The sequence below is a fragment of the Paenibacillus albiflavus genome (genome assembly GCF_004344915.1).
Classification (GTDB): Bacteria; Bacillota; Bacilli; order Paenibacillales; family NBRC-103111; genus Paenibacillus_AM; species Paenibacillus_AM albiflavus.
In genome coordinates this window covers 1-57671 of sequence record NZ_SKFG01000021.1, presented here as the reverse complement: position 1 = coordinate 57671, position 57671 = coordinate 1, and the positions used below count along the sequence as shown (strand labels likewise).

Genomic DNA, 57671 nt, shown 5'->3' with positions numbered 1-57671 from the left:
TTATAGGAGTCGTGGTTGGGACATTAAAAGGCGTGATGGACTATAAACTTTCCAAAACAAAATTCAATCTATTGGGCAATTGGAGCACATGGTTAGTTCAATCGATTCCCGATTTTATGTTGATTCTCATCATCCAATGGATCGTGATTCGCTATGTGAGATGGATCCCCTTTTTTCCAAAGGGGCATTGGACAGATTTCATCGTGCCAACTATCTTAGTCTCCATTTATCCAGTCATTTATATGGCGAGAATTACGAGTGCTTCCATTGCGATGCAAGAGGGACAAATGTATATTCAAGTAGCTCGTGCGAAAGGCATAACGGAACGGTTGATTTTATTTAAGCATATACTCAAAAATAGCATGTCAACCCTATTAACACATATATTGCCCTTATTCGGTTATATATTATCCAATTTATTGTTCGTTGAGATTTTCACGAACTATCCGGGTGCTGCCTCTCGATTATACATGGCGATAAGTTACTTTGAGCCTGGTGTCATTATTGGAATCTCTTTCTGTTTCATGGTGCTACTGTTTATTTTTCAGGTGATCAGTCAGATTGCTAAACATAAGCTAGATCCAAGATAGAGGAAAGGGAGTATGAATATGAAAAAGATGAAGAACATGACATTATGGATTGGCGTATGCATGCTTGCTATCATTATCATTGTAATGATTTTTGGACCTTATTTTCCTCACGTAGATGCAACATTAGAGGGTTCCAGAAGCAAGTGGGGAGCAGATGGTAAAATAATGGTGCCAAAATACCCTCCATCCGAATCCAACCTACTTGGTTCAGATGGTATTGGAGTCGATAATTTTAGTAAGCTCATACTAGGTACACGCGATACGATTTATATTATTTTTGGAATCGCCATTATTCGTTATTTGGTCGCTATTCCCCTAGGGTTATTATCGTATCGAAATAGAGGCTACTTCCATTTTCTTACGACATTCTGGAATCAGATTTTCTCCTATCTTCCTACTATATTCTCTGTTGCCATTATTTTTACGCTTCCTTTCATTTCTAATAATATCTCACCAACCCGTTTGATATGGGCTGTTCTTATTGTTGCGTTAATCGAGGTTGGACGAGCTGCCTACGTCATTCAACAACAGACAAGCAAGGTTTCCAATGAGCAATATGTTGAAGCGGGTCATGCACTGGGGTTAAGTCCTTGGCGGATGATAAAGAGTTATTATATGCCCGCACTACTGCCCGAAATGATCATTTATTTCTGCATTGATTTAGGCAAAATCACCTTATTAATTGGACAGATGGGCGTGCTGAAAATTATTATTAAAGTTAATAAAGCAATTTGGGATGCAGGGATGGGAATCCGTAATGGTAGTATCGATTGGGTTAGCCTACTTTCCGATTACGACCTTCGCAGAAACATCTATGTCAGCAATTTTGACTTTGTTCTTTATCCTGCTGCTGCTATTATGTTTACAATCTTGACTTTCAATATATTAGGTGAAGGTCTTCGCCAATATTTTAATCGACGTGGAAATAGCCGTACAATATAAATTACTATATTTAAAGGAGAACTCAAATATGAAACTACAAGCTATTCAAGAACTATCTGATCGCCTAAAGAAAAATGTCGCTAAAGTTATTGTTGGTAAGGAACATGTCGTTGAGCAATTGGTCGTTGCGCTTATAACATCTGGCCATGTGCTTCTAGAAGATGTCCCTGGAACAGGTAAGACCCTACTAGCCAAAGCTATTGCCAAATCGCTTAATGGGGATTTTAAGCGTATTCAATTCACACCTGATTTGCTGCCATCGGATTTGAGTGGCTTGCATTACTATAACCAAAAAACAAGCGATTTTGAGTTTCGCCCAGGCCCGTTATTTGCGAACATTGTTCTCGCGGATGAGATTAACCGCGCAACGCCTCGTACACAATCCAGCTTGCTTGAGTGTATGGAGGAACGACAAGTGAGTATAGATGGGGAAACAATGCGGCTTGCTCGTCCATTCCTTGTGATTGCGACACAGAATCCAATCGAGAATCAAGGGACATTTCCTTTGCCGGAAGCACAACTAGATCGTTTTCTTCTGAAAATTAATATGGGTTATCCTTCTACAGCGGAAGGAGTCGAAATATTGCGCAGATTCAAGGAACATAATGTGCTTGAGCAGATTCAAGCCATCGTGGATCGGGAAGAGTTAATTGCGGCTCAAGATCAGTACTCTTCCGTATTTGTGCATGAAGATTTATTAGCCTACATCGTTGCGATTGCAGAGAAGACAAGACAGCATCCAGAAATTCAGATCGGGGTTAGTCCGAGAGGAACGCAAGCTTTACTTAAGGCTGCACAAGCTCATGCTGTAGTGAAGGGTAGAGATTATGTTTCACCGGATGATATTAAGGCAATGGCAGAGCCTGTCCTTGCGCATCGGCTTGTCCTGTCACATGTTAATAGACTTGCTAGTAATCAAAGCGGAACACTGATCGGGCAGATTCTTGGCATGGTAGCTGTACCTGCTGAAGAAATTATTCTGTCAAGGTAGCCTCTTATGGGTATTCATTGGATCATCCTTGTTGCATTAGTTGTGATAATAGGTCAAAGGGCACTGTTTAGACGATGGTCACTTACAAAGATTGAGTATCATAAAAGCTTTGATCGTACAGAATGTTATGCGGGAGACGAGATAGAATTAATTGAACGGATCTCCAATCGGAAGCTGCTGCCAACACCATGGCTTCGTGTGGAAACGATGATGTCCGCTCATTTGCAAATGGCCGGGCAAGCTGATATGGCCATAGATTCGGGAGAAATCATGCAGAATCATATGAGTCTGTTCAGTCTGATGCCCTACACAGAAATTACTAGAAGGCATCAGGTGAAGTGTTTAAAGCGAGGTTATTATTATCTTAATTCAACTACAATAACGAGTGGCGATCTTTTAGGAATAGTAGAAGTTCATGAGCAGCTCTATGTCAATTGTTCAATCCTAGTCTATCCACTTCCCATACCTGTTGATGAAATTCCGCTGCCTTCGAGTAAATGGCTTGGTGATTTGCTCGTGAGAAGATGGATTGTGGAGGATCCTTTCTTTATTCAGGGGGTGAGAGAATATCAAGCTGGCGATCCGATGAACAGTATCAACTGGAAAGCAACCGCTCGCAGCGGGAATCTTCAAGTGAATAGTCGAGCTTTTACAGCGGATCATAAGCTAATGATTCTATTAAATATCGATGATAGCACCACGATGTGGAATATCGTGACTAACGTAGAGTTAATCGAGAAAGGCATCGTTTATGTCGCTTCCTTAGTAGATTATGTCATGAATAAAGGAATTGCTACGGGATTTGCTTCCAATGGGAGATTAGTTGACGGACCGCTGAGAACGCCAATTCAAATACCGTGTCAAACTGGACTCTATCACCAGCGATCGATCATGGAAGCATTGGCCAAGCTGGAATTGAAACGCAGTTTTCCATTCGAGGATTTGTTAGGGAATATCGGAAGGTCATCGGATAGCAGTACGGATTGTCTTATTATTTCTGCCTATACGAATAAAGCGATCGAAAAAGAGATCCAGCGATTGCGGAGTATGGGGCATACCGTCGACATGATCATGCTGAAGGATAAGCAAAGTAAAGTGATGGAGGACCCTTATGATGGAATTACAGCGTCCTAGCTTAAGTATGCTGCTGAAACGGATAACTCATAGCATTCTGTATGCAGGCATTGAGCTCTTAATGTTTGTCCCGTTCGTGATCATTACTTATCTTATATTGTCACCTGTTTCATTAGGGACTTGGGTCGTATTGTTATGGACGTCCTATTTATGTGGTGCTCTTGTGGCTGCAATTCGAATCAGTCGGGCTATATGGTTCTATGCTTTATTGCTCGTGATCAGCATCCTATTGGTTGCATTAATAACATCCGTATCATTTGGATTGGTAGGGATTCTAATGGTAGCTTTATGCTGCTATCTTATCTATCGTGGCACACAAATGATTGTATATGAGTGGGATTCTATTTTTCCTCCAACAGCATTCGTGATTGGTATCATCTGTTACTTTGTAGCTTCGATCGCTTCAGTCTTTTCAATTGACTTGGAGCCTTATAAGAACCTGTTTTTATGGACAGGTCTAGCGAGTCTAATCGTTACCCTGTTTCAGTTTAATCAACAGCATTTACAGAACAAAACACCTGGAAATCGCAGGGTATCCCGTACAGTTGTGAGCAAGAATCGACTATGGACATTCATACTCATTGGTTTAATTGTATTCTTTTCATTTGTTTATGTCTTAGATCAAATCGTGAATTGGATGCTGCAAGGCGCTGCGTATCTCGCCCAATTATTGGTTTCTTGGCTCTCTACCAATTATGTACCTGAAAGTCCACCCATACAGGATTTTAGTCCGGTGGAAGAAATGCCGCAGCAAGAGGAACTATCTCAATGGGGCGACGTTATATTGTTCATTTTTGTTGGGATCCTTATCCTGATCTTCTTATTTCTATGTTATATTCTATTTCCAAAAATTCGAGAAGCGATAAATCGATTCATTCAATTTATCAAAAGGCTGCTAACCGGAAAGAATAAAATCTATTTGAATAGCGGTTATCATGATGAGAAGAAACAGTTACAAGCGTGGGAGGATATTCGATCATCCGTCTTTCAATCGCTGAAAAATAAATGGAATAATCTGATGAAACGAGAGCCTAAATGGTCGGAACTCACGAATTGGCGTGAACGAGTAAGGTGGATTTATAAGCATAAAGTGATAGATGCTATTGGCAAAGGGTTTAACTATCAAAAAGAGTTGACACCTGATGAAACAATGAAAGCCATCGTGAAAAGACAAGTATTTGATAAAGAAATAAATGAACAAGAATTCATTGAACTAGCTAACAGCTACAATAAAGCCCGTTATGGAAATGAGCATGAATCTATGAGCGATGATCAAGTGATCAGATTGAAGAAGTAATTCTATGAAAAATTAACATTATTAGGAAAGTAGATTCGCTGATTTCGAGTAGTTTTGTTTCATAGGCGCATGGTATAATCGCATGGTGAGGTGAATTTGGTTGTATGTATAGCACAGAATTGTATATGAATGAAAAGCTTCAAATGATAACTTACGTTCTAAGTTCAGGTTACAAAGGATCATTCCCAGCTACTGTCAGACAAGCCAAAGAGATTTTTAGATGCTTTGAACAAGGTCAGAAGATCGTTTTTAACGTTGGGGATGAAACATATGCGATTAATCCTGATCATGTCGCGTCAATGCATGTTCATGGGTTAAATGAAGCAAGCAAATCCGTTAATTTGCCTCTGGATGATCAGCAAGATGAACTAGCCAAAGCCTATCATAATGCGCTAGACTTATTTAAAATTGAATGTAAATGCTCTGCGACTTATGTGGTCAATATCAAGAAGGATACAGAGTATGGCAAATGCAATGCATGCAAAGAGAAACTATTCGTAGACCGCTCAAAAGGTAGAGTACCTACGTATAAAGGCGATGCATGGATTATGACCAATAAGACATCTGTTCGTTAAGAGAGCCAACTCTTAATTGATCAGGTATCTGCGAAGAGGGTGCCTCCCGAAAGTGATCAATGACTTTCGGGGAGCACCCTCTTCGTGTGTATAAAATAGATATTTATAAGTAATTAAACAATTTTTTGGGAAAATGATCTTTTTTTGTTATACTAATGTACACCATTAAACATCTAAGATGAGAAAGAGGTACGCAAGTGGTAGCATGGCTGGATCAAATTATTCGTACAGGAAATACCATTCTATGGTCTTATGTCTTAATTATTGTGTTAATTGGATCAGGGGTCTATTTTACGATTCGCACACGATTCGTCCAGTTTCGCCTCTTCGGCGAAATGATCCGATTGCTTGGCAAGGAAACTACAGGAAATAGAAGTAATAAGAAAGGCAGCGTTTCTTCTTTTCAAGCATTCTGTATAGGGACGGCATCAAGAGTAGGTACTGGTAATATTGCCGGAGTTGCAATCGCAATCTCGTTAGGTGGTCCAGGTGCTGTTTTTTGGATGTGGGTCATCGCATTGATTGGGGGAGCCTCCGCATTTGTTGAGAGTACATTAGCCCAAATCTATAAAGTTCGAGATGGTCAGGTATACCGTGGTGGTCCTGCTTATTATATGGAAAAGGCTCTTAATAAAAGATGGCTGGGCGTCATTTTTTCCATCTTGATAACGATCAGCTTTGGATTCGTGTTTAACTCTGTTCAAGCGAATACCGCTGCGCTTTCTTTTGAAGCAGCTTTTGGAATTCCGACGGATGCGTTTGCAATCGTACTTGCCATACTTGTTGTCATTGTTATATTTGGCGGTGTCAAAAATGTTGCTAAGTTGTCATCCATCATCGTGCCAGTTATGGCGATTCTCTACATCCTAATTGCTTTGTACATGATTGTTGTTCATTTTACTCGGATTCCAGAAGTCATCTCCTACATTATTGGTAGTGCATTTGGCTGGGAGCAGGCGGTAAGTGGGGGAATAGGTGCTGCGATGATGGAAGGAATTAAACGGGGGTTATTCTCCAATGAAGCGGGGATGGGATCAGCCCCTAATGCCGCTGCAACTGCAGAAGTGACTCATCCTGTGAAGCAAGGGCTGATTCAAGCTTTGGGTGTTTTTACGGATACGCTACTGATTTGTAGTGCTACAGCTTTTATCATTTTGTTCGCAGACATTCCCGAAGGTATGGATCTAATGGGGATTCAGTTGACGCAATACGCATTAACAAGTTCAATGGGGTCTTGGGTGTCAGGGCTTCTTGCTGTGATGGTGTTTATGTTCGCCTACAGCTCGATCATTGGAAATTACTACTATGGTGAAACCAATATTGAATTCCTTAATGGCAGTAAAATGCTCCTGTTCTGCTATCGAATCATCGTCGTAGCGATGGTAATATTTGGTTCACTTGCGCAAGTACAGGTGGTATGGGATTTAGCTGATTTATTTATGGGTTTAATGGCGCTTCTGAATTTAGGCGTTATTCTAGTGCTTGGACGCATTGCTTTTGCAGCACTTCAGGACTACATGAAGCAGCGCAAAGCTGGCAAAGATCCACAATTTGTCGCAAGCCATATAGACGGACTTACAGGTGCAGAATGCTGGGAGGACCATTAGTAAGTACTGATGTCATCTGCTCATTAAAAATAGTATGATAAGGGTACTAAAGGAGTTGTTGACATTGAGACATCTGTGGAATGAACAGCATTTGGTGCAATCGGATAACTGTGATTACAAGCGAGATTGTAAACTATCCACTTTACTTGAATGGATGCAGCGTGCTGGCGATGCGCATATTGCAAGTTTAGGCGTATCTTTAGAGAAATTACTTGCACATGATATGGCATGGATGCTGACTACGATCGATCTGGAGCTTACGCGCATGCCGCGATATGGTGAAGAGTTCGAAATTGAAACGTGGAATAAAGAACCGAAGGGCGTGCAATGGTTGCGCGATTTTCGCTTATTTGGAGAAGGGCATGAGCAGATCGGACAAGCTAGAACCGTATGGGTGCTTGTCGATCTGAATAAACGTAAAATTCTTCGCTCATCTGCGTTTCCATTTGAGGTTGCGGCCAATACGACCGATTCAATTGGCGATGCGCCAGCTCGCGTATCGATCCCGGCGGAAATTCCACTTGAGGAAGCCTATGTGTGGAAGGTTCGTTACAGCAGTATAGACATGAATGGGCATTTGAATAATGCGCGATTTGCTGATATCTGTTTAGATGCATTGACTACAGCAGAGCTGGATGCTGGACTGAACCGATTCCGGATCACCTATTATCAGGAAGCTATCATGGGTGAAGAAATAACGATTCTCCGTTCCGTCCACTCGGGGTCAGAGATATATATTCGGGGAGTCTCAGCAGAAAGTAAAGTGTTTTTCGAAGCAATGATTAGTAGGGAGGCTCATAAATGATAGACACATGGGAATACAAAACATTAAAATTACATACCAAAGGATTCTTTGGAGGCAAGGTGGATCTGGCTGAGTTTGAGAATGAACTGAATTCGCTAGGCAGTGCAGGTTGGGAACTTATTTCTTGTTTTGATACAAGTATGTCGCAAGGCGCATCGCGTGAGATCGTATGTGTATTTAAGAGAAAAAGATAGTTTTATAGAATAGTTCAGCTACGAGTTAAAGCCCTTGACCAGGAGGTCCAAGGGCTTTTATATAGGCTTCTATCGAAATGAACGATTGAACTTACGCAATAATTCTCCGAATTTCATGCGGTCATCTTCAGACCATTCATGAAGCACAGTCTTCATTTTATTTATTCGTATTGTTTTGTAGTCAAGATATTCTTGCAATCCTAATTCCGTTATTTGCAAGGAATAGGCTCTTCCATCATGAGGATCTGGTATTCGATATAAGAATTCTTTCTGCTCTAAAGCAGCGGCTTGCCTGCTCGCTGTTGAAATATCCAATTGAAATTCATCTGCTAATGCTTTAACACCAGCAGGACCATGTGATGTTATGTGATGCAGGAATAAATAAGCAGAACGGTCAAGCATACCGAGACTTTTACTACTGGAAGTCATAGAAGTAACACGGCGAACAAGAAAAGCCATTTCTAGTTCAATCGTTTCATGTGATGATTTCTCCATTATACCCACCTTCATCATGTAATGTGATCATGAACTTCTTCAATGGTAACATACTAGCACCGAGATTGACATATACCTATATAGTTGTATAATACAATTAATTAGTTGTATAATGCAACCATATGGATAAAAGGAGTTATGAATACATGTCATCACAAAATAATGTAAGCAATTGTACATCAACCGCATTACCTTTATCATCAGAAAAAACCAGCCTTCTTAATCAACCAAGAGCTGTCTGGGCTGTCGGATTTGCTTGTGTAATTGCATTTATGGGTCTAGGACTTGTTGATCCGATTCTGCCAGCGATAGGTAAGCAATTAAATGCTTCGTACAGCCAAGTGTCCCTATTATTCACTAGCTACAATGCGGTTATGGCAATTGCGATGCTTTTTACTGGATTTATTTCATCAAGATTAGGAATTAAGGGCACACTACTTACTGGGATCGTTATTATCGCGATTTTCTCAGCGTTAGGTGGTATGTCGAGTGGCATATGGGAGCTTATTGGTTTACGCGGAGGATGGGGACTAGGAAATGCGCTTTTTGTCGCTACGGCATTAACGGCGATTGTGTCATTATCTAAGTCTGGCGTAGCGCAAGCGATTATTTTATACGAGGCTGCGATTGGTTTAGGTATTTCCATTGGTCCACTGCTCGGTGGTGAACTAGGCGCGATCCATTGGAGTGGTCCATTCTTTGGGGTAGCTGCATTAATGGTTATTGCATTTCTGAGCTTATTCATTATGATGCCGAAGGCGCCCAAGAAGAGTCCAGAAGCTGCAGCGCACAAAACGAATATACTAGATCCTTTTCGTGCAATGAAGCATCGAGCTCTTGTCGTATATGGTCTTACAGCTTGCTTATATAACTTTGGTTTCTTTACTTTAATGGCTTATGCACCATTCGTTCTAGGATTAGAAGAGCATGGGTTAGGATATGTATTTCTGGGTTGGGGACTGCTCCTTGCCATCACTTCCGTATTCATGGCCCCTAAGCTGCAAAAGAAATTTGGAACGAATAAATCCATGATGATCATGCTGATTCTGTTTGGACTTGATTTACTGGCTATGGGAATTTGGACATCGACTCAATGGCTTGTTATAGCAGCAGTTGTATTTGCGGGTGCTTTACTCGGAAATAATAATACACTAATTACGACAGCGGTTATGAACGCAGCTCCTGTAGAACGTTCAACAGCATCCGCAGCTTACAGCTTCTTGCGGTTTATAGGCGGAGCTATTGCACCATTCGTAGCAGGCAAGCTAGGTGAAACATTTAATTCACATGTTCCTTTTGTAGTGGGTGGTGCTTTTGTTATGATGTCTGTTATTTTCTTGGCTCTGAATCAAAAACATTTGAAGCATATCGATTTAGCGGCAAGTCATTAATCATGAATTTAGCCCGTTCCTACATAAGGAGCGGGTTTCAACCATTAATTGATAAAATCAAAGTTGTATACTTATTAAAAAAAATAGTTTATAATTCCTACTAAATAAGTCGTATTCTTATTTTCATAAGAATTGCGATGAAAAATGTCACCCAAATGATGAGTTCTGTGAATGCTTGCGCAAAAATTCACGTAGTTATACATGTACCTTGCCATAGGTCCAACTATTTCTTGAACTCTTTGGGTTTGAGAATTTTAACACAAAGGAGAATTAAACATGTCAGAAACTGTTACTGAAATCAAGCCTGAACAAGTCAATGCAAACAATTTACCTAGTCAAGAACAACTCGATATCGTTAGTCAGCTGCTAAAACCAGAGGTTCAAGAATCTTTAACTGCTCTTGTTACTCAGTTGCCTAAATTGACTGAACTCGTTAATATTTTGACGAAATCATATACTTTTGTACAAGGTGTTGCGACTGACGAAGTATTAAAGAATGATGCCGTAGGAGCGATTAAAGAAATGGCTGCTCCTGTAACTGAGTCCGTAAAAAATATGGCTGCGAATGTAATTGAGGCTAAAGATCGCGCAGAAGCTAGCACTGAGGTGATCGGATTATTTGGTTTGCTCAAGATGGTCAAAGATCCGCAAGCTCAAAAGCTATTCCGCTTTTTGAATGCTTATCTTCAAGTTGCTGGAGAACGTGCAAATAACAAATAGTATCTACTTTCATTGATGAACGGAGGAACAACGATGTCCAAACATATAGTTATTCTAGGTGCAGGTTATGGCGGTCTTCTTGCCGCTCTTAATATTCGTAAATACATGAATAAGGATGAAGCGCGTGTAACTGTGGTAAATCAATACCCAACACATCAGATCATTACTGAACTGCACCGTCTTGCAGCAGGCAGCATTGCTGAGAAGGCAATTGCAATGCCTTTAACAAAGTTATTTAAGGGATTAGATATCGATCTTATGATCGGTAAGGTTGAATCTTTTTCCGTTGAAGAGAAAGTTGTCAAAATGGCAGACGGTGCAAAACTAACTTATGATGCTCTTGTTGTAGGTCTAGGAAGTAAGACAGCTTACTTCAATATTCCAGGACTTGAACAGTACAGTATGGTGCTTAAATCAGCTGAAGATGCGAACCATATCAGTAAGCATATCGAAGATCGCATTCGCATTTATGCTGAGACTCGCAATGAAGCGGATGCAACAATCCTTATTGGTGGCGGCGGTCTAACAGGTGTTGAGCTTGTTGGTGAAATTGCAGACCAATTGCCGAAGTTAAGCAAAACTTATGGTGTTGACGCAAAAGAAATTAAGCTATTGCTAGTTGAAGCTGGTCCTAAGATTCTTCCAGTTTTTCCTGATCACTTGATCGAACGTGCTGTGGCAAGCTTAGAAGCTCGTGGCGTTAAATTCTTGACAGGTCTTCCTGTAACGAATGTTGACGGTAACGTTGTAGAGCTTAAAGATGGACAGAAGATCGTTACGAATACATTCGTATGGACAGGTGGCGTTCAAGGAAATCCGCTAGTTGGAGAGTCAGGTCTTGAGGTGAACCGCGGTCGTGCAACTGTTAACGATTATCTGCAATCCACATCTCACAAGGATGTATTTGTTGTTGGGGATAGTGCAGTTGTATTCGCGGCTGATGGTCGCCCATATCCACCTACAGCTCAAATCGCTTGGCAAATGGGTGAACTCGTCGGTTATAACCTGTATGCATTCTTGGCTGACAAAGCGTTCGAAACATTCGAACCTGTAAACTCAGGTACACTTGCAAGCTTAGGCCGCAAGGATGCTGTTGCAACGATCGGTGCTAATGGAACTTCACTTAAAGGCTTGCCTGCGACAATTATGAAAGAAGCAAGTAACGTTCGTTACTTATCGCATATCAAGGCTCTCTATACACTCGCTTACTAGAACAAGGCTGTGAGCTGGCGTCGGTACTTTACCGGCGTCAGCTTTTTGTTTTGCGTTCTCGAAATGGGGAAAATAATACAAAATTCTACAGTATTCAGGAAGGTATATCATTTTTTTCGTCAAATAGTAATAACATACTAATTAACTGAAGGGATGAAATATGAAATGAAGATTCTTGATCACAACAAAGCGAGTAAATATTTTATTATCGGATTGATGCTCATATTGACTTTAAGCATTTTAGGTTGTTCCTCAAATAAGGACCCGGTACAAGCTACCCAAGCTTCTCCAACTGCAAAAGTTGAGATTACTGCAGAAGAAAAAGCTAAAATTGAAGCTGAAGCCAAAATAAAGGCAGAAGCTGAGGCAAAAGCGGCTGAAGAAGCGAAAGCTAAAAAAGAAGCTGAAGATAAAGCTAAGAAAGTAGCTGAAGCTAAAGCAAAGGCTGAAGAAGAGGCAAAAAAGAAAGAAAATTTCGAAAAAACAAAATACGCTAATCACGCACAATTAGCAATTCCCGCCATTACCGAAGATGCAGTAGAATTGAATCAAAAAACCTATGATTTTATTGTAAGCAATTATAAATTATTTCCTGCACAAGATGATGCGGATATAAAAGCTGCCAAGGACATGACTGACAAATCAATTAATGCTAAACTCCTAAACAAGAATGCTGCCCCCTATTTTGATAAAATGGCTAGCTTCAGTGGCACTGTAGTTACAATTGAAGAAACTCAGCTTGAAGATAATACAACCCTGGCAACTTTGCACGTCATGGACGACAACGGATTCTCTTATCAATTGTTACTTTACAAATCCACTGGTGATATCCTTGAAGAAGATGATGTTCGATGTTGGGGAGTACCTGTAGGACCATGGTCATTTGCAAATGTATCCGGCGGCTATACAAATGTTCAATTCTTTCTGGGTTCCCATGTTGAAAAGTTGAAGTAAAGAACTTTCGATTAAATGAAAAACATACTATAGGCCATCCATTTACGGGTGGTCTATCTGTTAATTAGCCTGCGCAATAAAAACAAGTGGTGATGCAATGATATCAGGTAGCATAAAAATACCCCTAGAAATCATCGGATAAACCAGTGGTTTATTCAATGCCCATTCTAAGGGTCACTTCAGATCTGAAATGAGGGTTATTTATTTACAGTGGCAAATCACGCTTACGGAATAAAATAATGGCAAGCGCAATCGATACGAGACCAATCGCTAATAAAACAGTATACGATGTGAGAAGATCCGCCTTCCCGTTAATAATATCACCAGGTTTATAAAGGGTGAAGAGCGTGATGCTTTTCATCCAATCAAGCTTCGTACTGAGTTTACCAATTAAATCTAGACTGAAGAATCCGAATGTAATAAAGCCTGCAATACCTAATGCTTTCTTTTCATCATTTGCGAGAGAGGATATCAAGAATGTAATTCCTCCGACTGCAAAGAATAGCAGAAACGCAGAGATATTCATCTGAATAAAACTGGTCGTGTCAAACTCAAATCCTTCTAGAAACCATGCATTACCAGCAAGACCTGCTACAGTTGTAATGGCAATGATCAAGAACAGTCCGGTTGTCATAACGAGCGCTTGCGTCAAGGCAATCTTGACTCTTGTCGTTGGGCTAGACAATAGATAGGCCATCGAGCCTTGATCTACTAGTTTAGCCATGAGCTGAGTGGATAACTGGACACATACAATAGAAAGAATAAGAACAAGAATTAATCCGTAGTATTCCCCTGAGATAAATGCTTCCGCAGTACCAAAACCGTTAAGACCGAATGCTCTTCCGATCCCTTCAGGCATCGATTGAACAACGGAGTCGATTGCTTTGGCGTTCTGGGCAATACCCGGATATAACCAGAACATGAGAAGGATATAGAAGGCGGAACCAAGTGAATAGTTCATGAATCCCTTCAGGTTAACTTTCATCATCTGCTTATATAAAGTCATATTCATTGTGATATTCCCTCCCGATCATAGTAATTCATGAAGATATCCTCAAGATTTTGGGTAAAAATATCAATATTCCGTATGTTATATTTGGCTGTCTCTTCTATGAATTGATTATAATTGCCTTGGATCGCAACCCTGACCAGGTTCCCTTCATAGGAAACAATTTGTAAGCCAGCGTGACGGAATGCATCTGCGTCAGCCTGGTTCTCGAAAATAACATCGAATAGCTTGCGCTGCATGGATTGAAGCTCATGGATATTGTTAATCGCAAGGATCTTGCCATCCTTAATAATCGCAGCCCTGTCGCAGGTACGTTCGATTTCTGGGAAGCTGTGTGAAGATAACAGGAATGTTTTGCCTCGGGCTTTCTCTTCAAGTACAAGCTCGATAAATACTTTCTGCATGAGAGGGTCAAGACCGGATGTTGGTTCATCTAGAATATACACCTCAGGGTCATGCATGAATGTAGCGACAATTCCGACCTTCTGCTTCATTCCCTTGGACATTTTACGAATTGGCACATTGACATCGAATTGGAATCGGTTGATTAAGCTATTACGTTTAGACAAATCTTTGATCTTATGCATATCCGACATGAAATCAAGAAATGCCTTGCCCGTCATACCTTCGATAAACGCGATTTCCCCAGGTAGATAACCCATGAAGGATTGGATCTTGCCCTGCGTCTCCCAAGTGTTCAGTCCATTAACCTCAACATAACCTTGATCGGGCTTCATGAAACCCATGATATGACGTATAGTCGTTGATTTACCCGCGCCATTGGGACCTAAGAAACCAAAAACTTCCCCTTTTTCCACCGAAAAGGATACATCGAAAATCCCTTTGCCATTCGAAAATGTCTTCGTCAATTGCTGCACGGTTAACATACCTACACCTCCGGGAATGAAAAAAATGAAATATTATGAGCTATATATTTCATATGTTATAATATACCTGAACCAAATTTTCGTCAACGATATTTTGAAATATTTTAACTAAATGATTTCATTAATTTCATAACTATCTATGAGTAGGGTGGACACGGCTATGAACGGTTTTGAAAAAAGAGCGAAAAGCATCAAAACGAAAATTATGAGAACGACGTTGGAAATGCTGCGAACATCGGATCCAAAGCGAATTCGCATTGCGGATATTTCCAAAACAGCGAATGTGTCGCAGGTGACGATTTATAATTATTTTGGTAGTAAGGAGTTGCTGCTTAGGGAAGCGTTTATCAGCTATGTGGATAAGGCGCTGCTAGACTTTGAGGATTATATGAATGAGGAACGTTTGCTGAAAGAGCGAATTGAATATATCCTCTTTCTTGAGAAGGAATCCTTTAAGGAATTTCCACCTCGCCTCATCAAAGAGATGTTATTAAATGATCATGAGCTAGCAAAATATGTTGAAGTGCAATATCAGAACAAGAAAATTCCGATCATTACTCAAATGATTGAAGAAGGCAAAAATAGCGGCGAAATTTCAGATGATGTTACAACTGCAAATGTACTTGCTCTTATTCAATTGTATATGAATCAGTACGAAATGATGCTGGGACTTGCAGAGCAAAGCGGAGATATGGATGCATTTTTTGAAGGCATGGTTCATATGCTCTTCTACGGAATATGTGGTAAGCCATAATGAAATGGATAAAAGCTACAAAAGGGGTACCAAGAAGTCATGATTAATGATGACTTTCTTGGCACCCCTTTATGCTGGAAAGCACGAATGCTTATTTGCCTTGGCGCTCGAATCTTTGAACGATTTCAATGATGACTTGTGCAGCCTTCTGCATGTTATCGACGGAGACATACTCGAACTTACTATGGAAGTTCTCTCCGCCGCCGAAGATATTAGGTGTCGGCAGACCCATATAGGATAGCTGAGAACCGTCTGTCCCACCGCGGATTGGCTTGATAATAGGCTCGATATTAAGAGAACGCATAGCATCACTAGCGATATCAACAATTTCAATTACAGGCTCAATCTTATCCCGCATGTTGTAGTATTGATCATATAGATTAAGCTCAAGACGAGATTCACCATATTTCTTCTTGTATTCCTCGACAATGCGTTCGATATTTGCTTTCTTCGCTTCGAATTTCTCACGGCTATGATCACGGATAATGTAGTACATTTTGGTTTGTTCAACATCACCATTGATCGATAGCAGGTGGTAGAAGCCCTCATAGCCTTTCGTTAATTCAGGAGCTTTTTCTTCTGGAAGCTCTGCATGCAGCTTCATCGCAATTTTCATGGAGCTAATCATTTTGTTTTTAGCATATCCTGGGTGTACATTGGAGCCTTTAATGGTGATCTTAGCAGCAGCAGCGTTGAAGCTCTCATATTCAAGCTCACCAAGCGGACCGCCATCCATCGTATACGCATATGTAGCATCGAATGCCGCAACATCGAATCTGCTAGGTCCGCGACCGATCTCTTCATCTGGTGTGAACGCAACGCGTACACGACCATGTTTAATTTCAGGATGCTGAATCAGGTACTCCATTGCTGTCATAATCTCCGCAATACCCGCTTTGTCATCAGCCCCAAGCAGCGTTGTACCATTTGTTGTGATCAGAGTATGGCCTTTGTATTTATGAAGCTCCGGAAATTCCTTGTTCGTGAGTACAACACCCAAGGCTTCATTAAGCACAATGTCATTGCCATCAAAGCTGTCAATCACTTGAGGCTGCACATTCGTACCCGTGAAATCCGTTGCCGTATCTACATGCGCTAAGAAGCCGATTGTTGGGACTTGCTTGTCCGAATTGGATGGAAGAGTTGCCATGACATAGCCATTCTCATCGATCGTAACTTCTTCCATTCCAATTTGCTTTAATTCTTCCACGAGCATATTCGCTAATACTAGCTGTCCTTCCGTAGTTGGACATGTCTCGCTATCCTCATTAGATTGCGTATCAATTTTAGCGTACCGAACCAAACGTTCGATTAGTTTATCCTTCAACTTTGATCACTCCTTATGAATGTATAGATTCATTATAATATAGACTCCTGCCTAATAAAATTCTTCTTTGGAATTTTTGCTCAAAACTCTAACGCTTCGTCAGAAACGATCCGCCCTCGTAGCTGCTTTCGCTATTTGGCAAGCGCTGATTATTATTTTGAGCCGAAATTGCCAGGCAACTTTTGCGGAAAGTAGGTATAGCGGGGGGCAAAGTTTACGTGTCTCCTTTGAAATCGATATTGTTACCATTAAATAAATTAAGAAGAATTCGATTTCAACAGAGACTTGAACCCGTTATACCGAATTGCAGCAAATAGTTGCACAAATATCATGGCGAAGTATAAAAAATCGCGTTTTTGTCATATAGTTTGATTTTTGGGTGACAGGTAGAATGTAAATGTACTAATCAGTGAGTTGTGAATTTAACTCGGTTGACAGGCTGTTAATTGGATGACTATCAGGCCTCCAATTTAGTTTATAAGAATTTAATACCATGAAAACTAGGGAGGATGAGCATGTCGTTAGCACAAGCAGAGAAGTCATATCAAACAAAGCCCAAGAAGCAGCCAAAGGCAAGCAAAGGCTTCACTTCAAGATTATTGAAGCAATGGGACATTCAAATGATGGTGTGGCCTGGACTTTTACTCGTATTTGTTTTCTCATACCTGCCTATGTACGGGTTGCTGACCGCGTTCATGGACTACAGTATTTTTACTGGTTCAAAAATTTGGAATAATCCATGGGTTGGCTTCAAGCATTTTACGATGTTTTTTAATGCGCCAGAGTTTGGTACGGTTATGCGGAATACGGTCGTTATCAGTTTTCTGAAGTTTCTGATAGGTTTTCCCGCTCCGATTATATTAGCTCTTATGCTTAATGAAGTGCGGCATATGGTCTTTAAGAGGGCAGTTCAGACAATTACCTATTTGCCTTATTTCTTTTCTTGGGTTATCGTTGCTGGCCTTACCATGAGCTTGCTATCCACTGAGAATGGAAGCATCAATATTTTACTAGGGAAGATTGGAGCGATTGACGAACCGATTAATTTTCTCTCCATTCCAGAGTATTTTTGGGCCATATTGGTTTCAACTAATGTGTGGAAAGATATTGGCTTTAATTCTATCGTGTTCTTGGCAGCGATTGCTGGAATTGATCCACATTTGTATGAGGCAGCAGATATGGATGGGGCTAGTAAGTTTAGACAAATGTTTACGATTACATTGCCTACGATCATGCCTGTCGTTACGATTTTTATGATTCTTGCAATCGGTAGTTTGCTAAGTGCAGGTTTTGAAGATATCTTGCTGCTCGCAAGCAACCCTGTATTAAGGCCAGTATCCGATGTTCTTGATACCTACGTCTACCGTGTAGGACTAGGAAGTCAGCGATATTCATACGCCGCTGCGGTGGGGCTGTTCAGAGCTGTGATTAGTATTTCATTGCTTACACTAGCCAATTTCATTGCTCGCCGATCTGGTAATAGTCTATGGTAGAGTGTCTAAATAAACAATATGAATGGGGAGGCAGACTGATTTGATACGTTTAGGCTTTAGCGATCGAGTAATGGTTGCATTCATATATGTCTTTCTAATTCTGCTATCCTTCTCGTCACTTTATCCCTTTTGGAACGCTTTAGTCGTTTCATTCAATTTAGGATCTGACACGGCAATAGGTGGTGTAACGTTCTGGCCAAGAAAGTTTACGCTGGAAAACTATCAGATTATTTTGAATGATACAAGACTCCTTAATGGTTTCTTCATATCGATCAGTCGTACTGTGGTCGGTACGATCAGCGCAATCCTTGTAACAGCGATTGTAGCATATGGGTTGACTAGACCCAATCTTATGGGACGCAAGTTTTACACGTTATTCTTCATCTTTACGATGTATTTTAGCGGGGGATTAATTCCATCTTTTCTTCTGAATCGGTCCTTAGGTTTGATGAATTCATTCCTTGTTTTCATTATTCCCTCATTAGTAAGTGTGTGGAATATGATTATATTTCGTACCTTCTTTAAGAGTCTTCCTGTTGGTTTGGAAGAATCTGCTCAGATTGATGGTTGCAGCAATTGGGGGATTTTTTTCCGAATTGTACTTCCATTATCAGGACCGGTCATTGCGACTCTTAGCTTGTTTACTGCAGTTGCGCAATGGAATGATTGGTTTTTAGCAAGTATTTACATTACGAGTGACAGCCTAATACCGGTTCAGACGATATTACGGCAAACTTTGAATTCGAATGTTCTTTCTGATCAGTCAGCGCTTCTCGACACTGCCTCATTAGCCATTTTGGAGTCTGCACGAACGGTCACAGCCAAGTCTCTACAGATGGCAATTATGATGGTCGTAACGATTCCGATTGTTCTCGTATATCCATTTGTGCAGAAACATTTTGTCAAAGGTGTAATGATTGGATCTCTAAAAGAGTAGTTGTTACCTTGTTTTAAGGCGTTTATCGCTTTGAAAATAGCAATTAATAATGAGAGGGGTAATATGGAGCATGATAGTAAAGAAGAAACTAACGTTGCTGACTTTTACAACTATTCTTGCAGTGTCAACATTGCTAGCTGGTTGCAGCAGTAACAATGCTGGTGGCAGTGCATCATCGGCACCTTCAGAAACACCTAAAGTAGCGAAAGCACCTTCGAGCAGTCCCGGTGCAGAAGCTGGTGACAAATGGGTACTAGGTGCCAAGCCTTTGAGTTTCACCGCATATTCCCATTATGGGGATATAGACTTTCCTAAATGGGATAGTAAACCTGCAGGTAAATGGTTGAAGGAAAATAAGCAAGTTGATATTACAATGATCACAGCAAACGGTCTTCATGAACAAAAGCTTAGCACTATGATTTCTTCCAACGATTTGCCAGATATGATTTGGACGCAACGCGATGATCCAATGGTTGAGAAATTACGCTTAGAAGGCAAGCTTGTTGCATACGATGATTATTTAGATAAATACCCGAATCTCAAAACATGGATGGGTGACAATCTAAACTTCTTGCGTGCTGATGACGGTAAACTGTATCGCTTTCCTAACTGGTACACTGGGCGTCCAGCTGGTAATGCAGGATATGTCGTAAACAAGAAAATCTATGAAGAGTTAGGATCACCAAAGCTAGAAACTACAGATGATTTATATGATTATTTAGTGAAAGTAAAAGAAAAGTATGGCAATTCCATTACTCCACTTGAACTGCATATGGGTCAGAACGTTCAAGGCTTTGGCGTAATTTATACAGCTTTCGGTGAAGGGACTTTGTATTCCTACTTGAATAGAGATATTCGTGGAGTACCAAAGGACAATAAATTAACTTCCCTCTTCACAGATCCAGTTTTCCGTGAAGCACATAAATATCTTTCAAAGTTATTTAGAGAAAAGTTGATTTCACAGGATGCATTCACGCAAACGCAAGATAATGTTAAAGAAAAAGTTCTAGCGGGAAGAGTTGCTGTATATGCAAGCTCAAGTCCAACAGTATTTGCCATGGAAGGTCATAATGTTCTAACTAAGAATGATCCAAATGCTGGTTACTTTATGATTTGGCCGATTCATAAGGCTGGTTTGGACAAAAATAAAATCTATCCTGGTACGTACACAACCTTGGGTTGGAATGCAAGCTACATTACAACAGCAGCTAAGGATCCGGAAGCCATCTTTGCTTTCCTTGATTATATGACAAGTCCAGAAGGTATGAACCTACAATTCTTTGGGCCTGAAGGTGAGTATTGGAAAGGTTTTGATGCCGATGGCAAGCCTAACTTCACTGACAAATACAATGCGGAAGAAGTGGCTAAGCTTCAAAAAGAGAATGATGCCATTATGTTTGCGGGTAACACAGGATATATCGATCCTGCCAAGATGAAATTGGAAGCCGCTCTTCCTCCTGAAAAACAAAACTGGAGCGCGCGTTATCAAAGTACAATTACTTGGCCGACACAATATGACGTAACTGAATTCATTCAAATCAGCCCATCACCAGATTCTGAGTTAGGTATTATGCAGAAGAGCTTTGATGAATTTTTCCTTCAAGTATACGCGAATGTAATCACCAATACGAAGAGCGATGCGGAAGTTGATCAAGTTCTTGATAAGGCTGAGAAAGATGCTCAAGCATTAGGCTATGGCAAAATACTAGAGTATCGCACACAAAAATGGCAAGAAAATAAAGCGAAAATTGCAGGAAAAAAATAAGACGATTAGCAAGAGATACCCCTTGGTGGATTAGAAAATCTATCAAGGGATATCTCTATTTCTAGTTTTGGCGTAGGCTGTTCATCAAATATTTGGTAATATAATGGCTGTGGACGATACTAAACAGTGAATTTAGGGGGTAATTCAAGTGAATCGGGAGAGGAGAAAGCTCATTCTGTTCGTTTTACTTCTGATTTCAATATTAATCCTAGTAGCATGTAGTCATGCTATTAGCCAAATTACTCCAAATGAAGCTGTTCCAATTAAGGAGACGAGCGAAGAAAGTGTCCCGTCTGGCAGCGGATTTTATGAGTTCGGGAAGGAACCTCTGAATGTAACATTTTATGGCCATTACAGCTACTACAATATGCCGAAGTGGGGCGCTGATCCATCGTCTAAGTGGATTCAAGATCATCTGAAAATTCACGTAACTGGGATTAGTCCAGAAGGTAATGGCGCACACAAGCTGCAGAAGATGATTGCTAGCAAGAAGCTGCCAGACATTATATGGGGACAAAGAGATTCCGACTTGGAGCGATTGCGTCAAGCAGGTCTGCTTGTTCCATTAGATGATTATATCGACAAATATCCGAATCTCAAAAAATGGGCTGGACCCAAGGTGTTGAATTTGCTGCGTGCAGAGGATGGAAAAATTTATTATTTTCCGAATTATTATACAAATCAACCCAATGGCAATGCGGGATATGTGGTTAACAAAAAGATATATCGAGAGCTGGGCTCACCCAAGCTCCAGACGACCGATGATTTATATAACTATTTACGACAAGTGAAGATTAGTTATCCAGATGTAGTCCCATTTGAAACAGGTCTTGCAAAAGAAGGACATGGTATCGATCAGCTATTCTCAGCGTTCAAGGAAGATAATTTTAGTTTTACGCGAAATTATGCTGTGACAACTGGCGATAAGATGACTTCGATCTATAAAGATGAAGGATTTCGAGAATCAGCAGCTTATGTGGCAAAGCTTATGCGAGAAGGCTTAATGACACAAGATGCATTAACGCAAAGCGAACAGCAAGTATTTGATAAGCTAATGAATGGCAAGGTTGCCATATTCGCCAGTGTTGATCCGATGAAAATGGCCGTGATGGCAAATGCTGAGCTATCCAGGTTGAATCCAGACGATGGGTACTTCTTCATTGATCCGATATACAAAAAGGGGTTAGATCCAAGTCGGATTTATCCAGGTACTTACAATATTTTAGGATGGAATGTAGCAACAATCACGACCAACGCCAAGAATCCTGAAGCTATTTTTGCCATGCTTGATTGGATGACAGGTCCTGAAGGCTCGGCTATTCAGATGTGGGGTCCACCTGGGCCAGATGGCTATTGGGATGGATTTAATGAGGATGGCATTACGCCTAGATTTACAAGCAAATATAGTGAAGCCCTTGGTCTCGCTCAGATTCAATCGATATCTGGCGATATGATATGGGTAGGCAACACAGTATATATAGACCAAACCAAGAGTGCCTATGAAGCAACATTGCCGGAAGAAAAGCAGAACTGGTCAACGTATTGGCAGCGCAAGGTGACTTGGAAATCGCAAGGGGATGCAACACCATTCATTAACCTGCATCCAATGCCGGATACGCAAGAAGGGCTAATCTATCGAAGGGTGAAGGAGATCTGGATTAAAGCTAGAGCAGATGCGATGTTTGGGATGACGGATGAGGAAGTTTTCAAAATCCTGGACAATGCGCATAACGAATCGATGGCGATCGGGTTTGGGCAATATTTGGACTATATTACAGCTAAATGGCATTCAAATTTACATGTGCTTAATTCGCAATAAGGACCACATTAACTTCTATTTAGGAGGAACAGTCCATGTATAACGTTTTATTAGTAGATGATGAAGAGCTTGATTTGGAAGGGATGCGTCAATTCATCCCGTGGTCTGAGCTGGGGATGGAAGTTAAGGGTACGGTAAATAATGCGCTGTCTGCTTGCGAGATTATGGAGCAGCAGCCTATCGATATATTGGTAAGCGATGTGAATATGCCGTATATGTCTGGGCTGGAGCTTGCACGGGCAGCGCTTCTATGTAAGCCAGATATACGTATTATTTTTGTTAGCGGGTATCAAGAGTTCAGTTATGTTCAGCAAGCTTTGTCGCTTAAGGCTTATAATTATGTACTTAAGCCGATGGATGATAGTGAACTTGTCGCAACATTGCTCAAAGTTAAACAGGATTTGGATGAGGCTCTTAAGCAGCGGGAGGTTGAGGAAGCTTATCAGCAAATGATTCCGATCGCCAAGCGTGATATGCTCGTACGATTATTCGAGGGAGAATTGAATATTGACCACGAAGCAAGGAAAAAGCTTGTTATGTCCTATGGGCTTGATTCCTTGCATTGGCCTGTTCGGGTGGCCGTGATGGAATTAGATAAGCTGGCATGGAAGCTTGCAGAGAATCATCGCACACAGCAGGAAATGTCCCGAATTTTCTTGCAGCAGATGCATGAGGCTGTGCTCAGCTATGGCAATATTCCGCATTGTAAGCTAAATACACAGCGAATAGCTTTATTAGTAGAGGAGCGAGAGCTTGAGCCATGCGTGAAGCGGTTATATGAATCGGTCCAAGAACATTTATCCGCTTCGATCACGACAGGACTAGGAGAGCCTGTCTATACTATCGAACAGCTTCATGCCTCTTTTCAACAGGCGGTAGAAGCGGTCGAGGGGAAGATGTTTATTGGCAAAGGTGCGGTAATCAAGTATGAAGAGGTTCGCTGCGATCCGGAGATGCTCGATGCGCGTACGCTTGATTTGCGGATGGAAGCGCTGCTTAAAGCGATGACCGAATATGATTTGGTAGGTATCTATGATGAATTTGAGAATTTGTTTCAATCCATTCGTCATTTGCGTTCCAAATTTACTGTACATAATTTATCCAGCTATATCGTATGGAAGCTTGAGCAGCATTTAAGCTCAATGGAAGAAGATCTGTTTGAGCTATTAGGAATCGAGCTTCATAATCTGGATATCTTGCTGCAATTCGATACGATCAATGATATCAGATCTTGGCTCAGGCATCATGTATATGCCATTTCTGAGCGATTGCATAATAAATCGAATACATCCAATAGCAAATTTATCCGTAATGTTGTCAAAACGATTAAAGATCGCATGAGTGAGAATATTACATTAAAGGATTTTGCGGAGCATTTTTCTTTTTCACCAAGCTATATGGGGTTTCTCATTAAGGAGAAGTCAGGCTATACGTTCAATGAATTGCTTGTGCAGCTTCGAATGGAGCGTGCCTGTGAATTGCTTAAGCAGCCGGGCCTCAAAATCTATGAAATTGCAGATCAGGTAGGCTATCGATATCTCCCCTATTTTAGCAGACAGTTTAAGGATAAGTACGGAATGACACCGTTAGAATACCGTAAGAAAGCGCAATGATGGGAGCAGAATTATGAAATTAGTCCGAGAGAATCGCAAGAGGCTCGGGTACATTCCAATTGGTTATAAGCTGATGCTATCCTATATGATTTTCATCATTATTCTGGTGTCAGTGAATGGTTACGTGTCCCATATGATTTATGATACATCCATGCGGAAGCAGACGAGAATGAATATACAAGGAACGATGTCGCAGATTCGAGAAAACGTTGCGTACAAGGTGGACGATATCACGCGCATTTCTTCCTCTTTATATGATGATTACAATTTGATTCAGACTCTGCGAGTTCGCGAGGAAGGCAAAGAGAAATACTATCGCATGGTTCAAGTCATTATTCCGAAGCTAGAGAGCGCGACTAGATCCATCGGCTTCAGTCAACGATTGTCCATTTATTTCAAAAATGATTCGATTTCTGAATATTATCAAGCACGGGATGAACGCAGCGGACCCGAAGTAACCGAGCAGACTTACGATATCTATCATTTAAGCAGGATCAAAAATAAGAATTGGTATAAAGAGCTTCCAGAGGAAGAGTACAGCGTGACAATGGAATGGAAGCAAATCGAACAGGATGGCAAAGAGGATCGTATCTCGCTTATCAGGCGATTAGTCGATACTAATGATCCTTTAAACCTTGAAGAAGTCGGCATTATGCGGTTTAGCGTACGCCTTCAGGATTTATTCGAGAGTGTCAATTTCACAAAATTAGGCAATGGTAGCATGGTGCTCGTTAAGGATAAGACAGGAAGGGTAATTTATTCATCGGGAAGCATCAAGGATTCCAGCACGAATGAAGGAGCCAATAACATCGATGGTTTAGTTGTTGCGGAAGCTAGCAATTATATGACGATTGAAGAATCGATGAATAAGCAGGGGTGGACGATTGTTGCGCATGTTCCTACGAATTTAATCGATCAGGAAGCGAAGAAGGTTCGAACCTTTATTATTGCGATGTGCATTCTCTGTTTCATTCTATTTACATTTGCAGGGATATTTATTTCTCGTTATTTTGCCAAGCGGATCATGAAATTTGTTTCGGTGCTTAATGCATTTCGTCAAGGAGATTTACAGAAAAGAATTACGTATCGAGGCAAGGATGAGTTCTCTCAGATCGCTACAGCCTTGAATGGCATGGGGGAAGATGTTGAGGATCTGATCAACAAGGTGTATTTGACACAGCTCCAAAAGAAGGAAGCAGAGCTTGAAATGCTGCAGTTGCAAATCAATCCGCATTTTCTGTACAATGCGTTGTCCTCAATTAATCGGTTAGCCAAGTTTGGTGAGAATGAGAAGCTTCAGCGAATGGTCGTCGAGCTAGCCAAGTTCTATCGATTAACACTAAATTCTGGTCGGACGATGATTCCTATCTCATCCGAAATTGAACAATCCAATGCCTATTTAAGTATTCAAAAGGTAAAATATGGTCATCGAATGGAAGTGCAATTCGATATTGATGTGAATATTTGGCCATACGAAACAATAAAGCTGATTGTGCAGCCTTTCATAGAGAATGTACTTAAGCATGCATGGAGTGGAGATCGCATCCATATTCGAATTGTCGCCCGTATGGAGGGTGACGATATTATTTATCAAATCATTGATGATGGAATGGGAATGCCGCAAGCTAAGATTGATCGGATTCTAGACTCAAATATAGAAATCGAGACAGGGCATGGGATCCGGAACATTGATCAACGCATAAAGCTGCAGTATGGGGTGAGTTATGGCGTTACAATCGTTAGCAGACGTGGGATGGGTACTTCGGTAAGGATACGAATTCCGGCAAAGAAACGTAAATTGTTCCAGGATCATCATTTAAATTAGTGCATTGTGTGCTATTAGCGATAATAAACCGCCCTTCAAAAGGGCGGTTTATTGCACATGATTCGACTAATGAAGTGTCCTCCAACGAGTTCACATTATATTCGCTTCCACTGCCTGCACTTTCGGCGTATCTAACAAAGCGGCATTAATGGCATTGAGAAAAGCGAGCGCACTTGCCTTGATGATGTCAAGGTCCATTGCGCGACCTGAGTAAACATTCCCTTCGTACTCAATACGGATGTTGACTCTACCGATAGCCTCCTTGCCTCGGGACATGCTGCTAATTTTATAATCCTTAAGCTGAACATCCATGCCTACGATGGACTTGATCACGCTATACAGCGCATCAATAGGGCCATCGCCCACAGCGCTGTCTTTGAATATCTCAGCTCCTTTTTTCAATCCTACAGTTGCTGTCGGATACTGATCGTTCGTCACGACTTGGAAGGAATCCAGCTCATAGAGGATGCTGCTGCTCTCATCCAGCTTGCGGTGATTGCTGACTAAATAGAAGACATCGTGATCATAGACTTCCTTCTTGGCATCGGCCAAGGACAGGAATTTGGCAAATAGCTCTTCGAAGTCCTCGGTATCGCTCGTGTCAAAGCCCATCTTCTCCACGGAATTCTTGAAGGCATGGCGTCCAGAACGTGCTGTAAGAATCAGCTCCATGCTGTCCACACCCACCTCTTCAGGTGACATGATCTCATAAACTTGCTTATCTTTGAGCAATCCGTCTTGATGAATGCCAGAGGAGTGAGCGAAGGCATTCTCACCCGTAATCGCTTTGTTTACTTGCACATCCAGTCCTGTAAGATGGCTTACTAATCGAGATGTTCTGAGCAGTTCTTGCGTATTGATATCGGTAAAGCAATTATAATAATTATCACGTACCTTGATGCCCATCACGACTTCTTCAAGCGAAGCATTTCCAGCACGTTCACCGAGTCCGTTAATGGTAACTTCGACCTTTTCGGCGCCATTCTTGATCGCTTGAAGTGTGTTGGCTGTTGCCATTCCAAGGTCATTATGACAGTGAACGCTCAGTATCACTTGATCATTCAAGTTCTTTAGGCGTTCATTAATTCTGCCAATCAAATACCCGAATTCCTCTGGAACCGCATAGCCCACTGTATCTGGTACGTTAATCATCGTTGCTCCTGCTTTCACAACCCCTTCAATTGTGCTCCACAGGTATTCAAAATCAGATCTCGACGCATCCTCAGTTGAGTATTGCACATGAGGAAGAAGGGTCTTGGCATATCTGACAGCGTCAATGCCCATTTGGAGAACATCAGACTTGGTCCGATTGAATTTTTTCTCCACATGAATATTGGAAGTTCCTAGAACAATGTGGATCAGTGGATTTTGCGCGAGCTTAATGCTCTCATATACCGCATCGATGTCACTTTTGACCGCACGGGCGAGTGCAGTGATGGATACTGTATCACCCACACTTCTAGCAATTTCTTGTACGGCTTGAAAATCTCCAGCGGAAGAAGCGGGGAAGCCTGCTTCGATAATATCTACATTCAGCCGCTTAAGCTGCTGAGCAATTTCAATTTTTTGAGGTAAGTTGAGTTTAGCACCTGGCACCTGCTCGCCATCGCGCAATGTAGTATCAAATACAATAATTTTACGACTCATCATAAACTCCTCCTAATCCTTCTTCATTTGTATTTATATGTGAAGCGGGGTTGATTAAATCCGGCTTTTAATCAACAAAAAAACCTCATCTCTATATCTAGAGACGAGGTTGAACCCGCGGTACCACTCTAATTCATTTCATTACGAAATGAGCCTTAGTTCGATGGCTAACACCATCTATCCTTGTAACGGTGGAACTCCGGCTTACCCTACATGTCAGGCAGCAGTTCATAGACGAGTTCGAAATGCACGACATTACCGTTTCACACCATCCAACGGCTCTCTGGAAAGTCATTTCACTTCTACTATTTCTAATCGCAACTTTTGGATTTGGAATTTATTAAAGATGATTTTATTGTACTCTGAAAAATTTGTCAATACGCAAAAAAGAAAAATTTTAAATAAATTTGTGTTGACAATAATCGTATACATCATATACTGTTTATATCATCCACAGTTATTTAGCGCGGAATTGAGAGGAGAGGGATTATGAGCAAGTATGCGATTGAAGTTATCGGATTAAAGAAAAAGTTTGGCAAACAAGTGGTGCTTGACGGTGTGGATATGAAGGTTCCAAATGGCTGTGTATATGCGCTTCTTGGACCTAATGGAGCAGGGAAAACGACCCTCATTAACATTTTATCTACACTCGTGGCAGCAGATGAAGGGAATGTAAGAGTTGCAGGACACGATGTGAGCAGTGATGCGGAAAAGGTGAAACGCTCCATTAGTCTCACAGGTCAATTCGCTGCTGTTGATGAGAAGCTTACAGCAGAGGAGAACTTAAACATGATTGGCAGGCTGTCAGGGCTTACAGCTGCACAGTCGCGTGCTCGAACTGCTGAATTGCTTCAACATTTTGGCCTAAGGGAATCTGCCAAGAAGAAGGTTAAGACGTTCTCAGGGGGGATGCGTCGCAAGCTGGATCTAGCGATCAGTCTCGTTGTGAGCAGACCGGTATTATTTCTCGATGAACCAACAACAGGATTAGATACGATGAGCAGGCGCGCATTATGGGAAATCATTTTGGAATTAAGAGAGCAAGGTATTACCATATTTCTAACAACACAATATTTGGAGGAAGCAGATCAATTAGCCGATAAGATTGCCGTGATTACGAATGGTCAAATTGTGGCGACAGGTACTGCTGAAGAACTAAAGTCACGCATAGGCGGTCAAGTGATTGAGCTGCTAAATAGCAAGGATGAAGTGCTTTGTACGATTCCAACAAACGGTACGATACAAGACATTCGTTTTACTTTGAATGAAGCAGCGAGCAAATTCCCGCCTGACACGAAAGTTAGTCTTCGCAAACCAAGTATGGATGACGTGTTCCTATCGCTTACGGCAAGTGACGCGAATCAATTAAAGGGGGCGATTTCATGAAATTGAAGCCTGTTATTCAAGCAAATCAAAGCGCATCATTCGGTTCTGTTTATGCCATTTTTATCGGACGAAGTCTTCGGCTTAGCATGCGTAATACTGAACAGCTAATTATGGCGATCATGCTTCCCATTATGTTGATGCTGCTATTTACTTATGTATTCGGTGGTGCAATTTCGCCAGATGGGAATTATGTCAATTATGTAGTGCCTGGGATTATCCTGCTATGCGCTGGATTTGGGTCATCCAGTACAGCAGTTGATGTGGCGGAGGATATGACGAATGGAATTATTGATCGATTCCGAACGATGCCGATTCCAAGTATAAGCGTTGTTACAGGGCATGTAGTTGCAAGCCTTGTACGTAACTTGGTGGCTACAGGTATTGTCATTGGCGTTGCCCTACTAGTAGGATTTGCGCCATCGGCAGGCTTGCTAGAGTGGTTGGCTGCTCTTGGTATGATCGTCTTATTCCTATTCACTTTCACTTGGTTGTATGCTGCAATCGGCTTAATGACAGGCAGTCCATCTGCTGCTAGTGGGTACGGATTCGCATTGCTGTTTCTTCCGTATATTTCAAGCGCATTTGTCCCTGTGAATACGATGCCAACATGGCTTCAAGGGATTGCAAATCATCAACCGATTACGCCAGTTATTGAGACGATACGTGGATTGCTGACAGGAACATCTTATCAGGACCAATTGGGGTGGGCTCTTGGCTGGTGCCTTGGCATTCTAATACTTGCAATAATTTGGAGCGTGTATGCCTTTAAGCGGAAGGCTGGCAGAAGGTAAGATTTATAAGAGTAAAAAACAGCAGTTTGACTAACATCAAACTGCTGTTTTGCCATGTTTAAGAGTTCTTTTGAGGTAATAGATATTAATCCTTTTGTCCATGCTTATTCAGATAATGCTCAATGCCGTCAAGTATACGTTCGAGTCCAAAATCGAAATCGTCAATTTCGTCAGGTTCCATATCACCCGTATATACGCCGGACTGCACGACATGATACAAATAAGGATAACGCTCGAACGTTACGAGCTGCTTAAGTGCTCCCGTATAATCATTTCCCCTGATCGTATCCAAGGTTGCCCCAGCCTTCATGGCTTGCTCAAAGTCGGCGGATAGCTTGCCAACCGATTTAGCATAGCTGCTAAGCAGCAACAGAATCGACATTTTCTCATAATCGCTGAGTTGAAAATGACGCACAGTTCGAAGCGCCCAATTGACGAAATCAAGGTTATTCGGTGTCATGGGGATGCCTGAAACCGGAATGTCTCCCATCCAAGGATAAATCTGAAAAAGACGAATGCTATTAAGCACATATTGCCGCATTTCTTCGCGCCATCCGATTGTTTCATCAAGCGGAGGCACTTCGATTCGGCATACGGCTTCCTGCATCAATACGAGCAAATCCTCTTTGCTTGTAATATATCGATAGAGCGACATCGGTGTGAATCCAAGCGATGAGGCGACCCGATTCATCGAAACAGCAGCTAAGCCGTCTTGATTTGCGATTTGGATAGCTGCATCTACGATTTTATCGATGCTCAGTTCACCCTTGGGACCTCGTTTGGGCTGTTTGATGAATCCCCAAGATAAGGCAATGCCGCTAGGTAACTTTGTGATTTCTTCATTGTCGATTTTTGATTCATTGGACATAGGTTTTATCTCCTGCATAACGGTGAAACCGTTTATTCTGTATACAGTATATCATATTTCACATCTTTTTCCTTGTATATATCACCTTCAAGAAGCTGCCCACATAAAATAAGCAATCAGGCTATTGCCTACTACGATTGAAGGGTAGTGAATGTCAATGTCGGTATCCTATATGGACTATACTTCGCCCAAAACTCAATTCTCGTATGATTTAAAAAATAATTTGTTCTATCGAAAAGATGATCAGAACGCGATTTTTGCCCTTTCGATTGATCAACTTAACACATTAGGGAACACGTCATTATTAGACATTTATTTGAGCACGGGCAATATTATCGAGCCCCATACGCATCAGAACGCGACAGAACTTGTCTATTGCATCTCTGGAGCGGCTGTCGTTTCATTAATTAATCCTTTTAGCAAAAAATTAAATCACTTTCCGATCAGACCTGGTCAAGTGGCGAATGTGCCGCAGGGCTGGTGGCATTATGAGATCGCCTCGGAGGATGATACCCATTTACTGGCTATTTTTGATGCGCCTATACCTGAATTTATAGCGGGATCCGATCTCCTGCGATTAACGCCTGCGAGCGTGTTTGCACGTACGTACTGCCTGAATGAGGAGAAGGTCAAGGAGACATTCGCCCCGATTCAAACTACGGTTGTAATCGGTCCTCCCAAGGATTGCGTGATAAGAGATGAAGAGAAGGCCGTTATTCATCAAGTAGAACGGTCATATCATAAACAAGTGATTGGCAACGGGTGGAAAATGTAAGATCGCAATCTAGAAGATATTTTAATTTGGGATTTAATATATAATCTAGAAAAAGGAGGGGTTCAATCATGTTATTATCGGATAAGAACGTCATCATTTATGGAGGAAGCGGTGCGATTGGCGGAGCCGTTGCACAAGCTTTTATTCACGAAGGAGCAAAGGTTTTTCTAGTAGGTCGTACACTTGCCAAACTTGAGAGAATTGCTGAAGAAATAACGGCCGCTAAGGGAAAGGTGGAAATTGCCCAGGTTGATGCACTTGATGTGCAATCAGTTGAGCAGCACGCCAATGCTGTTGTTGAAAAGGGAGGAAGCATCGATATCGCCCTTAATGCTGTTGGAGTAACGCACATCCAAGGTACGCCACTAGCTGAATTGTCCCTAGAGGACTATGAGTATCCAGTTCAAGTGTATACACGAACGAACTTCATTACCTCGAAAGTAGTTGCAAGACATATGGTGAAGAAGCAATCAGGCGTAATTCTAATGCTTTCAACACCCGCGTCCCAAATGCCAGGGCCAGGATTCATGGGGCATAGCGTTGCATGTGCTGGAGTAGAAGCGATGTCACGTCATTTGGCTGGTGAGCTAGGTGCAAGTGGTATTCGAGTGAATTGCATACGTTCGCATATGATACCTGAAGCTGCAAGACAAGGCTCGCACAGTAGAGTTTGCTTTGGTCAAGTTGCTGAACGCGCGGGTATCACGCTGGAGGAAATGCTAACTGGTGCAGCAGGAGGAACCCTATTGAAGCGACTTCCTACTCTTGCTGATGTTGCAAACACAGCAGTGTACTTGGCATCAGATTATGCGAACGCAATGACAGGTACGATTGCAAATCTGACTTGTGGTGTAACATTAGATTGATCCTATTGAAATGACCATACCCTTGATTCGAAATAGGGTAGTTATTATAGGAGTTGGATTGCAATAAACAAAGCCACCATTTAAGGTGGCTTTGCAGTGTTTATAGCACTTATACCTTTACTATTCCCGCTAGGCTTCCGCCTTGGTCAAAAACACGCTTAATCCGCTCTTCTACAGTTGGATCCGGTATAAGCGGCGGTGCTTGATGCGGCTTGGTTCGCGCGTCTATAATAACATTATCACAAGCCCAATGCTTGAAATCAAAGTGGCTGTTTACACCATACATATCGTGTGATGGATTACTGCGAGTGAACGTTACCCATAAGAAGTTATCAATCGTAGCACTTAAGAATTCACTGTCATCACATAAGATGATCATCGGACAGCTATCGAGCGTACCTCTTGATTGGATCTCATCACATAGCTTGGCGATTTCTAGCTCGGCATTCTGATAAGTGGTAAAATTAGGGCCTTGTACAGCCACAACTCCTGGCATGATGAAGTTAACATTCTCGAATTCGTTCAATCCCTGTAATTGTTCAGGAACTTCCTTGCAAAGTTCTCGCTTCTTATCGCCAACCGCTGCAAAGACGACCTTACTTCCCGTATTGAACCCCGTACCCGAGTAATCGAGCGTATCAATGGTCGTATTCGTTTGAAAATGAATATCCCGCTGCAAATCGATTCGCTCCAGAATATAAGCTAGAAACTCCTCCATACGGTGCGTACTGACAGGCTCTTTCTCCTCAGCCGCAATGAATAGGAATTTAGCTAGACTTAGTTGACCTGTTCCCAGAATTCGATTCGCTTGTGTTAGAATCTCCATCGGCTGCTTCACCTGCTGGTAAGGCGTATAACGTTCGCTGCCTATTGCGAATAGCAAGGGATGTACGCCTGCTGCATCGACAGCGTGAACTTCTTTAACCCCAGGAATTTCTTGTCTGATTGCACTGCCTGTTAACTCATGAATCAATTCGCCAAAGGCTGTATCTTCCTGTGGTGGGCGACCGACGACGGTAAATGGGAAAATAGCATTATTCTTCGCGTATACTTTATGTACTTTCATCACAGGGAACTCATGAATTAAGCTGTAATAACCGAGATGATCACCAAAAGGACCTTCAGGCTTCGTCTCATTCGGAGGGATTTCTCCCGTAATGACGAAATCTGCATCATTGCTGATACAGTAGCCATCTACATAACTATAACGAAAATGTTTTCCTGACAATAGGCCAGCAAAAGTCAGCTCACTCATGCCTTCAGGTAACGGCATGATCGCTGATAAGGTATGAGCAGGAGGACCGCCGATGAAAATACTTACTTTAAGCGGCTTGCCAAGTTTATTTGCTTTGTCTTGATGGATGCCAATCCCTCGATGGATTTGGTAATGAATGCCGACTTCTTTATTAACTTCATAATCGTTGCCCGTTAGCTGAACACGGTACATCCCTAGATTGGAATTCATGATGCCTGGTTTCTCAGGATCTTCTGAATATACTTGCGGAAGCGTGACGAACGCGCCTCCATCTCCTTGCCAATGCTTAATTAATGGAAGGTCAGCTATTTGGATTTCTTTAAATCCGGCTGGAGAACCTGTAATTTGCTTGAGAGGTAAAGCGGTTCTTGCTGCTAAGCCAGTGCCTAAATATTTAAAAGGATTTTTCAGCGCTTTGATCGGATCATTGCGCAAGGCAATTACCTTCTGCGTGGAATCCCATGTATTTCGAAAAATAAACTTGCTGCGCTCGATCGTACCGAATAGGTTAGAGACCGCAGGGAATTTGGAGCCTTTCACATTCTCAAATAATAATGCTGGACCGTGAGCTGCGTAGACTTTCATATGGATAGCAGCCATTTCGAGATTCGGATCAACCTCTTCACGAATGCGGACCAGATGTCCATGTTTCTCTAAATCAAGGATACACTCTTCTAAATTGCGATATTTCACTCGAATAACTCCAATCTCTAGAAAATAAGAACGATACATGTACTATTATGTGTCTTATGCATGCAAATCACAAGTAAGTTAGGGGATCATCTATGACAAAACGCATTAAAATTATAGGAATCGTCATTATTTTGCTTCTGATCGGCTGTATATGGCAGTATGTGAAGATTAATTCAATTTACGGATAAGACGCAACCTGTCGTAATCACAAACATACACATATTCTTTACTCTCACAAAGTTCGTCAACTGCTCTTTGAACACCTTCATAAACATTGTAGCCATGAAACGCAATCATTCCACCGGCTTCAACTCTTGGAGAATAAAGTTCGATATCTTTCTTTACGCTTAAATAGTTGTGATCTCCATCAATAAAAAGAGCTGAAATACGCTCAGGACATTCAGGGAGTGCTTCATGACTATATTTTTTAATTGGAATGACATAATTCTCAAGTTGATATCCTCGTATATTCTTTTCAAAATCGTGATAATATTCCCCATACTCAATACTTGGAATAAATAGGTCAATTGCATATATCGAACGTTTCCGTTCACTAATCCACTTACTTCCGAGACCAAGAGATACCGTGCTTTTTCCTTTAAAAGAACCAATCTCAATGATTTCCCCATCTAAATGATCAACTAAAGCCGGTAAATGCAGAAGTGCTGTTTGTTCCAAGTGTGTCAACCAGCCATCAACCTGCTCAATAAATCCATACAATTGACTAATTTGTAATTGAGGATAAGTTTCATGTAGGTTCATTTTATTAACTCCTCTCTCAAAATCATTCATATAGGGTACGTCCAATAAGACTCCGCAAATCCACAAATAAAAAAATCCGTGGCATGTTATAAATTAATCTCCAAGGATTTTTTTAGTGCTTCCAAATATCGATATCCATATTTCTTATCTGGCTCCAAATATGTTCCTTCTGCCCACTCATTCCAAGCATTTATAAACAAAAATTCACTATTATTTTTCACAGCCTGTTTAATTTGTTGAGTTAGATAATGAGAGAATTTTTCGGGTGTTGATCCTTTAAATATATGTGCTCGATTACCTATTCTGGCCGAGTTATCCCAATCAACAAATGCACATAAAAATGTTTTAAAATTCTTTTTTATTTCTGCTCTTTCTAATATATTTGACCATACTTTATCATAATCCATCACATTAAACTTTTGATGATACCCATCTACTGCTTTTTCTAAATTAATTCCATAATGAGTCAAAGTATATGATGGTTCGAATTCAATACAGGCATCAAAACCTTTAACAAGGGGTTCATAGGAGAGGGTATGAACAAAATAAATTCCTTCAAGTCCATTCTGTTTCGCAAGATTTTGCCAATATAACAGCATTTCCTCACATCTTGGAATGATGGCAGGGCGATAAATAATAAATAAAGGTTTATTGTCTACTCGAATGTACCTTTCGTCTTTAAAAGCTATTAGTAAATAATCGAAATGTTCTTTCCAATCCTTTTCATCACCATAGTCTTGAGGCATTAACAGATTATGATTCGTTCCGTCCCATCTTCTAGACCACGGTTCATTTGCCCATGAGAGACAGAATGGAAAATCAGGTTCTCCTGTTCGAAGAACCTCATTAAAGGGTTTTTCAAGTAACCTTTTTCCTTTGAACCAGTAATGATAATAGCAAAATCCATAGATACCGTAATTCTTGGCAATTTCCGCTTGCCATTTCCTTGCATCTTCATCTGTTAAATCATAATAATAATCTTGAAAAGGCTCCCTCGGTTGATAATGTTCCGGAAACAGCTTTTGTGCTTTTCTGGTATTTGTCCATTCCGTAAATCCTATTCCCCACCAAAGGTTATTTTCAGGAATTTCATGAAATTGAGGCAAATAGAAGGCAATAAGTTTCAACTTTTCATTCCTCCTATAAGGTGACTTATAGAATAAGTCCTTGAGTTGATTCCAATGGATTATAGGTAGCTTAATGGAATTAACGGCAATGCTACATTATATATATTTTCTTTCGTTATATACCATTTGCGATAAGCTTTCCTGTGAAATTTAAGAACTGGTGCAGCAACAGCTTATGCAATGGTTCGATATTAGTCGTCAGGAGACGCTTCTGAATTCAGAGCATTATCTTCATTGGTCGAATCAAGAACAAGTATTGGATACAATAATACAAGCATTACCATGATACACGCAGTATGATGCAGGAGGACAACTAGATTGAACACCATGATAATGACAATGCTTATACAGCTTTTTGAGCGAGCGGCACTGCTTTTAATCATCATTTTTGTCATGCTCCGGATATCGAACGTTAAGCAAGTATTACAGAAGGATGTAAGATCACCACAAGAATTTGTACTTATTACGTTATTCTTTTGTTTGTTTGCGATTTTTGGGACCTATACTGGGATTACGGTTGAAGGATCACTTGTCAATGTACGGATTATTGTCATTATGTCTGCTGGAATCCTGTTTGGTCCATGGGTAGGCATTATCGTAGGAATTGTATCTGGCATTCATCGCTATGTGATTGACATCGGTGGTGTCACTTCGGTACCTTGCCTGATTACTAGTATCATTGCAGGTTTTGTTGCAAGTTATATTCATTTGAAGGCAAGCAAGTCTCGGCTCTGGATTATCGGGATAGTTGCGGGAATGGCTTGCGAAGCGTTAACGATGCTGCTGATTATCCTTTATGCCCAGCCTATTGAGCTTGGAGTTGACATCGTTTCGAAGATCGCTGTGCCGATGATTATTGGTCAAGTGAATGTAGGTTTGATCATTCTATTGATTCAGAGCGTTGAATCGGAAAAAGAAGGGATCGCTGCCAGACAAGCCAAGCTCGCACTTGATATTGCGAACAAAACCTTGCCTTATTTCCGTTCCATCAATAGCGAGTCCTTACATAAGATTTGTTCCATTATTCGTGAAGATATTCGGGCTGATGCTGTCGCGATAACGGATTTGAACAATGTGCTGGCATATGTAGGATATGGCGAGGATCGTTATTTGCTGCAGCATAAAATTATGAGTGAACTGACGAAGAAAACGATTCGGACTGGGCAGTTTGAAATTAGCAATCATGCTTTGGACGAAACCATGCCAGGGATTCATTCTCTACTGATTATCCCGCTTAAGGAACGCGATGAAGTAACAGGGACGCTTAAGATTTATTATCGTAAAGCGCATCGAATTACGTATCCCTTGCAGACGATGGCTGTCGGGTTGTCACAGATCATCTCGACTTTAATGGAAGTTTCACGGGTCGAGGAAATGAAGGAGATGGCGAATAAAGCCGAGCTTAAGGCGCTCCAGACGACGATTCAACCTCATTTTCTATTCAATGCGCTGAACGCTATCGGATCTTCTATTCGAACAAAGCCAGATAAGGCTCGAGAGCTCATCGTTAATTTGTCAGGGTATATGCGTTATAACTTGGAATTGACAGACGAAGTGATCGATGTTCATAAAGAACTAGAACAGGTTCGCAATTACGTCGAAATCGAGAAGGCGAGATTCGGTAATCGCTTGACCGTTGTATATGATGTGGATGATTTGATTGTTGTCACCATTCCAAGTCTTGTGATTCAGCCGCTTGTTGAGAACGCGATTAACCATGGCATTTTGAAAAATAAAGAACCTGGGACGGTGACCATTTATGTGCAAGAACATGACAAATCGGTTCGGATCGGGGTTAAAGATACAGGAATTGGGATAAGTGAGGAAATCATTGATCAAGTATTAAATGAACGGATGGCCGCGCACCATATTGGGCTATTCAATGTGCATAAGCGAGTACAGCTCCTCTATGGACATGGGCTTACGATTCAAAGATTAGACAAAGGAACTGACATTTACTTTGACATACCAAAGGAGACATCATGAGAGCGATCATTGTTGAAGACGAGGTTCTGGCACGAGAAGAATTGGAATACCTAATTACACAGCACAGTCAAATCAAGATCGTCGAGCAGTTTGATGATGGGCTGGAAGTGCTTAAATATTTGCAGGAGCATGCGGTTGATGTTATCTTCCTCGACATAAATATTCCGTCCCTTGATGGGATGCTGCTAGCTAATAACATAAGTAAATTTGCAAGTAAGCCTTATATTGTGTTCACAACAGCTTATAAAGAGCATGCTGCGCAGGCGTTCGAACTGGAAGCATTCGATTATATCTTAAAGCCGTATGATGAAAGAAGAATAGCTGCTATGCTGCATAAATTAGAAAGTGCTTTTAAACAACAGGGTAGTAAAGAAGTGAAAGATACAGCTATTCCTGCTGGCAAGCGAATAAATCTGCAAAAAAATGATAAGATCATCGTGACAGACTCGGCTGATATTTATTATGCAGAAGCACAAGAGAAGGTCACACAAGTGCATACCAAAAACGGCATGTATACGATGCCAATGAGTATATCGGAATTTCATGCCATGCTACCACAGGATCAATTTTATCGCAGTCATCGGTCTTTCGCGGTTAACTTGGCGCAAATCCATGAAATTGTACCTTGGTTTAATAATACTTATTTGCTACGATTGCGCGATTCAGATGCCGAGATCCCCGTCAGTCGAAGCAAGATCAAAGATTTTAGGCAGTTGATGCACATCTAAAGGCAGTTCATTCCGAGTTTCTGTCATCTCATGACGCAAATCATCTGGAAGCGCTTTATTCTTGTATGATAGGGATATCAGCAGAGTGAAAGCGAGTGATCATGATGAAAACAGAAGTTTCAATGACACCTAAAGTAAATCGTTGGTTGATTATTCTTGGTACGATTATCGTTCAAATGGGGCTAGGGACCATTTATACATGGAGTTTATTTAATCAGCCGCTTGCGGATAAGTTCGGGTGGGAGCTAAGTTCGGTTTCCATTACCTTTTCAATTACAAGCTTTGCGTTAGCTTTTGCAACCTTATTCGCAGGCAAAATTCAAGAACGGATTGGCATTCGTCGATTGATTCTGATCTCAGGTATTGTGCTTGGTTTGGGACTCATATTCAGCTCGATGGTTTCATCCTTATGGTTAATTTATTTACTTATTGGCGTTGTCGTTGGTTTCGCAGATGGTTCTGCTTATATCACATCTCTGTCGAACTTGATCAAATGGTTTCCAAATCAGAAGGGTCTAGTATCGGGTATTTCGGTTGGTGCATTCGGGACGGGCAGTTTGGTTTTCAAATATGTAAACGCAGGATTTCTGCAATCCTTCGGTGTTTCGCAGACATTCCTGTATTGGGGTATTATAGCAATGGTTATGATAGCAGCAGGTTCCTTCTTGGTTCGCGAAGCTACTGAGGCTAATATTCCTGCGCAAGCAAATAATAAACAAACCGTGGAACGAAACTTTACCGTCAAGCAAATGCTGCGTACGAAAGAAGCCTATCTCTTATTCATTATCTTATTCACCGCTTGTATGAGTGGATTGTATTTAATCGGAATTGTCAAAGATGCAGGAGTTCAGCTTGCTGGGCTTGATGTAAGCACGGCAGCAAATGCTGTTGCAATGGTTGCGATTTTCAATACAGCGGGTCGGATCATTCTTGGAGCGATGTCGGATAAAGTAGGTCGGATGACAGTCGTAGCGGGAGCGATTAGTGCAACTGCCTTATCCGTACTCGTACTGAGCTATGTACCGTTAAATTTCGGAATCTTCTTCGCTTGTGTATCCGTAATTGCATTTTGTTTTGGTGGTAATATTACGGTATTCCCTGCTATTGTAGCGGATTATTTCGGCTTGAAGAATCAAAGCAAAAACTATGGCATTATCTATCAAGGCTTCGGTCTTGGAGCTTTAACAGGATCTTTCTTGTCGGTATTACTAGGCGGTTTCCATGTAACCTTCACTGTCATTGCTGTGATGTGTGCCGTATCGCTGTTAATTGCGATCTTCATCAGCCCTCCTGGTGAGAAGAAACGTCAGAACCATAAAGCTGTTGTGCTGAGCAGTCAGCAGCAGTTATCAAATAATTGAAAAAATTAATAGACTTCTTCTCATATATACATTAGTCTATAGCTAGAGAGTGCACTTTTTTGGTGCGCTCTCTTTGTGTAATCTAAAGGAGCCATTGGGAATGGAGCGTGCATGATGAGAGATTTTGATAAGCTATGGGATTATAATCAACCGGCGGAGACCGAGCATAAATTCAGGGATTTGTTAACTCAAGTAGAAGCTAGTGCTGATCAGGGGTATGTGGCAGAACTATTAACACAAATCGCGCGAACGCAGGGTCTGCAGAGAAAATTTACCGAAGCTCATGAAACATTGAATCAAGTAGAAACAATGCTAGATGATAACATGAAATCTGCCCAGATTCGTTATTTATTGGAACGCGGAAGGGTATATAACTCTTCATCACAGCAATCAGACGCTCGTCCTTTATTTGCACAGGCTTGGGAAATCGGAATTGCATGTGGAGAAGATGACTACGCAGTTGATGCAGCGCATATGTTAGGAATTGCGGAGTCCACCCCAGAGCTTAGAATGGAATGGAACCTCAAGGCATTGGCGTACGCAGAAGAGCATCCAGATGCCAAACGTTGGCTAGGTTCGCTATACAACAATATCGGCTGGTTACAAGTGGAAGCAGGTAATCTAGTAGAGGCACTGGATTTATTTGAACGCGCGCTTCGATTTAGACAGGAACAGGGGAATGCGGGAACAATCTTTATTGCGAAGTGGTGTGTTGCCAAGGTGCTGCGCCTTATGAATAAGACACAGCAAGCGCTTGAGATCCAGATGGAATTGTTGTCTGAATCTGAGCGAAGTCATAATCCAGACGGTTATGTAAACGAAGAGCTTGGAGAGTGTTTGCTATCATTAGATAGACGTATGGAAGCACAGCCTTACTTTGCACGCGCATATGAGATGCTTTCATTGGATCAATGGCTAGTAGAGCACGAGCCTGAGCGTCTTGCTAGATTAAAGGAGCTTGGAAAATAGGAAAGGGTGATCATGGATGTCTATTGTGATTACAGGAGCTAATGGCAAATTAGGAAGATTAATTATTGAGCATCTTCTAACTATCGTCCCAGCAGACCAAATCTTTGCTTGTGTTCGTCATACCCAATCATGTGAGTATTGGAAGAAGCAAGGGATTACTGTGCGATTGTGTGATTATGATCAGCCTGAAACCCTCGAGCAAGCATTCGCAAATGCTTCGCAGCTTTTACTCATTTCAAGCTCACATCCCGACGATACAATTCGCTTACGTCAACATGCTCATGTCATTGAAGCAGCGAAGAAAGCTAAAGTGGAACATATCCTTTATACAAGCTTTGCCTTTTGTGATAAAGGTACAATCCCTCGGACTTATCTGCACTTAGCGACTGAACATGCGATCCGTACAACTGGAATTCCTTATACATTTCTTCGTAGTGGCTTGTATATGGATTTTATAGGCATGTTTGGTCTGAATGATGCGATTGTTAAAGGTGAACTTAGCGTATACCCGGGGGATTGGCAGTTTAATTCTATTACACGACTGGATCTTGCATTTGCAATTGTAGCAGTTCTTACAGAATCAGGACATCAAAATAAAATATACGAATTAACTGCATCACATACATGGACTTTCCAAGACCTCGCAGAGACTTTATCTGAGTTGGCAGGTAAGCCTATCTCGTTGCAGCAAGATCCTGATATTCAGAATTGGATATATGGATTCCTAAGTAAAATTGATACAACTTCAACTTCAGATCAACTGGAACAGTTACTCGGTCACCCAATTACTCCGTTGCAAGAAAGTATTAAAGCATTTATCTCGTAACGAATATGACTAGATAGTAGTTGTGGTATATAATATTGTTAAATAATGTGAATTGAAGATGGGGGAATAGAAATGAAAGCTGCATTTTTGGTAATTGATATGCAAATTGGCTGTTTTCAGAATAAAGGACTTGAGCCTTACGTTGATGGTGCGAGTGAATATATTAACGCTGTGGCTAATATTTTCCGTGATAACGGTCAACCTGTCATTTTTGTTCAGGATTTAGAAGTAGATGGTGGAGTGGGATCAAGTGGGTTTGAGATTATTCCTCAAATTGAAGTTCAAGAATCAGAGGTCCGAATCCATAAGGAGTTTGCAAATTCATTTTGGCAAACGAATTTAGAAGAGCTTTTGCGTGCGCAAGATGTTGAGTTTGTCCTGATTTCAGGATTTGCGGCTGAATACTGTGCTTTATTCACTTATAATGGAGCTAAAGAACGAGGATTTAATGCAGCATTCCTGCAGCATGGCGTCGTAGGCTTGTATCCAGAGAGCATTCAAGCACTTTATCGAGATCGTCCAATTGTGGCTTATTCGATAGTGGATATGCTGCTTAAGCAATAGTCCTGGCCTACATGACATTCCATTCAAAAGGTGACTTTGGCAGTTCAGTCAAGAGTTCGTAACACGATACCGTCAATTGAATAAAATAGGATATAAATTTTACATAAAGTTGTATAACTAGTTCAAACAATAGGGTATTGTAGCAGTGAGAGAATAACTCTTCTGAATTTCCAAAGGGAGTGGAGTGCAATGAATAATCGGTATTATCGTTGGCTCAGAGAACAGGATACAGTGTTATTTTATAAATTCAATCATTCCATCAGTCATAATATGCTGGATAAGATATTAAGCTTTATGACTCATTTAGGTGGAGCTACGTTTACTATACTGAGCACGCTGGCTTTGATCTTGTTCACACAGGAGCCTTGGAGAATGGCAGGTTGGAAGAGCCTGGCTGCATTAGCTTTAAGCCATTTGATTGTTGTGATCGTGAAGAAAACAATACGCCGCTCAAGGCCATATACCGTTATGCAGCAAGCTAAGATCATCATTAATCCGCTAAAAGACTATTCCTTCCCATCTGGACATACGAACTCGATTTTTGCAGTGGTTATACCGATTGTGTTCATTGCCCCTTTACTTGCGATTGTGTTAATACCGATTGCACTAACGGTTGGCATATCACGTATTTATGCAGGCGTGCATTATCCCTCAGATTGTTTGATTGGCTGTTTGATCGGTACAACGACAGCAACGATGATATCAATGATATAAAGCAAGAAGCTGATCTGGATAAGATCGGCTTCTTTTTTTATGGATGGATTTCTGGATATCGTTTGGACAATATTGACAGTTACAATAAAATGACATAGACTATCAAAAGAATGTAATTATCAATTAACTTTTAATTCAGAAAGGTTGAGGCTCTCATGATTAATCAAGATAAAAGAAGATGGTGGATATTAGGCTCTCTTGCGATTGGCATACTGGCTGTCGGACTAGATATGACGATTCTGAACCTGGCTTTGCCGATATTAGCCATGGATTTGCATGCCTCGAATGCGGAGCTGCAGTGGTTTGCAGATGCGTATAACCTTGTGTTTGCGGCTGCGCTTCTACCTGCTGGCATGCTGGGAGACAGATTGGGGCGCAAAAAGATGTTGATCATCGGTTTAGTGATATTCGGTTTATCTTCACTTGCATGTGCGAATGCAGATTCAGCGTGGCAGCTTATTACGGGTCGTGCATTCTTAGGTCTCGGAGCAGCATTGCTTGTTCCGTTATCGATGTCCATTATCCCGATTCTGTTTGCTGAAGAAGAAAGATCGAAAGCAATTGCTCTGTGGATGATGGCGAATGCAATCGGAATACCTCTAGGTCCAGTCCTGGGCGGTTGGCTGCTCGATCATTATGCATGGGGCTCTGTGTTTATCATCAATATTCCTTTAATTGTCGTTGCTTTATTTGCAGTAGCAATTCTCTTGCCTGAGTCCAGAAGTTCGGAAAAACATCGTATTGATCATATAGGAGTATTGCTCTCAAGTTTGGGGCTTGTCAGTGTAACGTACGGCGTAATTGAAATAGGGGAAAGGGGATGGGGAGATGGATTAACTCTCTTGACTATAGGTATTGGATTACTCATATTAATTGGATTAATCCTATGGGAAAGACGAGTAAGCCAACCGATTATCGATCCAAGCTTATTCCGTTCAAGTAGTTTTACTTGGGGTACGGTATTAGCTACAGTCATTTCGTTTGCGATGTTCGGTGTATTATTCGTGATGCCTCAATTTTTTCAGGCAGTTGAGGGAGTAGAGGCATTAAGTGCTGGTCTGCGATTGTTACCGTTTGTAGGGGGGCTTATCATTGGATCCAAAATATCAGATCTTGTACAGACGCGTTGGGGAACTAGAATCGCCATTTCATGCGGTTTCTTCCTTTTCGCAATGGGCTTGGTAGTTGGAGCCTTCACAAATATAAATAGTGGATACGAATTTGCAGCCATTTGGATCACAGCAGTAGGGTTTGGTATTGGATTTGCACTTCCGGCAGCAATGGATGAAGCGATGTCTGCCTTGTCAACAGAGCGAAGTGGTGTAGGATCAGCGCTTATTATGGCCCTAAGACAGGTAGGGGGAACCTTCGGGGTAGCCATTTTGGGTACCATATTAAATTCAAGTTATCGAAATCATTTAAATCTAAATGGTTTGTCTGAGGAAGCTGCAGATACCGTACTTCGTAACGTATCATCCGGAGTTGCAGTAGCCAAACAATTACAATCCAATGAATTACTTGATTCTGTACGATCTTCATTCGTTAATGGAATAGGTGCTACTTTATGGACATGTGGGGCAATTGCTATCCTGGGTATGATTCTAGCCATGAGCTTTATTAAGAAGCGGATTAAGCATGACTCTCGTTTGATTCAAAGTGACATTGACAATTAAATGAAATAAAGTATCATTTTAATAGATAGAGTCTTTCGTATTCCAATAAGTGCTAAGGAGTGAAGAATGCGTGTCAATGGAGAATAAGCCGAAAATAGGGCTGCGTGAACGCAAAAAAGCAAAAACAATGGCAAGCATACAAAAGCATGCAATGCGGCTATTTCGTGAACTGGGCTATAATGCTACAACTGTCGAACAAATTGCAGACGCAGCAGAGATCTCTCCAAGCACCTTCTTTCGTTACTTTGCCACAAAGGAAGATGTCGTAGTGACAGATACCTATGACCCAATGATTATCGCGGCATTTGAGGAACAACCACCCGATATAAGCATACTTCAGGCGATTCGAAATGCAATGTCTTCAGGAGTAAATTCAATGACAGCAGATGAGCTTGATACGATGCGTGAACGTAATCAATTGATCATGTCAGTGCCTGAACTACGTGCTGCAATGCTGAATAATATGATTCAGAATATGCAATTTCTGACCGGAATTATTGCAAAACGAGTTAATCGCTCACTCGATGATCTAACAGTGCATACTTTTGTAGGCGCAATTGTAGGCACTGGAATCTCTGTTATGCTTTACTATGCTGAACATCCGAATGAGGATTTTGTGCAGTTGTTTGAACAAGCATTTTCGAAGCTGGATGAAGGATTACTACTCTAGATTTGAGCCTTTTATAATTGTATATCATAAATAAACAACGACTATCGTTCCGCAGATAAGGGAGATAGTCGTTTTTGTTATTTGAATTATATAAAAGGACTAACTCTTTCACTTGGAGAATATTAGACAGATCATCCGCAAGTTTGGTAGGTGAAAGGTATGGTTTCATATAGATGGCTGGAGAAGCTCTTATTTCCGCGAACTTTAATAAATTGGAATAAACTGAGAAGTGAGTTAGACGATAAGACGATACTTATAACGGGCGCAAGCTCGGGGATTGGGGAGCAAGTAGCTTTGATGTTGGCCGATCTGAATGTTCATATGATACTAGTTGCGCGTCGAGGGGAGAAGCTGCTTGCTTTGAAGCAGGCAATTGAGCACAAAACTGCTCAGGTTAGTGTTTACCCTGCGGATCTCCGAAATAAGGAGGAACTGGAGGGGTTAATCGCCTATATTGAACAATTGTCAGGTGGACTTGATTTTATTGTGAGCAATGCGGGGATTTCGATTAGGCGCTCGATTCACGATTCATTAGATCGGTTTCACGATTTTACAAGAACTATGGCGATTAATTATATGGCGCCTGTTCAGCTATTGCTAGCAACAATTCCTCTTCTAGGTACAAGTAAAGGGCATATTATCAATGTATCCACCATTAACGTTCTCTTGTTGCCGATGTCTCATTGGGCTGCTTATCAAGCATCGAAGTCGGCTTTTGACACGTGGTTTCGATCAACTGCTCTTGAGCTTCATACGATGGGGATCACAACGACTTCAGTTTATCTCCCTTTAGTGAGAACGCCGATGATTGAGCCGACACAAGCTTATCGAAGCATGCCAGCTATGAATCCGTATCATGCAGCTCAAATCATCTGTAAATCAATGTACACACGTAAACGTACCTATAAACCGTGGTGGATCCTATTTGGTCAATGGGGATCCCTTATGTTCAGATGGTTATGGGAGCTATGGATTCCTGCGAGTCTTCGAAAAAGGAGATCATAACGATGCACTACATCCGTCTGATACAGGTGCTTTATCAACTAAAATTATTTTCTCCAGTCGGGTTGTATAAGCTCCTATCCGCCATTCGGAAATACGGCATGAACCTCATGGCTCTGCTTGGCTATGCAGGCAAGGTATACGGTAATCGTATAGCGATAGCCGATGAACGTGAAACATTGAATTACAGTCAATTGTTGAGTCAAGCAGAGCATCTGGCGATTCTGATTCTACATAGATATGGGATTCAAAACGGACACAAAGTAGGTATAATGAGCAGAAATCATGCTTGCCTAATAAAATCGATATTCGCGACATCACGATTAGGGGCAGATGTATTCTTGCTGAATGTCGAAATGAGCCAAGATCAATTCGATCATTTGCTGGCTAGGCATGATTTTCAATTAATCGTTTACGATGCTGAAGTAGAATCTTTAATCGAGTGTTCTAGTTATAGTGAAAAGAAAATTGCAAGCTACCATGATCATTTGCCAGCTATTAATGATCTATTGACTGCCGATACGACGGATTTTCCGAAACTAAAACGAGCGACGATGGGCAAGCTTGTTATTCTTACAGGCGGGACTACAGGACATTCCAAAGCTACTGAGCATCAGCCCTCCATTGTCAATTATCTCAATCCGTTTGTCGCCTTAATGACAAAGTTGAAGCTGCAAAAATATCGTGCGGTATATATTGCGACGCCTATTTATCATGGATATGGTGTGGCACAATGCATGCTATTTATGGCAATGGGTGCCAAAATCGTGATTTGTCAAAAGTTTGATGCCGCTCAAGCATGCGCGCTCATTCATGAGCACCATGTCGAAGTTGTCACAGTCGTTCCTTTAATGATACATAGAATGCTTAAGCAGGACGTGAGTCGGTTAAGCTCTCTAGCTTGCATCGTTTCAGGCAGTGCAGAGCTAGATCCCAAGCTTGTAGAAGAGGTGCGTGGCAAGTTAGGCGATATCGTCTACAATTTGTATGGCACATCGGAAACGGGTTTGAATATCATTGCAACTCCGCAAGATTTAAGGCTGGCAGCTAACACAATTGGGCGCAAAATTCATGGTGTGAAGCTGCGAATCGTCGATGATCATAACCATGAAGCCCAGCCAGGGCAAATTGGTCAATTCTGCATCCTGAATAAATTGTCACAGCTAAATGGACAAGCCTGGATTGAAACGGGTGACTTAGGTTATAGGGATGATCAAGGATTATATTATTTATGCGGTAGAATTGATGATCGGATCGTGTCAGCAGGCATCAATGTGTATCCATTGGAATTGGAGCAGATACTTAACCGTCATCCTTTAATCGAAAATTCAGCTGTTATTGGGGTTCCAGACGATGAGTTTGGACAACGATTAAGGGCATTCGTACAATTGGACTATAATTCAAGCATAACACAAGAGCAGCTGCTTGAATGGCTTCGTCCAAGGATAGCAAGATATCAAATGCCACGAGAAATTACGTTTGTATCTGCGTTACCCTATACGACTGTAGGTAAATTGAATAAGAAGATGCTGCGGAAATACAGCGCAATAATAGAGAAGCAATGAGGATTAACAAGGTTGAGCGGAACTAAATTCTGCTCAACCTTATTTGAGGTTAGGACTCGAGAAACATAAAGGACTCAGGAGGCATTCTTCTTTATTGCTGATAGAGGAACCAACCGTCCATTCCCCATGCAGACACATCCAGCAAGACTGATGCAAACAAATATTAAGCATAACAAGAATACACTGTTTAATGAATGGCTCATTTCGTTTCCAGATGCTATTCGCTGTGCTAACAGACTTCCTAAAAGGCTAACACCTACCGTTCCTCCAATGGATCTAAAAAATTGAGAGGTTGAAGTAGCTGCTCCACGAGTTTGCAGGTCTACAGCACTTTGTGCAGCAGTACCAAGAGTAGGATAAACAGAACCCATGCCTAGTCCAGTAATAATCATATATAGAACGATTTGAAACTTCGTCGTGTCAGGAGACATCTGACTGAGCAGCAAACAGCCTATGGCCATTAAGGTCAAGCTGGGTACGAGAATCATTCGGTAAGAAACTTTATTCATCAGCCTTCCAGCAATCGTTGTACTGACGACTACTGATAGCATAAGGGGAGTTAATATATACCCCGTAATGGATGGATTGACGCCAATTACATTCTGTACAAATAAGGGTATATATATAATCGCTCCGAACATGCCCGCACTCATAAAAAATCCAGCGATATTCCCGAAAGCGATAACTCGAATTTTGAATAGATGAAGCGGGATAATGGGGTCTTTAGCCCTCATTTCAATCCACAGAAATGCAACGATAAGCACACCGCCACAACAGAATAACCCAATAATTTGTAGAGAATCCAATGGGTAATGTCCTTCAGATACTTGATCATTGCCACCAAGCACAAGTGCAAGCAGAATTGCAACAATCGCGATGACAAATGTTATTGCACCCAACCAATCGATTGTTTTTCTCTCTTTACTAATACTTTCTTTTAATGCTGAAGCTATTATGAGGAAGGCAGGAATACCGATCGGCAGATTTATATAAAAAATCCATCCCCAGTTCAAATTCTCTGTTATATAGCCTCCAAGAGCTGGCCCGACAATGCTGGATACAGCAAAAACGGTACCGAACATTCCCATAAACTTACCACGCGTTTCAGGAGGATAAATATCGCCAACAATCGTAAATGCAATGGGCATTAAAGCACCAGCACCAAGGCCTTGTATACCTCTGAATACAATTAAGTCTGATATACTTCCTGCCATACCGCATAATAAAGAACCAGTTAAGAAGAGAAATAAGCCGAGCAAATACATCTTTCTGCGTCCAAATAAGTCTGCCAGTTTGCCGTAAATCGGCATGGAAGCTGTCGAGGTCAACATATAAATGGAAAACACCCAACTATATAGGGATATACCTCTCAATTCCTTGGTTATCGTTGGCATGGCAGTTGAAACGATGGTTTGGTCAATAGATGCTAAAATCAATCCCATTAACAGTCCTGTTGAGATCAAGCCTATTTTTGGCTTATCAATTGACATTTCTTTACGCTCCCTTTTATTTCGTTTTTTGCTGGCCCGCGGAAGCAGCATCCAAAATATAACGAAATTATCAAAAAAAGTATAGACTTATTCTTTCCCGTAAGTTATTCTATAGCTAGAGAGCGCCCCAAATGGAGGTGCTCTTTTTCGTTATGGTGGAAAAACTATTTTGATCGCTACAATGTATGTCTCTATATAAAAGTGCTATAATAAAAGGATTCAAGATAATTTGTTTCACGAGAGGGAAGGGGAATTACTCATGAATACTCAACAATTAGAACGTATCCATACAGGAAAGGGCTTTATAGCAGCTTTGGACCAAAGTGGCGGAAGTACCCCTAAGGCTTTGCAGCAGTATGGTGTTAATGAAAGCAGTTATTCTAATGAAGAAGAGATGTATGCGCTCGTTCACGAGATGAGAACGCGTATTATCAAAACTCCTGCATTTGATTCCCAGTACATTTTAGGAGCTATTTTATTTGAAAATACAATGGACCGCTTAATTGACGGCCAATTTACAGCAGATTATCTATGGGAGAAGAAAGGGATTGTACCATTCTTAAAAGTAGATAAAGGGCTTGCTGATCTTGAAGACGGGGTTCAGCTTATGAAGCCTATGCCTGAGCTGGGTGACCTTCTGAAGCGTGCAGTAGAACGGAATATTTTCGGTACCAAAATGCGTTCCGTCATAAAAGAAGCTAATGCAGCGGGAATCAAAAAAGTTGTTGAGCAGCAGTTTGCTGTCGGCAAACAAATCGCAGAAGCAGGTCTAGTACCAATTGTTGAACCAGAAGTAGATATCTACAGTGCAGATAAAGCAGCATCCGAGAAAATACTGAAAGAAGAGATTTTCGCGCAATTATCCAAACTGGATAACGATACGAAGATTATGCTTAAACTATCCATACCTACGGAAGATAATTTCTACAGCGATTTAATGAACGATTCGCATGTTGTACGAGTTGTAGCATTGTCTGGAGGCTACTCTCAAACAGAAGCGAACGAGAAGTTGGCGCGTAATCATGGTTTGATCGCTAGTTTCTCACGTGCTTTGTCTCAGGGATTAACTGCTCAGCAAACAGACGCAGAATTCGACTCATTGCTAGCTAACACCATTAAAGACATTTATGAAGCTTCGATTAAATAAGGAAGCACTTATACAGGAAAAACGACTCCGAACTTATCGTTCAGGGTCGTTTTTTAGTTAGCTAATATGTCCGACGCATGTAAGCACGTACGGTAATAGGTGCAAAGATCGCCACAATGACTAAAGCTCCGACAATGGAAATTACGAGATCAGACCCTACAGTGCCAGAGTTGGTAAGATCTCGGACGGCTGTAACAAGGTGCGAGATCGGATTGATCTTCACAAACCACTGTAGCCATCCAGGCATCGTATCGACAGGCACGAAGGCGTTGGAAAGAAACGTGAGCGGGAACAGCACAATCATTGATATTCCTTGTACGCTTGAGGCAGTACGGCAATCACACCGAAAAACGCGAAGATCCAACTAATTGCCCATGAGCAGAAGATAACAAGCACCGCGGCTATGGCGACGCTCCCTATTCCACCTTCAGGTCGATAACCCATAATATATCCCATCGTAAAGGTGAGCACAGTCGCAATGGTATACCGAATGGTATCAGCGAGCAGGGCTCCTGCTAGCGGTGCAATGCGGGCGATAGGCAGTGACTTGAATCGGTCAAACACGCCTTTATCCATATCTTCACGCAGTTGAACACCAATGACGACTGAGGTCGTGATTACGGTCTGTACGAGGATGCCGGGAATGATAACAGGTAAATAGCTCAGCACATCTCCGGAGATAGCTCCGCCAAAGATGTAGGTAAACATAAGGGTGAAGATTATGGGTTGCAGTGTAACGTCAAACAATTGCTCAGGTGTGCGCCGAATTTTAAGCAAACCTCGATAAGCCATCGTTAATGCGTTTCGTATTGATTGCCCCATACTTGTATTGTTTTTCAACTGGCGTTCAGCAACAGGTTGAATTGAAGTGCTTCTCATGCTCTTGCTCCCTCCATTTTATATGAATTCACGGGTGTGTTTGACTCATCATCTTTCACACCGTGACCAGTGATCGTTAGGAATACCTCGTCAAGAGTCGGTTTCTGAACACTCATTTCAGCCAAATGAATCCCTTCCGCGCGTAGGGCGATAAGCAGGTCGGTAACCCGATCAGCGTCAACCATCGGAGCTGTTATCTTGCCGGCTTCCGATGTGACATTAGACTGAACCTTGAGAACTTGCTCGATGGTCAGACGGGTTTTCTCAATGTCCTGAGGATGCTGGACTCTTAATTGTAATGATGAGGTACCAATTGATTCTTTCAGTTCATCCACAGTACCCTCGGCAACCACTCGGCCACGATCGATTACAGCAATCCGATCAGCTAGTTGATCAGCCTCATCAAGGTATTGGGTCGTTAACAGAACGGTTGATCCAGTGTTCACCAATCGGCGAATTGTATCCCACATCTGTGAGCGAGTGCGTGGATCTAGACCAGTAGTCGGCTCATCTAGGAAGATAAGCGGAGGCTGTGCGATGAGACTAGCAGCGAGATCCAATCTGCGACGCATGCCACCAGAGAAATTTTTGAGCGGACGTTTAGCTGCTTCCGATAACCCAAATTCCTCAAGCAAATCTGCTGACTTCTTGCGTGCCTCCGTACGACTTAACCCGAGCAATCGAGAGAAAATGATCAGATTCTCTGTAGCGCTAAGCGATTCATCGACTGATGCATATTGACCTGTTACCCCGATCAATTGACGAACTATCTGAGATTCCTTCACCACATCATGTCCGAAGATTCGGGCAGAACCTGTGTCTGGACGAAGTAAGGTGGCCAGCATTCTGATTGTAGTGGTCTTACCTGCCCCATTCGGTCCAAGCACCCCATAGATCGTACCGGCACGAACGTTTAAATTTACGCCATCCACCGCACGATTGTCGCCAAAAGTTTTGACAAGTCCATGTGCCTCGACAGCCCAATCACCATTATTTGGTTTGGTAATATTTCTCTGTATCTGTTCCATTGTATTTCCTCCTATCAACATAACGGATTATGTTGAAAGAGTAACACTTCTTTTTAAACTGAATTTAAACAGTGAAATAATGTAAAGTACGTTGCGTTTATCGGTAAAATTAAAACAGCGCGCACCGATTAAGTATCGGTACACGCTGACTGTATAGCTTTTTTTAATTGTCTACTTGACAGGGGCACACTATCCAATAAATTCTTGAACCCACGCACGATTATAGTATGCTATGCCAATTTGTGTAAAGCCGCTGCCCAATATGTTGGCACGATGTCCTGGACTATTCATCCATGCGTTCATCACTTCCGTTGGACTTGATTGACCTTTGGCGATGTTTTCGCCCGCTGTGCTGTAATTAATACCATATGATCTCATCATATCAAACGGAGAGCCGTAAGTTGGTGACTGATGATCAAAATAATTATTATTGATCATATCCTGAGCTTTGTCCATAGCCATCTTGGAAAGGGCGCTATTCATCGTAAGTGGTTGAAGGCCCGCTTTTGATCTTTCTTGATTCACCAGATCGAGCACTTGCTGCGCAAATTGTGATGAATCGGCAGACTGACCCGGATTAGGAGTCTGGCTTGGAGTCTGGCTTGGCGGTTGTGGTGAATGAGTCTGGTTCGTTGGCTGCGGATATTGGGTCTGACTCGTTGGCTGTGGAATTTGGGTCTGACTAGTAGGTTGTGGAGATGGTATCTGAGTCATTGGTGGGAATGCAATCTGATTGTTTGGATTTTCTCTTGATCCCAAATTGCGATTGAACCAATCGATCCAAGACGAGTTGCTATTGGGTAGTTGTTTAATTGTGATCGACTGTTTCCCTGCATTTGGAGTAGCAATAGATGACGCTTGTGTTAAATTGGATGGCGGTGTAGCACTGCGAGCACGCGTTTCAACCTTTGTTTGATTGGGCGGCTGCTGTGGTTGCTTTGACAAATTATTATTCGAACATCCTGCAACGAGTAATAGAGCAGCTGCGATTGCGATTAATTGTTTGATAAAAAAACCTCCCTAAATCGTAAAGTAGAGATATATCAAACAAAGGATGTGCATATCGCAAATGAATTATTCTTCGTGGTTGTTATCTTACAGGGATCTGGCAAGACGAAATCCGAGATCATCAATTCGAAAAGTAGGGTGACTACGGCGACGGCATGTCGCTCCACAGCCTCTAGCTTCTTCCGCCCAGCTTCCACCGCGGAAAACTCTGTAGGAGCCGTATACTTGTTCATCGTATAGGTCCCAACACCACTCCCAAACATTCCCTAACATATCGTAGAGCCCCCACGCATTCGGCAGCTTTGTACCTATCCTATGTAACCTGCCGTCTGACACCTATTTTTCCCCCGCTTCATTTTCTACTTCAACATACTTAACTTTTCAATCGCTTGCTGCTCGGTCGGCAAGAAGAATGTATCATTTCCATTATTGCATTCATAAATAAAATCTCGAAGGCTTTTACTTGAATACACGGAGAAATCTCCCCAAATTGCAAACTTTACACGATAATTGATGAACTTCTGAAGAATCTCGCCAGCAAGACGTGTTTTTAAGTCGAAAAATTCTTCACTTAATATAGTTTTGTTTACTACAATACGATCACAGCCTGTTTCATATTGTACGGTTGCCATCAGATCCAATGCTGACTGAACATCCCCAATTACGATCTCGCTGCTGCTTACAACGGCAATATGAATCCCATTTTTCTCTATTTTCGCTATATTCATCATGACCCTCCTAAACGATTGGTGTATCTTCTAACATCATACTTATAAATAAACGTACCCGAGATTTGTTCTCGAGTACGCTTAATTTTGAGAAGTGTATAATAAGTTCATTTAATTGTATGGAATAGTCAGAATAAATAACAGTGTACCATGATTTATCGTGTTGTCAATTGCGCTGTTTGTTTACGACTGTTATAGCAAATCCTTAATTTATCCACTTTTCACACCAATAGGCTTTCATAAAATCAAGAAGACGCTCCAGTGCTTCTATCCCTTTCGATTCGGCTTCCTTCGCAATACGCAACAATTCAACTGCACGGTCGGCTGTAGCGGGATCATTTGGCTGTCCGCCTTGCGGGAAAGGAAACATCTCACGCATCTCGACCAAGGAAGTCGCTGTTCGCTCATAATGCTCTGCTGCTTCGGATGCAAATTTACGCACAGCTCGTTCTACAATATTTTCACCATTCCATTTGATTACAAGCTCACGCAAAAATTGTGCGGCAAATTCGCGTGCATCACTAACGACAGCTATGTTATATGCATTGCCAAACGGATCGGCGCCACGACGCTCCATACAAGCGATCCACGCATCATAGCCAGCAAGGCCAATCGAATATTTGTCTTTGAAAATATGCTGCCATTCTCTTCCTCTTGTGTGATCAACAATCATATCGAGCGCCATGCGGAGGGTTTCATATTTGGAATGTGGCAGACTTTCGCTGATCGTGCTCACCCAGAGCATATTGCGCTTCTCTACAAAATCTGTATAGGAGATCGTACCTTCCTGTGAAACATCTTTGGCATGGAATACTTGTTTCTCATCATCATAGCCGTAAATGAGTCCAAACTCCGGTATGAAGAGGTCGAAAGACATAGCTGGATAACCCTTATCAATGGACTGCTGAATGAGTGCCAATACCTGTTCTACCTTTTCTGGAGTAAAAGGCTTTACTGTATCGGACAAGTTGCTTATAAACCCTAGGTTACATAAATTACGTCTGAACATATACCCGCCGGGGAACATGGTTGGTCCAGCTACATCTATATGGTCTGGGTCAATATTGATACGGAAGGCATGTCCTGTTATTCCCATGACATCCACCAAAGAATATTGTTTTTTGTCAGTGTAGTTGATCGCGCCGTGAATGGCAGCAGCAGCGGTCGTCATAGTCTTGCTCCAGTCCTTACTTTTAATTTCACTCATAAATGACCTCCAAGAAAATTAGTTTGAGGGATGCTCTTGATAAGTACTTAAATTTGGGGTGCACGCAATATATTGACTCGCTTCAGACCTAGCTCCGCACGATGTTGGACATAAATGCGGATACTAACACGTATTCGTTCCTTTTGTACTTTTGCACGTGATCTGGATAGGAGGTTATATACGTTTGCTGTCGTTGTCTCAAATAATTCAGCGATCTCATCAGGTGACAACTCACCGAAGAAGTGTGCTTCAAATATTTGCCGCTCCCGCTTACTCAGGCAGATCATCAATGAGCGAAGACTATCCATTAACTCGCGACGGAGAAGGCTTCTCACCGGATCACTGTTTTGCTCCGCTTTATTAGCAGCTGAACGGGATAATCGAAACAAGATTTGATCGATATCCCCCCAGTCCGTCGTTTGGAAATCTTGTCGTGAATGAGCATCCGACGCAGCAGTAGTACCAGTACCAAAGCTTGTAAAAGGCTGTTCTTTACCAAACTGCCCACCACGGCGAAGCTTCATATACGCTTGGTTACGAATAATTCGTTGCAGCCACGGTAAAAAGCGAGTTGTGTCCACCAAGGTACTGAGATGTAAAAATGCCCGAATCAATGCATCTTGAACTATATCCTCCGCAAGATGCGTATCGCGTACAATATTATTCGCCCAGCCATACGCGTGTGCACGATGTGTACGGACAAGCTCGCTAAACGCTTCTTGATCCCCGCTGCGAGCTCGTTCGACTAACTCTGGGTTAACCTTTGTCTGATTGACTTTAGAGATGTCCAGTAATAAATCATGTTGTTTGACTCCTCGAATATTGGAAGGAGTATTGATTCTATCATCCTGTTCCAACCCAACATCAGGGGGTGGTTTTACTCCGAGTTCACTACCCAAGCACTTTTCACTCCTTCCCTCTAATATCTAGATGCCATTGGTTAGGAAAATCTATCATTGAACAAAATAAAATTATATTAATATTCAAATAATATCATCCATGACTATCAACGACTATCCTATAATGCATGGTTTATACGCAACATATATTTTCGCAAGCTGACTCACATGAGGAGTATGCGATCATGGATCAAGTCGGACGTTTACAACTGCCTGATCATTATATGGAAGCTGCTAATCTTAAGGGGAAGAAGAAAGTTAAGCTAGTACTAGATCATGATAAAATTATTGTCCAGTCGCCTGATCGCTAATTCCTAAACTTCGTTTATATGCGAAGATTTCCTCTACAGCTCGATGAGATCCGCCTGCTGCTCGGAACGAATCGCCAATTTTTATGCAAGACTTTCGAATTGACGCATCGTCTAGTACGCTTTCCGCTACTTCCCTAGCATGAGCCAGGCGCTGGCATCCAAATGGACTTTAACTTCCGTATTTCAGTTTGTAATGACTTAACGTCAGAAGGGGCCAGATATATTTGTAGCTGTGATAATGGGAGTAAAAATAACCCGGCAGGCCGGCGCCGGTCGGATAAACGGTCGTCCATTTATCTTCTTTCACGGAGTCGATCAGTCTGCAAATTCCTTTATCCAACGCGGCGGTTGGCTGCGGGTGAACGGCGATAAGGGCATCCAACGCCCATGCGGTTTGGGATGGCGTACTT

52 protein-coding genes, 3 pseudogenes and 1 other annotated feature (1 of these 56 running past the window's edge) are annotated in these 57671 nt (G+C 41.7%); of the genes and pseudogenes, 37 read left to right on the top strand and 18 right to left on the bottom strand.

All coding sequences use genetic code 11. The annotated features are described in order from the left end of the window. The 9 genes from E0485_RS17945 to E0485_RS17905 all read left to right on the top strand — a co-directional run. Positions 1-590 carry the 3' portion of an ABC transporter permease subunit gene (locus E0485_RS17945; RefSeq protein WP_132419447.1) on the top strand. The gene continues 289 nt to the left of window position 1, outside the view, so 590 of the gene's 879 nt are visible here — the last part of the coding sequence; its start codon lies beyond the left edge, outside the window; the stop codon is at positions 588-590. 18 nt (positions 591-608) lie between these two features. Further along, positions 609-1532 carry an ABC transporter permease gene (locus E0485_RS17940; RefSeq protein WP_235857616.1) on the top strand — a complete coding sequence of 308 codons (924 nt, stop codon included), beginning with the start codon at positions 609-611 and terminating at the stop codon, positions 1530-1532. Between the two features lie 28 nt (positions 1533-1560). After that, positions 1561-2523: an AAA family ATPase gene (locus E0485_RS17935; RefSeq protein ID WP_132419446.1), complete on the top strand. Its 963-nt coding sequence runs from the start codon at positions 1561-1563 to the stop codon at positions 2521-2523. A gap of 6 nt (positions 2524-2529) precedes the next feature. Next, positions 2530-3657 (top strand): DUF58 domain-containing protein, encoded by a 1128-nt coding sequence (locus tag E0485_RS17930; RefSeq protein WP_132419445.1) that lies wholly within the window; start codon positions 2530-2532, stop codon positions 3655-3657. Next, complete coding sequence (locus tag E0485_RS17925) at positions 3635-4954, top strand: hypothetical protein (protein ID WP_132419444.1); 1320 nt, start codon at positions 3635-3637, stop codon at positions 4952-4954. Before E0485_RS17930 ends, E0485_RS17925 begins: the two co-directional genes overlap by 23 nt. 104 nt (positions 4955-5058) lie before the next feature. After that, positions 5059-5529: a hypothetical protein gene (locus E0485_RS17920; protein ID WP_132419443.1), complete on the top strand. Its 471-nt coding sequence runs from the start codon at positions 5059-5061 to the stop codon at positions 5527-5529. 197 nt (positions 5530-5726) lie between these two features. Then, positions 5727-7136: an alanine/glycine:cation symporter family protein gene (locus E0485_RS17915; RefSeq protein WP_132419442.1), complete on the top strand. Its 1410-nt coding sequence runs from the start codon at positions 5727-5729 to the stop codon at positions 7134-7136. A gap of 64 nt (positions 7137-7200) precedes the next feature. Continuing rightward, positions 7201-7941 (top strand): acyl-[acyl-carrier-protein] thioesterase, encoded by a 741-nt coding sequence (locus E0485_RS17910; RefSeq protein WP_132419441.1) that lies wholly within the window; start codon positions 7201-7203, stop codon positions 7939-7941. Next, positions 7941-8135 (top strand): DUF4177 domain-containing protein, encoded by a 195-nt coding sequence (locus tag E0485_RS17905; RefSeq protein ID WP_132419515.1) that lies wholly within the window; start codon positions 7941-7943, stop codon positions 8133-8135. Before E0485_RS17910 ends, E0485_RS17905 begins: the two co-directional genes overlap by 1 nt. 69 nt (positions 8136-8204) lie before the next feature. On the opposite strand, the gene E0485_RS17900 is transcribed toward E0485_RS17905, so the two are convergent. Continuing rightward, positions 8205-8630 carry a MarR family winged helix-turn-helix transcriptional regulator gene (locus E0485_RS17900; RefSeq protein ID WP_132419440.1) on the bottom strand — a complete coding sequence of 142 codons (426 nt, stop codon included), beginning with the start codon at positions 8628-8630 and terminating at the stop codon, positions 8205-8207. Between the two features lie 146 nt (positions 8631-8776). Between E0485_RS17900 and E0485_RS17895 the strand changes: the two genes are divergently transcribed. The 4 genes from E0485_RS17895 to E0485_RS25350 all read left to right on the top strand — a co-directional run bounded on the left by E0485_RS17895 (position 8777) and on the right by E0485_RS25350 (position 12907). Further along, complete coding sequence (locus E0485_RS17895) at positions 8777-10021, top strand: MFS transporter (RefSeq protein ID WP_132419439.1); 1245 nt, start codon at positions 8777-8779, stop codon at positions 10019-10021. Between the two features lie 276 nt (positions 10022-10297). Continuing rightward, positions 10298-10741, top strand: coding sequence for a DUF1641 domain-containing protein (locus E0485_RS17890; RefSeq protein WP_132419438.1), 444 nt, complete (start codon positions 10298-10300; stop codon positions 10739-10741). 33 nt (positions 10742-10774) lie between these two features. Then, on the top strand, positions 10775-11953 hold the full coding sequence (locus tag E0485_RS17885) for an NAD(P)/FAD-dependent oxidoreductase (protein WP_132419437.1): 1179 nt from the start codon (positions 10775-10777) through the stop codon (positions 11951-11953). A gap of 165 nt (positions 11954-12118) precedes the next feature. Further along, the gene (locus E0485_RS25350; RefSeq protein WP_207911011.1) at positions 12119-12907 is read left to right on the top strand and encodes a hypothetical protein; all 789 of its coding nucleotides are present in this window, start codon (positions 12119-12121) and stop codon (positions 12905-12907) included. Between the two features lie 205 nt (positions 12908-13112). On the opposite strand, the gene E0485_RS17875 is transcribed toward E0485_RS25350, so the two are convergent. Together E0485_RS17875 and E0485_RS17870 are read right to left on the bottom strand one after the other, a co-directional pair. Then, positions 13113-13919 (bottom strand): ABC transporter permease subunit, encoded by an 807-nt coding sequence (locus tag E0485_RS17875; RefSeq protein ID WP_132419436.1) that lies wholly within the window; start codon positions 13917-13919, stop codon positions 13113-13115. After that, the gene (locus E0485_RS17870; protein WP_132419435.1) at positions 13916-14803 is read right to left on the bottom strand and encodes an ABC transporter ATP-binding protein; all 888 of its coding nucleotides are present in this window, start codon (positions 14801-14803) and stop codon (positions 13916-13918) included. The genes E0485_RS17875 and E0485_RS17870 overlap by 4 nt, the downstream gene beginning before the upstream one ends. A gap of 160 nt (positions 14804-14963) precedes the next feature. On the opposite strand from E0485_RS17870, the gene E0485_RS17865 reads away from it, so the two are divergent. After that, complete coding sequence (locus tag E0485_RS17865) at positions 14964-15557, top strand: TetR/AcrR family transcriptional regulator (RefSeq protein WP_132419434.1); 594 nt, start codon at positions 14964-14966, stop codon at positions 15555-15557. A gap of 91 nt (positions 15558-15648) precedes the next feature. On the opposite strand, the gene pepT is transcribed toward E0485_RS17865, so the two are convergent. Next, positions 15649-16884 carry a peptidase T gene (gene pepT / locus E0485_RS17860; RefSeq protein ID WP_132419433.1) on the bottom strand — a complete coding sequence of 412 codons (1236 nt, stop codon included), beginning with the start codon at positions 16882-16884 and terminating at the stop codon, positions 15649-15651. A gap of 515 nt (positions 16885-17399) precedes the next feature. On the opposite strand from pepT, the gene E0485_RS17855 reads away from it, so the two are divergent. From E0485_RS17855 to E0485_RS17830, 6 genes are all read left to right on the top strand, one after another. Next, positions 17400-18377: an ABC transporter permease gene (locus tag E0485_RS17855; protein WP_132419432.1), complete on the top strand. Its 978-nt coding sequence runs from the start codon at positions 17400-17402 to the stop codon at positions 18375-18377. 40 nt (positions 18378-18417) lie between these two features. Further along, positions 18418-19314 carry a carbohydrate ABC transporter permease gene (locus tag E0485_RS17850; RefSeq protein ID WP_132419431.1) on the top strand — a complete coding sequence of 299 codons (897 nt, stop codon included), beginning with the start codon at positions 18418-18420 and terminating at the stop codon, positions 19312-19314. A gap of 70 nt (positions 19315-19384) precedes the next feature. Beyond that, positions 19385-21079, top strand: coding sequence for a type 2 periplasmic-binding domain-containing protein (locus tag E0485_RS17845; protein WP_132419430.1), 1695 nt, complete (start codon positions 19385-19387; stop codon positions 21077-21079). Between the two features lie 148 nt (positions 21080-21227). Further along, positions 21228-22898, top strand: coding sequence for an extracellular solute-binding protein (locus E0485_RS17840; RefSeq protein WP_132419429.1), 1671 nt, complete (start codon positions 21228-21230; stop codon positions 22896-22898). Positions 22899-22933: 35 nt separating this feature from the next. Beyond that, positions 22934-24511: a response regulator gene (locus E0485_RS17835; RefSeq protein WP_132419428.1), complete on the top strand. Its 1578-nt coding sequence runs from the start codon at positions 22934-22936 to the stop codon at positions 24509-24511. Positions 24512-24524: 13 nt separating this feature from the next. After that, positions 24525-26336 (top strand): sensor histidine kinase, encoded by a 1812-nt coding sequence (locus E0485_RS17830; protein WP_132419427.1) that lies wholly within the window; start codon positions 24525-24527, stop codon positions 26334-26336. Positions 26337-26426: 90 nt separating this feature from the next. Here the strand turns inward: E0485_RS17830 and E0485_RS17825 are convergent, their stop codons facing one another. Further along, the gene (locus E0485_RS17825) at positions 26427-27983 is read right to left on the bottom strand and encodes a 2-isopropylmalate synthase (protein ID WP_132419514.1); all 1557 of its coding nucleotides are present in this window, start codon (positions 27981-27983) and stop codon (positions 26427-26429) included. A 96-nt stretch (positions 27984-28079) separates the two neighbouring features. Then, positions 28080-28311: a binding site (T-box leader), on the bottom strand. A 161-nt stretch (positions 28312-28472) separates the two neighbouring features. Here E0485_RS17825 and E0485_RS17820 point away from each other — a divergent pair. Next, positions 28473-29369 (top strand): ATP-binding cassette domain-containing protein, encoded by an 897-nt coding sequence (locus tag E0485_RS17820; RefSeq protein WP_132419426.1) that lies wholly within the window; start codon positions 28473-28475, stop codon positions 29367-29369. After that, positions 29366-30160 (top strand): ABC transporter permease, encoded by a 795-nt coding sequence (locus tag E0485_RS17815; protein WP_132419425.1) that lies wholly within the window; start codon positions 29366-29368, stop codon positions 30158-30160. Before E0485_RS17820 ends, E0485_RS17815 begins: the two co-directional genes overlap by 4 nt. Positions 30161-30245: 85 nt before the next feature. Here E0485_RS17815 and E0485_RS17810 read toward each other — a convergent pair whose 3' ends face one another. Beyond that, positions 30246-31028, bottom strand: a complete 783-nt coding sequence (locus tag E0485_RS17810) for a TetR/AcrR family transcriptional regulator (protein ID WP_132419424.1) — start codon at positions 31026-31028, stop codon at positions 30246-30248. Between the two features lie 157 nt (positions 31029-31185). On the opposite strand from E0485_RS17810, the gene E0485_RS17805 reads away from it, so the two are divergent. Then, positions 31186-31803, top strand: a complete 618-nt coding sequence (locus tag E0485_RS17805) for a cupin domain-containing protein (RefSeq protein ID WP_132419513.1) — start codon at positions 31186-31188, stop codon at positions 31801-31803. Positions 31804-31871: 68 nt separating this feature from the next. Then, on the top strand, positions 31872-32669 hold the full coding sequence (locus E0485_RS17800; protein ID WP_132419423.1) for an SDR family NAD(P)-dependent oxidoreductase: 798 nt from the start codon (positions 31872-31874) through the stop codon (positions 32667-32669). A 109-nt stretch (positions 32670-32778) separates the two neighbouring features. Here E0485_RS17800 and E0485_RS17795 read toward each other — a convergent pair whose 3' ends face one another. The 3 genes from E0485_RS17795 to E0485_RS17785 all read right to left on the bottom strand — a co-directional run bounded on the left by E0485_RS17795 (position 32779) and on the right by E0485_RS17785 (position 36506). Then, positions 32779-34617 (bottom strand): UbiD family decarboxylase, encoded by a 1839-nt coding sequence (locus tag E0485_RS17795; RefSeq protein WP_207911010.1) that lies wholly within the window; start codon positions 34615-34617, stop codon positions 32779-32781. Between the two features lie 168 nt (positions 34618-34785). Continuing rightward, on the bottom strand, positions 34786-35409 hold the full coding sequence (locus tag E0485_RS17790) for a class I SAM-dependent methyltransferase (RefSeq protein WP_235857615.1): 624 nt from the start codon (positions 35407-35409) through the stop codon (positions 34786-34788). A 56-nt stretch (positions 35410-35465) separates the two neighbouring features. Beyond that, positions 35466-36506, bottom strand: coding sequence for a glycosyltransferase WbsX family protein (locus E0485_RS17785; RefSeq protein ID WP_132419421.1), 1041 nt, complete (start codon positions 36504-36506; stop codon positions 35466-35468). A gap of 339 nt (positions 36507-36845) precedes the next feature. On the opposite strand from E0485_RS17785, the gene E0485_RS17780 reads away from it, so the two are divergent. The 11 genes from E0485_RS17780 to E0485_RS17730 all read left to right on the top strand — a co-directional run bounded on the left by E0485_RS17780 (position 36846) and on the right by E0485_RS17730 (position 48564). Further along, positions 36846-38492, top strand: coding sequence for a sensor histidine kinase (locus tag E0485_RS17780; RefSeq protein ID WP_132419511.1), 1647 nt, complete (start codon positions 36846-36848; stop codon positions 38490-38492). Further along, the gene (locus E0485_RS17775; RefSeq protein ID WP_132419420.1) at positions 38489-39220 is read left to right on the top strand and encodes a LytR/AlgR family response regulator transcription factor; all 732 of its coding nucleotides are present in this window, start codon (positions 38489-38491) and stop codon (positions 39218-39220) included. Before E0485_RS17780 ends, E0485_RS17775 begins: the two co-directional genes overlap by 4 nt. Positions 39221-39324: 104 nt before the next feature. Further along, positions 39325-40581: an L-lactate MFS transporter gene (locus E0485_RS17770; protein WP_235857623.1), complete on the top strand. Its 1257-nt coding sequence runs from the start codon at positions 39325-39327 to the stop codon at positions 40579-40581. A gap of 111 nt (positions 40582-40692) precedes the next feature. Beyond that, positions 40693-41550: a tetratricopeptide repeat protein gene (locus E0485_RS17765; protein ID WP_132419419.1), complete on the top strand. Its 858-nt coding sequence runs from the start codon at positions 40693-40695 to the stop codon at positions 41548-41550. A gap of 16 nt (positions 41551-41566) precedes the next feature. Further along, on the top strand, positions 41567-42376 hold the full coding sequence (locus tag E0485_RS17760; RefSeq protein WP_132419418.1) for an NmrA family NAD(P)-binding protein: 810 nt from the start codon (positions 41567-41569) through the stop codon (positions 42374-42376). 72 nt (positions 42377-42448) lie between these two features. After that, entirely contained in the window at positions 42449-42940 is a 492-nt protein-coding gene (locus E0485_RS17755) for an isochorismatase family protein (RefSeq protein WP_132419417.1), read from the top strand. 189 nt (positions 42941-43129) lie between these two features. Then, a complete protein-coding gene (locus tag E0485_RS17750; protein WP_132419416.1) occupies positions 43130-43654 on the top strand; it encodes a phosphatase PAP2 family protein in 525 nt (174 codons plus the stop codon). A gap of 155 nt (positions 43655-43809) precedes the next feature. After that, the gene (locus tag E0485_RS17745) at positions 43810-45327 is read left to right on the top strand and encodes an MFS transporter (protein WP_132419415.1); all 1518 of its coding nucleotides are present in this window, start codon (positions 43810-43812) and stop codon (positions 45325-45327) included. A gap of 76 nt (positions 45328-45403) precedes the next feature. Next, positions 45404-45997: an acyl-CoA-like ligand-binding transcription factor gene (locus tag E0485_RS17740; RefSeq protein ID WP_132419509.1), complete on the top strand. Its 594-nt coding sequence runs from the start codon at positions 45404-45406 to the stop codon at positions 45995-45997. Positions 45998-46156: 159 nt separating this feature from the next. After that, positions 46157-47002: an SDR family NAD(P)-dependent oxidoreductase gene (locus E0485_RS17735; RefSeq protein WP_132419414.1), complete on the top strand. Its 846-nt coding sequence runs from the start codon at positions 46157-46159 to the stop codon at positions 47000-47002. A 2-nt stretch (positions 47003-47004) separates the two neighbouring features. Next, positions 47005-48564 (top strand): AMP-binding protein, encoded by a 1560-nt coding sequence (locus tag E0485_RS17730; RefSeq protein WP_132419413.1) that lies wholly within the window; start codon positions 47005-47007, stop codon positions 48562-48564. Between the two features lie 74 nt (positions 48565-48638). Here E0485_RS17730 and E0485_RS17725 read toward each other — a convergent pair whose 3' ends face one another. Continuing rightward, on the bottom strand, positions 48639-50054 hold the full coding sequence (locus E0485_RS17725; RefSeq protein WP_132419412.1) for an MDR family MFS transporter: 1416 nt from the start codon (positions 50052-50054) through the stop codon (positions 48639-48641). A 259-nt stretch (positions 50055-50313) separates the two neighbouring features. On the opposite strand from E0485_RS17725, the gene E0485_RS17720 reads away from it, so the two are divergent. Next, complete coding sequence (locus E0485_RS17720) at positions 50314-51201, top strand: fructose bisphosphate aldolase (protein WP_132419411.1); 888 nt, start codon at positions 50314-50316, stop codon at positions 51199-51201. Between the two features lie 61 nt (positions 51202-51262). Here the strand turns inward: E0485_RS17720 and E0485_RS17715 are convergent. The 7 genes and pseudogenes from E0485_RS17715 to E0485_RS17685 form a co-directional block, all read right to left on the bottom strand. Then, positions 51263-52080 (bottom strand): annotated as a pseudogene (locus E0485_RS17715) (ABC transporter permease). Next, on the bottom strand, positions 52077-53108 hold the full coding sequence (locus tag E0485_RS17710; protein ID WP_132419410.1) for an ATP-binding cassette domain-containing protein: 1032 nt from the start codon (positions 53106-53108) through the stop codon (positions 52077-52079). The pseudogene E0485_RS17715 and the gene E0485_RS17710 overlap by 4 nt, the downstream one beginning before the upstream one ends. A gap of 189 nt (positions 53109-53297) precedes the next feature. Next, positions 53298-54053, bottom strand: coding sequence for a CAP domain-containing protein (locus E0485_RS25185; protein WP_235857614.1), 756 nt, complete (start codon positions 54051-54053; stop codon positions 53298-53300). Positions 54054-54203: 150 nt separating this feature from the next. Next, a pseudogene (locus E0485_RS17700) lies at positions 54204-54428 on the bottom strand (formylglycine-generating enzyme family protein); the annotation flags it as partial. Positions 54429-54475: 47 nt separating this feature from the next. Then, positions 54476-54844, bottom strand: a complete 369-nt coding sequence (locus tag E0485_RS17695) for a DUF4180 domain-containing protein (RefSeq protein WP_132419507.1) — start codon at positions 54842-54844, stop codon at positions 54476-54478. 205 nt (positions 54845-55049) lie between these two features. Beyond that, the gene (locus E0485_RS17690) at positions 55050-56051 is read right to left on the bottom strand and encodes a hypothetical protein (protein WP_132419409.1); all 1002 of its coding nucleotides are present in this window, start codon (positions 56049-56051) and stop codon (positions 55050-55052) included. Positions 56052-56098: 47 nt separating this feature from the next. Continuing rightward, positions 56099-56950, bottom strand: coding sequence for an RNA polymerase sigma factor (locus E0485_RS17685; RefSeq protein ID WP_132419408.1), 852 nt, complete (start codon positions 56948-56950; stop codon positions 56099-56101). Between the two features lie 185 nt (positions 56951-57135). Here E0485_RS17685 and E0485_RS25715 point away from each other — a divergent pair, with 185 nt between their 5' ends. Then, complete coding sequence (locus tag E0485_RS25715) at positions 57136-57261, top strand: hypothetical protein (protein WP_268957609.1); 126 nt, start codon at positions 57136-57138, stop codon at positions 57259-57261. 169 nt (positions 57262-57430) lie between these two features. On the opposite strand, the pseudogene E0485_RS17675 reads toward E0485_RS25715, so the two are convergent. Then, positions 57431-57671 (bottom strand): annotated as a pseudogene (locus tag E0485_RS17675) (squalene--hopene cyclase); the annotation flags it as partial.

Bases quoted from the DNA above. Each gene is read 5' to 3' on its own strand.
- E0485_RS17940 (WP_235857616.1), top strand. From the start codon at position 609: ATGAAAAAGATGAAGAACATGACATTATGGATTGGCGTATGCATGCTT.
- E0485_RS17935 (WP_132419446.1), top strand. From the start codon at position 1,561: ATGAAACTACAAGCTATTCAAGAACTATCTGATCGCCTAAAGAAAAAT.
- E0485_RS17930 (WP_132419445.1), top strand. From the start codon at position 2,530: ATGGGTATTCATTGGATCATCCTTGTTGCATTAGTTGTGATAATAGGT.
- E0485_RS17925 (WP_132419444.1), top strand. From the start codon at position 3,635: ATGATGGAATTACAGCGTCCTAGCTTAAGTATGCTGCTGAAACGGATA.
- E0485_RS17920 (WP_132419443.1), top strand. From the start codon at position 5,059: ATGTATAGCACAGAATTGTATATGAATGAAAAGCTTCAAATGATAACT.
- E0485_RS17900 (WP_132419440.1), bottom strand. From the start codon at position 8,630: ATGGAGAAATCATCACATGAAACGATTGAACTAGAAATGGCTTTTCTT.
- E0485_RS17895 (WP_132419439.1), top strand. From the start codon at position 8,777: ATGTCATCACAAAATAATGTAAGCAATTGTACATCAACCGCATTACCT.
- E0485_RS17890 (WP_132419438.1), top strand. From the start codon at position 10,298: ATGTCAGAAACTGTTACTGAAATCAAGCCTGAACAAGTCAATGCAAAC.
- E0485_RS17885 (WP_132419437.1), top strand. From the start codon at position 10,775: ATGTCCAAACATATAGTTATTCTAGGTGCAGGTTATGGCGGTCTTCTT.
- E0485_RS25350 (WP_207911011.1), top strand. From the start codon at position 12,119: ATGAAGATTCTTGATCACAACAAAGCGAGTAAATATTTTATTATCGGA.
- E0485_RS17875 (WP_132419436.1), bottom strand. From the start codon at position 13,919: ATGAATATGACTTTATATAAGCAGATGATGAAAGTTAACCTGAAGGGA.
- E0485_RS17870 (WP_132419435.1), bottom strand. From the start codon at position 14,803: ATGTTAACCGTGCAGCAATTGACGAAGACATTTTCGAATGGCAAAGGG.
- E0485_RS17865 (WP_132419434.1), top strand. From the start codon at position 14,964: ATGAACGGTTTTGAAAAAAGAGCGAAAAGCATCAAAACGAAAATTATG.
- E0485_RS17855 (WP_132419432.1), top strand. From the start codon at position 17,400: ATGTCGTTAGCACAAGCAGAGAAGTCATATCAAACAAAGCCCAAGAAG.
- E0485_RS17845 (WP_132419430.1), top strand. From the start codon at position 19,385: ATGATAGTAAAGAAGAAACTAACGTTGCTGACTTTTACAACTATTCTT.
- E0485_RS17835 (WP_132419428.1), top strand. From the start codon at position 22,934: ATGTATAACGTTTTATTAGTAGATGATGAAGAGCTTGATTTGGAAGGG.
- E0485_RS17830 (WP_132419427.1), top strand. From the start codon at position 24,525: ATGAAATTAGTCCGAGAGAATCGCAAGAGGCTCGGGTACATTCCAATT.
- E0485_RS17825 (WP_132419514.1), bottom strand. From the start codon at position 27,983: ATGAGTCGTAAAATTATTGTATTTGATACTACATTGCGCGATGGCGAG.
- E0485_RS17820 (WP_132419426.1), top strand. From the start codon at position 28,473: ATGAGCAAGTATGCGATTGAAGTTATCGGATTAAAGAAAAAGTTTGGC.
- E0485_RS17815 (WP_132419425.1), top strand. From the start codon at position 29,366: ATGAAATTGAAGCCTGTTATTCAAGCAAATCAAAGCGCATCATTCGGT.
- E0485_RS17810 (WP_132419424.1), bottom strand. From the start codon at position 31,028: ATGTCCAATGAATCAAAAATCGACAATGAAGAAATCACAAAGTTACCT.
- E0485_RS17805 (WP_132419513.1), top strand. From the start codon at position 31,186: ATGTCGGTATCCTATATGGACTATACTTCGCCCAAAACTCAATTCTCG.
- E0485_RS17800 (WP_132419423.1), top strand. From the start codon at position 31,872: ATGTTATTATCGGATAAGAACGTCATCATTTATGGAGGAAGCGGTGCG.
- E0485_RS17790 (WP_235857615.1), bottom strand. From the start codon at position 35,409: ATGAATGATTTTGAGAGAGGAGTTAATAAAATGAACCTACATGAAACT.
- E0485_RS17780 (WP_132419511.1), top strand. From the start codon at position 36,846: ATGCTTATACAGCTTTTTGAGCGAGCGGCACTGCTTTTAATCATCATT.
- E0485_RS17775 (WP_132419420.1), top strand. From the start codon at position 38,489: ATGAGAGCGATCATTGTTGAAGACGAGGTTCTGGCACGAGAAGAATTG.
- E0485_RS17770 (WP_235857623.1), top strand. From the start codon at position 39,325: ATGAAAACAGAAGTTTCAATGACACCTAAAGTAAATCGTTGGTTGATT.
- E0485_RS17765 (WP_132419419.1), top strand. From the start codon at position 40,693: ATGATGAGAGATTTTGATAAGCTATGGGATTATAATCAACCGGCGGAG.
- E0485_RS17760 (WP_132419418.1), top strand. From the start codon at position 41,567: ATGTCTATTGTGATTACAGGAGCTAATGGCAAATTAGGAAGATTAATT.
- E0485_RS17755 (WP_132419417.1), top strand. From the start codon at position 42,449: ATGAAAGCTGCATTTTTGGTAATTGATATGCAAATTGGCTGTTTTCAG.
- E0485_RS17750 (WP_132419416.1), top strand. From the start codon at position 43,130: ATGAATAATCGGTATTATCGTTGGCTCAGAGAACAGGATACAGTGTTA.
- E0485_RS17745 (WP_132419415.1), top strand. From the start codon at position 43,810: ATGATTAATCAAGATAAAAGAAGATGGTGGATATTAGGCTCTCTTGCG.
- E0485_RS17740 (WP_132419509.1), top strand. From the start codon at position 45,404: ATGGAGAATAAGCCGAAAATAGGGCTGCGTGAACGCAAAAAAGCAAAA.
- E0485_RS17735 (WP_132419414.1), top strand. From the start codon at position 46,157: ATGGTTTCATATAGATGGCTGGAGAAGCTCTTATTTCCGCGAACTTTA.
- E0485_RS17730 (WP_132419413.1), top strand. From the start codon at position 47,005: ATGCACTACATCCGTCTGATACAGGTGCTTTATCAACTAAAATTATTT.
- E0485_RS17725 (WP_132419412.1), bottom strand. From the start codon at position 50,054: ATGTCAATTGATAAGCCAAAAATAGGCTTGATCTCAACAGGACTGTTA.
- E0485_RS17720 (WP_132419411.1), top strand. From the start codon at position 50,314: ATGAATACTCAACAATTAGAACGTATCCATACAGGAAAGGGCTTTATA.
- E0485_RS17710 (WP_132419410.1), bottom strand. From the start codon at position 53,108: ATGGAACAGATACAGAGAAATATTACCAAACCAAATAATGGTGATTGG.
- E0485_RS17695 (WP_132419507.1), bottom strand. From the start codon at position 54,844: ATGAATATAGCGAAAATAGAGAAAAATGGGATTCATATTGCCGTTGTA.
- E0485_RS17690 (WP_132419409.1), bottom strand. From the start codon at position 56,051: ATGAGTGAAATTAAAAGTAAGGACTGGAGCAAGACTATGACGACCGCT.
- E0485_RS25715 (WP_268957609.1), top strand. From the start codon at position 57,136: ATGGATCAAGTCGGACGTTTACAACTGCCTGATCATTATATGGAAGCT.